General features: G+C 42.3%; 59 protein-coding genes and 1 pseudogene (2 of these 60 only partly in view). 12 read left to right on the forward strand and 48 right to left on the reverse strand.

Annotation, left to right across the window (positions count from 1 at the left end; genetic code table 11):
* The 10 genes from rfbA to cls form a co-directional block, all read right to left on the reverse strand.
* A protein-coding gene (gene rfbA, locus ODU46_RS02690) for a glucose-1-phosphate thymidylyltransferase RfbA (protein ID WP_015646663.1) crosses the window boundary here: on the reverse strand, positions 1 to 585 show its 5' portion. It extends 285 nt beyond the left edge of the window; the window shows 585 of its 870 coding nt (coding positions 1–585); it begins with the start codon at positions 583 to 585; the stop codon falls past the left edge of the window.
* Positions 586 to 682: 97 nt separating this feature from the next.
* A complete protein-coding gene (locus ODU46_RS02695; RefSeq protein ID WP_024410284.1) occupies positions 683 to 1,507 on the reverse strand; it encodes a ZIP family metal transporter in 825 nt (274 codons plus the stop codon).
* 175 nt (positions 1,508 to 1,682) lie between these two features.
* A complete protein-coding gene (locus tag ODU46_RS02700; protein ID WP_105147985.1) occupies positions 1,683 to 2,477 on the reverse strand; it encodes a Nif3-like dinuclear metal center hexameric protein in 795 nt (264 codons plus the stop codon).
* Positions 2,467 to 3,150, reverse strand: coding sequence for a tRNA (adenine(22)-N(1))-methyltransferase TrmK (locus ODU46_RS02705; RefSeq protein WP_024411835.1), 684 nt, complete (start codon positions 3,148 to 3,150; stop codon positions 2,467 to 2,469). Before ODU46_RS02705 ends, ODU46_RS02700 begins: the two co-directional genes overlap by 11 nt.
* 1 nt (position 3,151) lies before the next feature.
* Positions 3,152 to 3,826, reverse strand: coding sequence for a DnaD domain-containing protein (locus ODU46_RS02710; protein ID WP_105153767.1), 675 nt, complete (start codon positions 3,824 to 3,826; stop codon positions 3,152 to 3,154).
* A gap of 9 nt (positions 3,827 to 3,835) precedes the next feature.
* Positions 3,836 to 4,777, reverse strand: a complete 942-nt coding sequence (metA, locus tag ODU46_RS02715; RefSeq protein ID WP_014637718.1) for a homoserine O-succinyltransferase — start codon at positions 4,775 to 4,777, stop codon at positions 3,836 to 3,838.
* Positions 4,778 to 4,880: 103 nt separating this feature from the next.
* On the reverse strand, positions 4,881 to 5,393 hold the full coding sequence (locus ODU46_RS02720; protein ID WP_002937136.1) for an adenine phosphoribosyltransferase: 513 nt from the start codon (positions 5,391 to 5,393) through the stop codon (positions 4,881 to 4,883).
* 14 nt (positions 5,394 to 5,407) lie between these two features.
* The gene (locus ODU46_RS02725; RefSeq protein ID WP_398579190.1) at positions 5,408 to 6,577 is read right to left on the reverse strand and encodes a DUF3114 domain-containing protein; all 1,170 of its coding nucleotides are present in this window, start codon (positions 6,575 to 6,577) and stop codon (positions 5,408 to 5,410) included.
* Complete coding sequence (gene recJ / locus ODU46_RS02730; protein ID WP_398579191.1) at positions 6,556 to 8,769, reverse strand: single-stranded-DNA-specific exonuclease RecJ; 2,214 nt, start codon at positions 8,767 to 8,769, stop codon at positions 6,556 to 6,558. Before recJ ends, ODU46_RS02725 begins: the two co-directional genes overlap by 22 nt.
* 156 nt (positions 8,770 to 8,925) lie before the next feature.
* Complete coding sequence (gene cls / locus ODU46_RS02735) at positions 8,926 to 10,473, reverse strand: cardiolipin synthase (RefSeq protein ID WP_248017595.1); 1,548 nt, start codon at positions 10,471 to 10,473, stop codon at positions 8,926 to 8,928.
* A 215-nt stretch (positions 10,474 to 10,688) separates the two neighbouring features.
* Here cls and ODU46_RS02740 point away from each other — a divergent pair, with 215 nt between their 5' ends.
* A complete protein-coding gene (locus ODU46_RS02740) occupies positions 10,689 to 13,874 on the forward strand; it encodes a M14 family zinc carboxypeptidase (protein ID WP_398579192.1) in 3,186 nt (1,061 codons plus the stop codon).
* Between the two features lie 43 nt (positions 13,875 to 13,917).
* Here ODU46_RS02740 and ODU46_RS02745 read toward each other — a convergent pair whose 3' ends face one another.
* From ODU46_RS02745 to miaA, 5 genes are read right to left on the reverse strand one after another with little or no spacing between them, the layout of a single operon-like run.
* Entirely contained in the window at positions 13,918 to 14,673 is a 756-nt protein-coding gene (locus ODU46_RS02745; protein WP_105208423.1) for an SDR family oxidoreductase, read from the reverse strand.
* Positions 14,670 to 15,599, reverse strand: a complete 930-nt coding sequence (rnz, locus tag ODU46_RS02750; protein WP_398579193.1) for a ribonuclease Z — start codon at positions 15,597 to 15,599, stop codon at positions 14,670 to 14,672. The genes ODU46_RS02745 and rnz overlap by 4 nt, the downstream gene beginning before the upstream one ends.
* 10 nt (positions 15,600 to 15,609) lie before the next feature.
* Positions 15,610 to 16,239: a cystathionine beta-lyase gene (locus ODU46_RS02755; protein WP_398579194.1), complete on the reverse strand. Its 630-nt coding sequence runs from the start codon at positions 16,237 to 16,239 to the stop codon at positions 15,610 to 15,612.
* The gene (hflX, locus tag ODU46_RS02760; RefSeq protein ID WP_398579195.1) at positions 16,223 to 17,473 is read right to left on the reverse strand and encodes a GTPase HflX; all 1,251 of its coding nucleotides are present in this window, start codon (positions 17,471 to 17,473) and stop codon (positions 16,223 to 16,225) included. Before hflX ends, ODU46_RS02755 begins: the two co-directional genes overlap by 17 nt.
* On the reverse strand, positions 17,466 to 18,350 hold the full coding sequence (gene miaA / locus ODU46_RS02765; RefSeq protein WP_395326390.1) for a tRNA (adenosine(37)-N6)-dimethylallyltransferase MiaA: 885 nt from the start codon (positions 18,348 to 18,350) through the stop codon (positions 17,466 to 17,468). The genes hflX and miaA overlap by 8 nt, the downstream gene beginning before the upstream one ends.
* A gap of 68 nt (positions 18,351 to 18,418) precedes the next feature.
* Between miaA and ODU46_RS02770 the strand changes: the two genes are divergently transcribed.
* The gene (locus ODU46_RS02770) at positions 18,419 to 18,589 is read left to right on the forward strand and encodes a DUF3042 family protein (protein WP_012775205.1); all 171 of its coding nucleotides are present in this window, start codon (positions 18,419 to 18,421) and stop codon (positions 18,587 to 18,589) included.
* 98 nt (positions 18,590 to 18,687) lie between these two features.
* On the opposite strand, the gene ODU46_RS02775 is transcribed toward ODU46_RS02770, so the two are convergent.
* Complete coding sequence (locus ODU46_RS02775; protein WP_398579196.1) at positions 18,688 to 19,854, reverse strand: MFS transporter; 1,167 nt, start codon at positions 19,852 to 19,854, stop codon at positions 18,688 to 18,690.
* 197 nt (positions 19,855 to 20,051) lie between these two features.
* Between ODU46_RS02775 and ODU46_RS02780 the strand changes: the two genes are divergently transcribed.
* The gene (locus ODU46_RS02780; protein WP_044763959.1) at positions 20,052 to 21,200 is read left to right on the forward strand and encodes a cobalamin-independent methionine synthase II family protein; all 1,149 of its coding nucleotides are present in this window, start codon (positions 20,052 to 20,054) and stop codon (positions 21,198 to 21,200) included.
* Between the two features lie 70 nt (positions 21,201 to 21,270).
* Here the strand turns inward: ODU46_RS02780 and ODU46_RS02785 are convergent, their stop codons facing one another.
* Genes ODU46_RS02785 through folE form a run of 5 tightly spaced genes read right to left on the reverse strand, consistent with a single transcriptional unit; the run spans position 21,271 to position 24,856 of the window.
* Positions 21,271 to 22,581 (reverse strand): GntP family permease, encoded by a 1,311-nt coding sequence (locus tag ODU46_RS02785; RefSeq protein ID WP_398579197.1) that lies wholly within the window; start codon positions 22,579 to 22,581, stop codon positions 21,271 to 21,273.
* A gap of 50 nt (positions 22,582 to 22,631) precedes the next feature.
* Entirely contained in the window at positions 22,632 to 23,120 is a 489-nt protein-coding gene (gene folK, locus ODU46_RS02790) for a 2-amino-4-hydroxy-6-hydroxymethyldihydropteridine diphosphokinase (RefSeq protein WP_024400722.1), read from the reverse strand.
* Positions 23,117 to 23,479, reverse strand: a complete 363-nt coding sequence (gene folB / locus ODU46_RS02795) for a dihydroneopterin aldolase (protein WP_012027113.1) — start codon at positions 23,477 to 23,479, stop codon at positions 23,117 to 23,119. The genes folK and folB overlap by 4 nt, the downstream gene beginning before the upstream one ends.
* On the reverse strand, positions 23,472 to 24,284 hold the full coding sequence (gene folP / locus ODU46_RS02800) for a dihydropteroate synthase (RefSeq protein ID WP_172035637.1): 813 nt from the start codon (positions 24,282 to 24,284) through the stop codon (positions 23,472 to 23,474). The genes folB and folP overlap by 8 nt, the downstream gene beginning before the upstream one ends.
* 8 nt (positions 24,285 to 24,292) lie before the next feature.
* On the reverse strand, positions 24,293 to 24,856 hold the full coding sequence (folE, locus tag ODU46_RS02805) for a GTP cyclohydrolase I FolE (protein WP_002938082.1): 564 nt from the start codon (positions 24,854 to 24,856) through the stop codon (positions 24,293 to 24,295).
* Between the two features lie 166 nt (positions 24,857 to 25,022).
* On the opposite strand from folE, the gene ODU46_RS02810 reads away from it, so the two are divergent.
* Positions 25,023 to 25,505 carry an 8-oxo-dGTP diphosphatase gene (locus tag ODU46_RS02810; RefSeq protein ID WP_105133822.1) on the forward strand — a complete coding sequence of 161 codons (483 nt, stop codon included), beginning with the start codon at positions 25,023 to 25,025 and terminating at the stop codon, positions 25,503 to 25,505.
* 42 nt (positions 25,506 to 25,547) lie between these two features.
* Here the strand turns inward: ODU46_RS02810 and ODU46_RS02815 are convergent, their stop codons facing one another.
* Both ODU46_RS02815 and ODU46_RS02820 read right to left on the reverse strand, forming a co-directional pair.
* Complete coding sequence (locus ODU46_RS02815) at positions 25,548 to 26,225, reverse strand: DUF4956 domain-containing protein (protein WP_024407416.1); 678 nt, start codon at positions 26,223 to 26,225, stop codon at positions 25,548 to 25,550.
* Positions 26,212 to 26,955, reverse strand: coding sequence for a polyphosphate polymerase domain-containing protein (locus ODU46_RS02820; RefSeq protein ID WP_105120982.1), 744 nt, complete (start codon positions 26,953 to 26,955; stop codon positions 26,212 to 26,214). The genes ODU46_RS02815 and ODU46_RS02820 overlap by 14 nt, the downstream gene beginning before the upstream one ends.
* Before the next feature lie 192 nt (positions 26,956 to 27,147).
* Here ODU46_RS02820 and ODU46_RS02825 point away from each other — a divergent pair, with 192 nt between their 5' ends.
* Entirely contained in the window at positions 27,148 to 27,450 is a 303-nt protein-coding gene (locus ODU46_RS02825) for a hypothetical protein (protein WP_105136012.1), read from the forward strand.
* Between the two features lie 175 nt (positions 27,451 to 27,625).
* Here the strand turns inward: ODU46_RS02825 and ODU46_RS02830 are convergent.
* From ODU46_RS02830 to ligA, 18 genes and pseudogenes are all read right to left on the reverse strand, one after another.
* A pseudogene (locus ODU46_RS02830) lies at positions 27,626 to 27,799 on the reverse strand (DUF2087 domain-containing protein); the annotation flags it as partial.
* Positions 27,800 to 27,998: 199 nt separating this feature from the next.
* Entirely contained in the window at positions 27,999 to 30,398 is a 2,400-nt protein-coding gene (gene pheT / locus ODU46_RS02835) for a phenylalanine--tRNA ligase subunit beta (protein ID WP_398579198.1), read from the reverse strand.
* Position 30,399: 1 nt separating this feature from the next.
* The gene (locus ODU46_RS02840) at positions 30,400 to 30,921 is read right to left on the reverse strand and encodes a GNAT family N-acetyltransferase (protein ID WP_044673810.1); all 522 of its coding nucleotides are present in this window, start codon (positions 30,919 to 30,921) and stop codon (positions 30,400 to 30,402) included.
* 644 nt (positions 30,922 to 31,565) lie between these two features.
* A complete protein-coding gene (gene pheS, locus ODU46_RS02845) occupies positions 31,566 to 32,609 on the reverse strand; it encodes a phenylalanine--tRNA ligase subunit alpha (RefSeq protein WP_002939760.1) in 1,044 nt (347 codons plus the stop codon).
* 299 nt (positions 32,610 to 32,908) lie between these two features.
* On the reverse strand, positions 32,909 to 33,748 hold the full coding sequence (locus ODU46_RS02850; protein ID WP_105136008.1) for a DNA/RNA non-specific endonuclease: 840 nt from the start codon (positions 33,746 to 33,748) through the stop codon (positions 32,909 to 32,911).
* A gap of 29 nt (positions 33,749 to 33,777) precedes the next feature.
* Entirely contained in the window at positions 33,778 to 33,969 is a 192-nt protein-coding gene (locus tag ODU46_RS02855) for a DNA-directed RNA polymerase subunit beta (protein ID WP_105208019.1), read from the reverse strand.
* Complete coding sequence (murA, locus tag ODU46_RS02860; RefSeq protein WP_136628365.1) at positions 33,962 to 35,245, reverse strand: UDP-N-acetylglucosamine 1-carboxyvinyltransferase; 1,284 nt, start codon at positions 35,243 to 35,245, stop codon at positions 33,962 to 33,964. Before murA ends, ODU46_RS02855 begins: the two co-directional genes overlap by 8 nt.
* A 23-nt stretch (positions 35,246 to 35,268) precedes the next feature.
* Positions 35,269 to 35,493, reverse strand: a complete 225-nt coding sequence (locus tag ODU46_RS02865; protein WP_012775178.1) for a DUF1146 family protein — start codon at positions 35,491 to 35,493, stop codon at positions 35,269 to 35,271.
* 59 nt (positions 35,494 to 35,552) lie between these two features.
* Positions 35,553 to 35,969, reverse strand: a complete 417-nt coding sequence (locus ODU46_RS02870) for a F0F1 ATP synthase subunit epsilon (RefSeq protein ID WP_002936007.1) — start codon at positions 35,967 to 35,969, stop codon at positions 35,553 to 35,555.
* A 9-nt stretch (positions 35,970 to 35,978) separates the two neighbouring features.
* Positions 35,979 to 37,385, reverse strand: a complete 1,407-nt coding sequence (gene atpD, locus ODU46_RS02875) for a F0F1 ATP synthase subunit beta (protein WP_024384813.1) — start codon at positions 37,383 to 37,385, stop codon at positions 35,979 to 35,981.
* A 19-nt stretch (positions 37,386 to 37,404) separates the two neighbouring features.
* Positions 37,405 to 38,283 carry a F0F1 ATP synthase subunit gamma gene (locus ODU46_RS02880; protein ID WP_002936012.1) on the reverse strand — a complete coding sequence of 293 codons (879 nt, stop codon included), beginning with the start codon at positions 38,281 to 38,283 and terminating at the stop codon, positions 37,405 to 37,407.
* An 11-nt stretch (positions 38,284 to 38,294) separates the two neighbouring features.
* On the reverse strand, positions 38,295 to 39,815 hold the full coding sequence (atpA, locus tag ODU46_RS02885) for a F0F1 ATP synthase subunit alpha (RefSeq protein ID WP_044761584.1): 1,521 nt from the start codon (positions 39,813 to 39,815) through the stop codon (positions 38,295 to 38,297).
* A 3-nt stretch (positions 39,816 to 39,818) separates the two neighbouring features.
* The gene (locus ODU46_RS02890) at positions 39,819 to 40,352 is read right to left on the reverse strand and encodes a F0F1 ATP synthase subunit delta (RefSeq protein WP_105134224.1); all 534 of its coding nucleotides are present in this window, start codon (positions 40,350 to 40,352) and stop codon (positions 39,819 to 39,821) included.
* Entirely contained in the window at positions 40,353 to 40,859 is a 507-nt protein-coding gene (gene atpF / locus ODU46_RS02895; protein WP_024407434.1) for a F0F1 ATP synthase subunit B, read from the reverse strand.
* Positions 40,860 to 40,876: 17 nt separating this feature from the next.
* Positions 40,877 to 41,593, reverse strand: a complete 717-nt coding sequence (atpB, locus tag ODU46_RS02900) for a F0F1 ATP synthase subunit A (RefSeq protein WP_024407435.1) — start codon at positions 41,591 to 41,593, stop codon at positions 40,877 to 40,879.
* Positions 41,594 to 41,629: 36 nt separating this feature from the next.
* Complete coding sequence (locus tag ODU46_RS02905) at positions 41,630 to 41,830, reverse strand: F0F1 ATP synthase subunit C (RefSeq protein WP_002936021.1); 201 nt, start codon at positions 41,828 to 41,830, stop codon at positions 41,630 to 41,632.
* A gap of 136 nt (positions 41,831 to 41,966) precedes the next feature.
* The gene (locus tag ODU46_RS02910; RefSeq protein WP_398579199.1) at positions 41,967 to 43,010 is read right to left on the reverse strand and encodes a diacylglycerol kinase family lipid kinase; all 1,044 of its coding nucleotides are present in this window, start codon (positions 43,008 to 43,010) and stop codon (positions 41,967 to 41,969) included.
* A gap of 10 nt (positions 43,011 to 43,020) precedes the next feature.
* Positions 43,021 to 44,979 (reverse strand): NAD-dependent DNA ligase LigA, encoded by a 1,959-nt coding sequence (ligA, locus tag ODU46_RS02915; RefSeq protein WP_398579200.1) that lies wholly within the window; start codon positions 44,977 to 44,979, stop codon positions 43,021 to 43,023.
* Positions 44,980 to 45,101: 122 nt separating this feature from the next.
* Between ligA and ODU46_RS02920 the strand changes: the two genes are divergently transcribed.
* The 6 genes from ODU46_RS02920 (at position 45,102) to ODU46_RS02945 (ending at position 49,810) form a co-directional block, all read left to right on the forward strand.
* Positions 45,102 to 45,248: an SPJ_0845 family protein gene (locus ODU46_RS02920; protein WP_169050536.1), complete on the forward strand. Its 147-nt coding sequence runs from the start codon at positions 45,102 to 45,104 to the stop codon at positions 45,246 to 45,248.
* A gap of 1 nt (position 45,249) precedes the next feature.
* Positions 45,250 to 46,155 carry a permease gene (locus tag ODU46_RS02925; RefSeq protein ID WP_105150726.1) on the forward strand — a complete coding sequence of 302 codons (906 nt, stop codon included), beginning with the start codon at positions 45,250 to 45,252 and terminating at the stop codon, positions 46,153 to 46,155.
* Positions 46,152 to 46,967 (forward strand): TIGR03943 family putative permease subunit, encoded by an 816-nt coding sequence (locus ODU46_RS02930; protein WP_398579201.1) that lies wholly within the window; start codon positions 46,152 to 46,154, stop codon positions 46,965 to 46,967. The genes ODU46_RS02925 and ODU46_RS02930 overlap by 4 nt, the downstream gene beginning before the upstream one ends.
* Before the next feature lie 78 nt (positions 46,968 to 47,045).
* A complete protein-coding gene (gene zwf / locus ODU46_RS02935) occupies positions 47,046 to 48,533 on the forward strand; it encodes a glucose-6-phosphate dehydrogenase (protein ID WP_172065058.1) in 1,488 nt (495 codons plus the stop codon).
* 43 nt (positions 48,534 to 48,576) lie between these two features.
* On the forward strand, positions 48,577 to 49,251 hold the full coding sequence (locus ODU46_RS02940) for a DNA alkylation repair protein (protein WP_398579202.1): 675 nt from the start codon (positions 48,577 to 48,579) through the stop codon (positions 49,249 to 49,251).
* 1 nt (position 49,252) lies between these two features.
* Positions 49,253 to 49,810 (forward strand): GNAT family N-acetyltransferase, encoded by a 558-nt coding sequence (locus tag ODU46_RS02945; protein WP_398579203.1) that lies wholly within the window; start codon positions 49,253 to 49,255, stop codon positions 49,808 to 49,810.
* Between the two features lie 55 nt (positions 49,811 to 49,865).
* On the opposite strand, the gene ODU46_RS02950 is transcribed toward ODU46_RS02945, so the two are convergent.
* From ODU46_RS02950 to ODU46_RS02960, 3 genes are all read right to left on the reverse strand, one after another.
* The gene (locus tag ODU46_RS02950; protein ID WP_024392339.1) at positions 49,866 to 50,807 is read right to left on the reverse strand and encodes an alpha/beta hydrolase; all 942 of its coding nucleotides are present in this window, start codon (positions 50,805 to 50,807) and stop codon (positions 49,866 to 49,868) included.
* Positions 50,808 to 50,877: 70 nt separating this feature from the next.
* Positions 50,878 to 51,828, reverse strand: coding sequence for an alpha/beta hydrolase (locus tag ODU46_RS02955; protein ID WP_114866640.1), 951 nt, complete (start codon positions 51,826 to 51,828; stop codon positions 50,878 to 50,880).
* Positions 51,825 to 51,953: a hypothetical protein gene (locus ODU46_RS02960; protein WP_260619428.1), complete on the reverse strand. Its 129-nt coding sequence runs from the start codon at positions 51,951 to 51,953 to the stop codon at positions 51,825 to 51,827. The genes ODU46_RS02955 and ODU46_RS02960 overlap by 4 nt, the downstream gene beginning before the upstream one ends.
* Positions 51,954 to 52,068: 115 nt before the next feature.
* On the opposite strand from ODU46_RS02960, the gene ODU46_RS02965 reads away from it, so the two are divergent.
* Positions 52,069 to 52,533, forward strand: coding sequence for a TetR/AcrR family transcriptional regulator (locus tag ODU46_RS02965; protein WP_024392341.1), 465 nt, complete (start codon positions 52,069 to 52,071; stop codon positions 52,531 to 52,533).
* 26 nt (positions 52,534 to 52,559) lie between these two features.
* Here the strand turns inward: ODU46_RS02965 and ftsY are convergent, their stop codons facing one another.
* The 4 genes in view from ftsY to smc are tightly spaced (at most 1 nt apart) and all read right to left on the reverse strand, a layout consistent with a single transcriptional unit that may run on beyond the window.
* Complete coding sequence (gene ftsY / locus ODU46_RS02970; protein ID WP_395326420.1) at positions 52,560 to 53,834, reverse strand: signal recognition particle-docking protein FtsY; 1,275 nt, start codon at positions 53,832 to 53,834, stop codon at positions 52,560 to 52,562.
* A 1-nt stretch (position 53,835) separates the two neighbouring features.
* Positions 53,836 to 54,648, reverse strand: coding sequence for a Cof-type HAD-IIB family hydrolase (locus tag ODU46_RS02975; RefSeq protein WP_014637797.1), 813 nt, complete (start codon positions 54,646 to 54,648; stop codon positions 53,836 to 53,838).
* Positions 54,638 to 55,447, reverse strand: coding sequence for a Cof-type HAD-IIB family hydrolase (locus ODU46_RS02980; RefSeq protein ID WP_105135999.1), 810 nt, complete (start codon positions 55,445 to 55,447; stop codon positions 54,638 to 54,640). Before ODU46_RS02980 ends, ODU46_RS02975 begins: the two co-directional genes overlap by 11 nt.
* Positions 55,444 to 56,977, reverse strand: the final stretch of a protein-coding gene (gene smc, locus ODU46_RS02985) for a chromosome segregation protein SMC (protein WP_398579204.1). 2,000 nt of this gene lie beyond the right edge of the window; 1,534 of the gene's 3,534 nt are visible here — the last part of the coding sequence; its start codon lies beyond the right edge, outside the window — the gene reads right to left on this strand; the stop codon is at positions 55,444 to 55,446. Before smc ends, ODU46_RS02980 begins: the two co-directional genes overlap by 4 nt.

Raw genomic sequence — 56,977 nt, forward strand, 5'->3', positions numbered from 1 at the left:
CAACTCACCACGAGGTGAAGGCTTGATATTTTTGGCAATCTCCACAACATCATTGTCATAGAAATAAAGACCAGTAACAGCAAAATTCGATTTTGGCTCTTCAGGTTTTTCTTCGATAGAGATGGCATTCATATCTGCGTCAAACTCGACAACACCAAAGCGTTCTGGGTCTTTTACTTGGTAACCAAAGACAGTCGCGCCCTTTTCTTTGCTTGCTGCACGTTGCAACATCTTGGTCAATCCATTGCCGTGGTAGATGTTATCACCAAGGATTAAGGCTACATTGTCATCACCGATAAATTCTTCACCGATAATGAAGGCTTGCGCCAAACCATCTGGACTTGGTTGTTCTGCATATGAAAGTGAAATTCCAAGTTCAGAACCATCTCCTAACATATCCTTAAAACGTGGAAGATCTTGCGGAGTTGAAATAATCAAAATATCTTTGATTCCAGCCAACATCAATGTTGACAATGGATAATAGATCATTGGTTTATCGTAAATTGGCATCAACTGTTTTGAAGCTGCGCGCGTTAAAGGATACAAGCGTGTACCTGACCCACCAGCTAGAATAATACCTTTCATATAAGAGTACCTTCCCTAAATTAATATCAGTTCATTATACCATATTTTTAAAGATATTGTCATAAGAAAAAAGCCTGTAACAACAGACTTTAACAAATTATCCTAAGGCAACATCCAAAATCATCATGATGATAAAACCGGCCATTAAGCCCAGAGTTGCAATATCCGTATTGCCATTTGTCTGCGACTCTGGAATGAGCTCTTCTACGACGACAAAAATCATGGCTCCTGCCGCAAAGGAGAGGGCATAAGGTAAAATAGGTGTCATAAAGGTGACCGCAAAAGCCCCTATGACTGCTGCAATCGGCTCGACAATCGCTGACATTGATCCCCAGTAAAAAGCTTTCCACCTAGATGCACCGTCTGTACGAATTGGAATAGCCAAGGCTGCCCCTTCAGGAATATTTTGTATACCGATCCCAATAGCAAGACCGATTGCACCAATAAAAGCTGCTGGACTATAGTTAGAAGCAAGTGCACCAAATGTAACACCGACCGCCAAGCCTTCAGGAATATTGTGAATTGTAATGGCTAAGAAGAGCAGGGCTGTTTTGGATAGATTTTTTCTCTCCTTCTCACCACCGCCTTCTGCCTTATCTTTATCATTTCCCAAATGTAAATGCGGAACCCAGGCATCTACCAAGCGTAAAAAAATACCACCTGCTGCAAAACCTACTGCTGCTGGTATCCAAGCCAAATTGCCGTATGAACTTTCAGCATACTCAATCGATGGAGCTAATAAAGACCAAAAAGAAGCCGCAATCATAACACCAGCTGCAAAGCCTAGCATGGTGTCTAGCAAACGACGGCTAACTGTCTTAAAGAAAAATACAACGGCAGATCCCATAATCGTACAAAACCATGTGAATAAACCACCTAGCAAAGCCTGTAGAACTACAGACTGATTAGTAAACCAAGTCATAACTAACATCCTATCCTGTTTAATTTTGCATATCCTATAAATTAAGATACCCTAATTTATTATAAAATTCAAGCTTTTTCACTTAAATAAATAAGAAAATATCTAAAAAATAAAAGACCTAAAACTACATTAAATGTCGTCTTGGTCTTTCCATAATTAGGTACTGATTAATTTATCACAAATGTCTAAACGGATTGGTTGAAACAGTTGAAGGTAGAATTTCGACATCCCAACCTTCATTTGCCTTCCATGTTTCCAACAATTCAGCAATTTTCTTGATAAACAAGGCTTCGATATGGTGGCCTGGATCAATAGCCAGCAAGCCTTGTGTCAACATATCCTGACCCGTATGGTAGTAAATATCGCCTGTGATGTAAACATCTGCTCCCTTGGCAAGAGCCTCATGGTAGTAAGACCCACCACTGCCTCCACAGATCGCCACACGGCTGATATACTGCTTGGCTTGATGCCCATATGTCACTAGACGGACAGCATCTAGACCAAAGACAGACTTGACTTTCAAAGCCAAATCCTCCAAGGTCTGCTCTGCTATTGTCCCCACACGACCAAGCCCCTGCCCCTCGGCAGTTTCAATCAAGTAGGTAGTATCTTGAATTTCTAATAGTTCACAGAACCAGTCGTTGAGACCACCCTCAACCACATCAATATCTGTATGACTGACATAGACTGCAATATCATGCTTAATCAAATCAAGATACATTTTAGTTTGCGGATTGTCACCCACCAAATCCTTTATAGGACGAAAAATCGGAGCGTGTTTGACGATAATCAAATCCACCTTTTTATCAATCGCCTCTGCCACTGTTGTCTCACGAATATCCAGAGCCACCATGACACGTTGAATCTCTTTATTAAGGGTACCAATTTGCAGCCCTTTGACATCGCCTTCCATAGCTAAAGAAGGGGGACAAAAGGCTTGATAGCGCTCAATAACCTGACTAGCTAACATGGAGTACCTCCTGAATTTGTTGGATTTTTTGGGAAATGGCAAAGCGGTCACCTTGGCGTTCAGATGGAACTTGTTCCAAAGCAAAACTTAATTTTTCAAGTTCTCTTCTCCACTTTTTGACGAAAACTGGTGAAGCCTCCTCTAGTAGATAGGGACCAAAACGATGTTCAACTTCTGATAATCTCATCTGTCCTGATTCTGCAACGAGGATTTCATATAACTTGCCATTTTCTTCCAGAATCTTTTCAGCAACCAATCTAAAACCATTTTTTTCCAACCATCGACGCACATCATCTTCACGATTATTTGGCTGGAGTATCAACCGTTCAATGGTCGCAAGCTTTTCTTTTCCTGCTTCTAAGATTTCTGCAATCAAGCGTCCTCCCATACCTGCTATGGTCACGGCAGTCATCTGGTCAGACGTCTCAAACGCACCTAAGCCATTTGCTAAACGGACTAGAATTTTTTCTGTTTGTCCCGCCTGCTCTACATTCTGGAGCGCTGACTGATAGGGGCCTTGAACGACTTCCCCCGCAATGGCAAAATCAATACGCCCCTGCTCTACCAAAAAAAGAGGGAGATAAGCATGGTCACTCCCTACATCAACTAGACGTGCCCCTTGTGGGACAAAACTTGCGACTGTTTCCAGCCTTTTAGATAATTTTGTTTCCATATCAATCTTTCCAGAGATCCATTGCATCAAGAAAGTCACTTGAAACAGTCACATTCTTAGGAGTCTGAATTTCTCTTTCTGCATTTTTCGCTTCTACTTGCGCAACTGTAGTAATTCCCTCACGGCGCCAGTTTCGTAGAATAGCTTGGATGTATTTCCAATTTGTTTTGTTGTTAAAAACAGCTTCTTTCAAGGCTGCACGAACCAACTCAATCGAAGTTTTGTCATCCTCAATAGTCTTCTGCAAATCTTCGATTTCAAACGGCGATAAAAAGCGGCCCAATTCACGTTCAAAATCACCCACCAAGGTCTTCAAATCATTCTCTGGCTGCACAATCTCAACTGCCTGTTTTGGAGTTAACAGAGCATCCAATTTTTCAAAAGCAGGAAGCGCATCGAATATCATTTCAATTTCACCAGCAATACTGATTGTCTTAAATTCTAAGAGTCCAGCATCTTGGAGATTTTCAATAGCTTGATTGACCTGGGCAACTGTTTTACCAGTAGCTTGAGCAATCTCACTAGGCGCTAATGATTCGATGGCTGAAGAATTTTGATAAAAGAAAAACTGCCAAATCAAAAAATCATCTGCCGACGGAAAAAGCTCTTGATAGTGGAATAATATTGCTGCTGGCAGGACCAAATGTCCCTGACGAAATTGCTGTGAATAGTTCATACTTCCTCTTTAAAGACTAGCTGACTGGGCTGATTGTTCAAAGATATGCCAGTCGTATGGAGTTTCTTGATAGACAGCATAATTCACCCAGTTGGTAAAGAATTGTGCTGCTGGTAAATTCCAAGAGAGAGATGGTTTGCTTGTAGGGTCATCTTCTTTGAAATAATTTTCCGGTAAATGGGGATTTTTTCCAGCTATACAATCACGTTGGTATTCCTTAGCTAGGGTATCCCTATCATACTCTAAATGTCCAAAACTATAAATTTCTCTTAAATCCTTGCTGGCTAAAATGGATAGGCCAACTTCTGGACCTTGTGATAAAATCGTCAACCCACTCAGATGGGCAATATCTGCTTCTCTTACTTCCGTATAACGGGAGTGTGGTGAACGAAATTCATCGTCAAATCCACGCATAAGAGGGCTAGTTGGATTAGTCACTTCTTGACAATATACACCTGATAGTTTTCGAGACATACTGTGTTTGGGTACACCATAGCGTGCATACAAACCAGCCTGTGCTCCCCAACAAATGTGCAATGTTGAATAAACATGTGTTTTTGACCAATCAAAAACTTGAGTAAGTTCTTGCCAGTAATCAACTTCCTCAAAAGGTAAGTTTTCAACTGGTGCTCCTGTCACGATGAGCCCATCAAAATAGCTATCCCTGACCTGCTCAAAAGTCTTATAAAACTGCTTCAAATGGTCCGAGTGTGTATTTTTGGACTCGTGACTAGCCATGTAGAGAAATTCAACCTCTAGCTGTAAAGGAGTGTTAGCCAAAAGACGGAGCAACTGAGTCTCCGTCACGATCTTCTGTGGCATGAGATTGAGAATAAGGATTTTGATAGGACGAATGTCCTGATGACTAGCTCGGTCGCTATCCATCACAAAAATATTCTCTTTTCTCAAAATTTCAACTGCTGGTAATGATTTTTCAATTTTAATTGGCATAAGCAACCTCCCAATTTTCTTATATTTATTATAAGACAGGTTGCTATGCAATTCAATTAGAATAAAAATAGGACCAGTTATAAGTTTTGACTATAACCTTAGATTAATAGTGCATCAAAACCTTGTAGTCGTAATCGCCGATTGCTTCGCGGCCTTTCAAATCATCTAGCTCAATCAAGAAGGCACAGCCAGCAACGATACCGCCAAGCTTTTCAATCATTTCGATCGTTGCTTTTACAGTACCACCAGTTGCCAACAAGTCATCGACAATCAAGACACGTTGTCCTGGTTTGATTGCGTCTGCATGCATCGTCAATGTATCTACACCATATTCTTTTTCATAATCAGCTGAGATAACCTCACGTGGTAACTTACCTGGCTTACGAACTGGTGCAAAACCGATTCCCAATTCAAAGGCAACTGGACATCCAACGATGAAACCACGCGCCTCTGGCCCAACAATCATATCGATTTGCTTATCTGTCGCATACTGAACGATTTCACGTACTGCATAGCTATAAGCATTTCCATCTGCCATCAAAGGGCTAATGTCACGGAATTCGATACCTTCTTTTGGATAGTTAGGAATTGTTGCGATGTAATCTTTTAAGTTCATTTGTCTCTCTCTTTTTAAAAATAATTTTTACTCTTCATTATACCATGAAATTGTTTTTTGGTACATTTCAGACCTATATCTTTAGCAAATCGTCTCCTCACATTCGCCACACAAGCTGCCCTACTATGTCCACCATAGGAAAAGCTCCCTTGCTGATTAAAGTAAGACTGCTCCCAGCCAACCTCATTTCTTCCTTTTTGGTAGCGACGAAAGCGAGTAGGCGATAAATAGACTCCCATCTTTGAGCGTAGCAATTCTTTCCGAAAAACGGGATCCTGCGTACCAACTGGAGCCATATCAAGTTGTCTATGGCGCTTATTATTAGCTCTGGCATAATTGAAGGAAGCCCCGTTTACCACGCCATTGACCTGAGGTCGTTCTTCTAAAATCAAGGCAAATTGTCCATCTTGATTTAGGATAAATTCGCTGTGAAAATGAATCAAAATCTTCATATTGACTGGCAAGGTCTTCTGATTTTTCTTGCCGAACAGTTGTTTATTGTGTAGGCGGGCAGATTCTCGTAAGCGATAAGACCAGCGAGGTAGGCTACGTAAATAGGCTACCAGAGCCTGCCAGTCTGTTTTTCCTCTTCCAAACTGCTGACGTACCCAAAAAGCCTGCTGATAGGAAATAAGGTAGCGCAGTTGATGGACCTGTCTGTTTAACGGCCGTTTGACTTCTAATTCTCGAACTGGAAAAGCCTTATCAACTAGCTTAGCAAAGTACCGCCAAAACGGATGGTGTGGAGGACAATTCACATCCATCTTCTGCAAAAGTTCAGGTAATATCCCGTGACTTAATTCCTCAGGAAAATCTAACATATTCATACTTTGCTCCAATAAAGCCGTCGCTTTCTCTTGGCTTAAAGAGCGACTGTCAACTTTTATCAACTGATAAAAGCTAGTTGAGGCAAAAATAGTAGCTTCTTTTATGAAATTTTGAACAAATGCTGGGATGTCTTCTTGTTTTAGAGGCAACAGTTGTTTCAGGAAAACCTTTTTGATGGCTCTTTCTGACCATCCTACTCGCCGTAATTCAATCAGTGCGTGCTTTATTTCGGTTATCTGTTCAAGATTTTTCAACAGACTTTTTTGCCTGATAAACCTATAAGTGTAGTGAAGCGTTCCAATCACTCCAACAACAACCAGAGCTTCTACTGTCATCAAACGCGACCACAAAGCCATTCATAAATTTCCTGAACGGTGCCAAGCGCCATTAACTCTTGCTGCATTACGGTTTGTTTTAAGTCTTGATAAATCTGACTTTCTGAAATCTCTCGCTTCTGCGCCTCTTTGTTGACCCGCATGACCCCATCCGTAATGGTAACAAATTCTAATTCTTGGAAAATCTGAATCATTTTAACCAATAGACTGTCCTTAATTTTTAAGTAACCAGCCAAATCTTTCAGTTTGTAGCGGACATCAAACTCATCAAATTGGTAAATGGTCTTATACAATTTAGCGAATTGTTCTCGGCTACCATAACCATCTAGATAGTACGGTTTGGCAATTTCATTTTTAAAATAAATGGCTTCAAATTCTCTTTCCTGAAAATAGCTACGCAGACTACTGAGGTCCTCAGGCAAGTTAGCTAAGACAATTGCTTTGTTATCTACTACTGGATTTTCAATGTCCAAAATTGGGACTCCAGCAGGAATAGGATGGTGCTTTCCACGAATATTATAAAGTTGAACACCATTGACCCGAGCATCAACCAACATGAGCTGAAGACTGGTATTGCCATTCCATTGATTGACAGACAAGGTAACAGCTAGTTCTAAGCCCTTGGCCTGTGAAAATTCCAAGGCTAGATTACCCTTACCAAAAGCAACCACATCAAATCCAGCAACCCCTTTTGTAATCCGTATCTTCAGATGAGCATTATTCTGCCCCATGGTTCTTGCTGATTCTACCTGAAAGTCTCTGATGTAGAATACAGGCTTTTTATTATCCATGCCGTAAGGCGCAAGCTTCTCGAAAGATTTTAGAGTATCTAGGGTTAATTCCTCTAAATCCAATTCTTCATCTAAGACCAGCGAAGACTTGCTGGATAAATCCAATTTATTTTCGATAATGTAGTCTGCCAAGGTTAGAGCAAGCTCTTCAAGTTTGTCAACTTCCAAGGTCATACCTGCTGCACCAGCATGACCACCAAAGGCGATAAATAGGTCCTGATGATCTTTAAGGGCCTTGAAAATGTCAACCGCTTCAACAGAACGAGCCGAACCCTTTGCCTTACCATCTTCAATAGACAAGACGATAACAGGCTGGTGCAATTCTTCTAGTAGGCGTCCTGCTACAATCCCTAAAACACCTGGGTTCCAACCTTCTTTAGCCAGAACTTGAACAGGTCTATCATGACGGAGCATGGTTTTTGCTTCATCGTAAATTGCTTGGACGACATCCTTACGCTCGACATTCTTACTGTCAATCATGAGAGCAATCTCATGGGCCTCTTCGTCATCAAAACCAGTCAATAATTCGATGGCTGGATTTGGATCATCGAGTCGACCAAGGGCATTCAACCTCGGAGCAAGTTGGAAGCCAACTGTTTCTTCATCAAGGCTATCCATATCAATGCCAGCTATTTTCATCAATTCTTGGAGGCCTGCACGTTCGGTCTGTTTGAGAAGGGACAGACCATATTTGACCATGACACGATTCTCATCGGTCAAGCTAACCATATCAGCGATGGTGCCAATTGCGACCAAATCCAGCAAGTCTGCATGAACCGTTTCAAGAAGGGCACAGGCCAATTTGAAAGCCACACCGCAACCTGCCAAATGTTTGAAGGGATAATTTCCCTCTGGATGCTCTGGATGTACAATCGCATAGGCATTGGGAAGGGTTTCCTGCATGGAATGGTGGTCTGTCACGACAACATCGACACCCATTTCCTGTGCATAGGCAATCGCTTCATGACCCGCTACGCCATTGTCCACCGTCACAATAAGAGAAATCCCCTGCTGCTCGATAAAATACTTGTAAACTGACTGATTTGGCCCATAGCCATCTGTGAAACGGTTGGGAAGATAAACTTGGACTTCTGCCCCCATTTCCTCCAGAGTTTCTTTCAGAATAGATGCCGAGGTCATGCCATCTGCATCATAATCTCCATAAATCAAAATTTGTTCGTAATCTTCGATTGCTCGGCGAATCCGCTCTACCGCCTTGTCCATATCATGTAGTAAATAGGGATCGTGAAGGTCTTCTAAGCTTGGTTGTAAGAAAGTATGCAATTCTTCCGCCGAATGGATGCCACGTTCATACAGCAACTTAGCCGCTACCGAGTCCACTCCTTCTTTTTTAGCAATTTTGATAAATTGTTCATCAGAAAAACCGGTCAATAATTGCCAGTCATAATTGGGTTTTATCACGTTTTTTTACTCCTTAATACTCAAAATCACAAGTAACCTGTAACTTTTCCGAGTATAAACTATCTTTCTATTATATCATTTTCCAAGAAAAATGGAGCAAGGTAAGACCGAAACAGAATGTCGTTCCCTTGCTCCATGAAGAACTAATAGTGCAATTTATAATAACGGCGAAATAATTCGCAGTAGGGCTCCTCCCAAACGCTTATACCAAGAGTACGTTTTATGGAAGGTTAGAAGGTTAATTTGCTGTGATTTTTTGAAGGAATGAGTAAAGTCATCTTTAATAGCTGCCAAAACTGCCGAGTGATTGTAAATATAGAGACCGCACTCAAAATTAAGATAAAAAGAGCGAAAATCCATATTCACCGTACCAACAGTAGCTTTCTTATCATCGACCAAAACAACTTTGGAATGGACAAACCCAGGCTGGAATTCAAAGATTTCAATTCCTGCTTCCAAGTAAGTCGGAAAATCAGTACGAGCAGCCAAATAAGCCGATTTTTTATCGTAGATATGCGGGAGCAGAATGCGAACCTCGACTCCACGCTTCGCAGCATAAGTCAAATTATCAATCATTTCATCATCCAACACTAAGTAGGGTGTCATGATATAAATATAATCCGTTGCCGACTGAATCATGTCTAGGCAGACTCGTTTGGCTACCTCATCTCCATCAAATGGATTCTCGCCATACGGAAGGAAGAAACCTTCAGCATCAATGGTTTCCGTCTCTAAATCTTTATGCGTTTTGAGGTATTGTAGATCATCTGTCTCTGTCTTTTCATTGTAATTCCACATTTGAAGGAACATCAACGTAAAGTTTGCAACAGCTTCTCCCCTAATCATAATCGCTGCGTCTTTCCAGTAACCAAAACGCACTTTCTTGTTGATGTATTCATCTGCGATATTAATGCCACCAGTAAAGGCAACCTTTCCATCAATAATCGCAATTTTTCTATGGTCACGGTTATTTTGCACCGTAGATAAGGCTGGGATAATTTGAGAAAATACTTTGGCTTTTATCCCATATTTTCTCAAGGTTTTATAGTAATTATAGGGAAGATTGGTCAGTGAATTCATCCCATCATACATAAAACGAACTTCCACCCCTTGCGCTGCCTTTTCCTTCAAAATGTCAAGGATAGAATCCCACATATATCCCATATCGACAATAAAGTACTCCATGAAAATATACTGCTCTGCCTTTTTCAATTCTTCTAGTAGAGCTTCAAATTTTTCCTGACCTGTTGAAAAATAGACGGCATCCGTATTGGTATGAATTGGGTAGCCAACGTACTCACTCATGAAGTGAGCTAATTTCAGTTGCTCCTTATCTTCCTGCTCCAATGCCTTCATGACCTTTTCAGACGTCTTACTATACTCCCGAAGTCTTTGTGCTTGCTTATGAAAATTTTTACGATAACGTTTGGTTTCAATGTTGGACTGCAAAATAAAATAGAATAGAGCACCAAAAATCGGAATACCAATGACAAAAATAATCCAGGTTAACTTAAAACTGGTATTCATCGGTCTATTGATGATTGAAATAGCTACAAAAATCGAAAAAATTTGCAAAACAATCAATAAAGCAGGCATATAGGTAGCTGCCGAACCTACCAACCAAAGAATAAGGAAAATGGTTAGAATAATCAAACTAATGACAATAAATGTCCGGCTATATATAATTTTCCAAAGTTTTTCCATACATCTCTCCCTTATTTCTTTACCATTATAACAGATTTTAGTTCATTATCCTACTCAAAATAAATAGTCTTTATGATCCGATATTTCTGAATATTTTAAATATATAAACATATTTAATTCATATTGTAAAGACATATATTTTTTGATAAGATAGGCATGAAATAACCCGTTTTAATTTACTACCCCGTACACATTATCAAAAGGAGGAAGTTCGTATGAAACTTTCATATAAGAAAAGGCTGTTGAATCAAGTCCTACTTGCCTCAACAGTTCTTTTAGCTGCATCTCTCACTCAGGGAACGGTCTTCGCAAATACAGAGGAGATGCCAACTACTGCTAGTAAAACAGTGACTCCACTGCCTGAAGAGACTCCTATCATGGAAACTAGCACAAGCGAAGCTACAGATATTCTTGTAGAAGGGAAGGAGACAGAAAAACAAACTGAAGAAATAGCAGATACTTCTCCTACACCTGTTTCCACAGAAGAAGATACAACATCTTCCGAGCCCAATGCCGAGGAAACTACGCTCAGATCAGCTAATAATGATAGTCAGGATCCTACAGAAGAAAAATCTGCCGTACCGACTGTTGATACAATTACACTCGAAACAAAAACTGTCTATCTATCGGAAGCAGTCACTATCACAGAATCCGTCACTCTTCCAGATACAACTGAAAAAATAGAATGGACATTGGATGGAAAGCCTATTTCCGAATGGAAAACATGGAATTTGAAAGAGGGAGATTTCACAGGCGATACATTTATCACAGTAGAAGAAAGCAGACAGGATAACCAACTTCATTTGAATATCCAGCTCGCAGCTCTCTTTGGAGAAGATTTGAGCAGACGGACACCGAGTAATATTCGCCGTACCTATCGACATTTTATAAAAGATATGCTGTTGGAAGGTACTAGTGCCGATGGAAACTTGATAATTTCAAAAACTCTTCATTTCCGTCCTTATGAAGCCTACCGTACACATGAGGAAATGTTGACAGAGATTGAGGAAACTAAAGATAATGCTGCGACCGACCGCTTAGTAAGGATTGAGTCAATTGGTCAATCAGCTGAAGGTAGAGATATAAAAATGGCTGTTGTGGCTAAAGATCAAGCAAGTATTGATAAATATCTTACTGAAACAACGCCACTCATGCTGACCCAACCTGACCAGATGCTGAAAGAGTTGCAAGCTGGAACCTTCGACTATAAATTACCTATTCTCATCAACAACACTCACGCTGATGAACAACCCGGCATAGATGTGGTAACTAGCCTATTCAAAGAATTTGCACAAAAAGATACCATTACTTTCCCATCTACAGATGCCGATGGAAATCCTGTTACCCTGCATTTAAAAGTGACAGATTTGTTAGATAAATTTATCTTCTTGTTCAATTTCACAGAAAATCCTGATGGCGATGTTAAAAACTTGCGTTCACTAGTAAATGGTTTGGACCCTAACCGTGATACTGGTTTCCAAGTGAATCCAGAAACACAAGCCATCGTCCGTCAAATCCACAAATGGAATCCAATATCTGTTTTAGATATTCATGGTTTTGTATCTGGATTTCTCATCGAGCCTGCCACTCCGCCACATGACCCAAACTTTGAATATGATTTACTAGCCGATATTATGCTGGAAAAAGCTCATGAAATGGGCCGAGCAGGTATTGCAAATTCTAAATATGAACGCTACACCATCCCTAAAGTCCACTGGGGAAATGGTTGGGACGATTCCTTCTCAGGCTATACAGCGGTGTATGCAATGTACCACGGTATTCTTGGACATACGATTGAAATTCCAGAAGGAAATCAAGAATCATTCAAGGCTGGATTCTTTGCTGTTTTGGGCGGTGTTCACAATATGGCAACCAAGCCAGACAGTCTCATGGAAATGCGTCTCAAATACTATTCTCGCGGCGTCAATAAGATAGAAGATCCAAAAGCAGAGTCTGAATTAGTCGGACCAGACGGAGCTGTTGTCGGACGTGTCAAAAAAGACCAGCCAAAATTCTTCCCAGACTACTATGTGATTCCTATGACGCTCGATAAACACAACGATATGCAAGAAGCCTTTAAGATGATTGAATATTTCAATCGTAATGGGGTTGTTGTCAAGGAATTAACTGAAGATGTTGGAAACTTCCGCAAAGGCGACCTAGTTGTCGATATGGCTCAAGCCAAACGAGGATTCGCTAACCATGTCCTCTACGCTGGTTCTGATGAATCTGCTTGGGGAGCCATGTATGCTGAATTGGTGGTCAACTTCCCTGATATGAAAGGCTTTAGTGCCAAGGCTATATTTGAAGAAAATGCCTTTAGCGGCAAATTAGGTAGCATCACATGGACAAAAGCTCCACGTACTACGGAAATTGATTTCAAAGCGCCTTACTATATCGTTGCAAACACATCTGAAAGCGCAGTTCAGGCCATTAATCAAGCCATCAAATCAGGCGCTAAGGTCTACCTTACAGACGATGGCTACATCATGGAAACTAACCAATTTAGCCACTTGCTGGACACCTATGCTCTATACGGCGAACCTCTCTATAAGAAGCCTCTTGGACAAGAATTGAAAGCAATGAAGGTGTATGCTCCTTCTCACTCTTATAGTTGGGCAGGCGACTTTGCCATTCTTGCAAATGCTGCACTTGCGGTAGAACGAATGGGCTTTGAAATTGTCAATAGCGCAGATGAGGCTGATGCTATCATTCTCGAATCAGATCAATTCGATGCCAGTGTATTTGGTAAGAAACCAATTATCATCGTAGGTGGTGTCGCCATGCAAAAACTGGAGGAATTAGGAATCTTAGCAGGTTTCAATGCGGAACAATTTACAGATGGTGGTGACTATGAAGGTCTCATGCGGGCTATTATTGATGATAAAGATCCATTAACAAGTGGCTACACCATGAATGGACTTTTCTATTCCAACTCCGGTAATTGGATTGAAGGCATTCCTGAAGGATTTAAAACGCTTGTTAAAATTGCTGACAAAGATTATTATATCGCAGGGTGGTGGCCTGGTCATGACAAATTAGCCAATAAAATTGTCGCCATCGCTGGAAATTATCAAGACCAACCTGTCTTTATCTATGCAGGTAATCCAACAAACAAGGTCCACCCTGTTCACTTCTTCCGTTGGGTGTCCAACGCCCTCTTTGGTAGCCAATTAGCAACCTTAGAAGACTTACCAGCTGTAGAAATTCTTGTACCGCAACCTGAAATGCCAAAAAATATTCTGGATGAGGCGCCAAAAACTACTACAATAGTACATACCACCAAGTCTACCGATGCAAAACAACTACCTCAAACAGGTGAAAAAACAAACTATATCGCTATCGCATTAGGTAGCCTACTTCTAGGCAGTATCTCCTTACGTAGAAAAAAGCGTAGCTAGTATACACGAAAACGCCGAGTTTTATTTCGGCGTTTTTCTATGCTTATTTCAAATTAAATACTGTACTGGCCAAGTAGTCTGCTATTCTTGGAAAGAGAGTATAGAGTTTATGAGCAGCTGCTAGTGACCAAGGCAGATTGATGTCTCGTTTCTTCGTCCCCATAGCTGCCACGATTTTCCGAGCCACATAATCTGGTTGCAACAAGAAAGCCTTGACGCTCTCTTGATAGCTTCCATCCGGATCTGCTTGGTCGAAAAAGCTGGTTGCGATTGGACCTGGGTTAACAGTTGTAACCGTCACACCATACTGGGCTAATTCCAAGCGAATGGTATTGGAAAAACCCATAGCTGCAAACTTGGTCGCCGAATAAACGGATGACTTGCTTGAAGCTATTAAACCTGACATGGAAATGATATTGATCATCTGCCCGCTCCGTCTAGCTTTCATTCGCTTGCCTACTAAACGGCACATGGTCATCAGAGCAAAAGTATTGATGTCAAACATAGCCTGCACCTGTTGGCTGGAAAAATTCTCAAAATCATCGTAAATGGCATAGCCAGCGTTATTGACCAAAATATCAATCTGACCAAACTGACTATCCAGTTCATCGAAAAATGCCGTCAGAGCTATTTCATCTCGGATGTCTACATCAAAGACAGCCTTTTTTTCATGGTAAGCATAGAGCTGCTCAATTTTTTCGACATCACGACCTAGTAAAATCAAAAAATCATCCTTCAGCAATGGCACCATTTCCTGTACCAAGCCACCAGAAGCACCTGTGATTAGAATGGTTCTCATAGCTCAATTTCCTCTAAATCCTTGACAATATGAACCTGCTCGAAAATAGTACTTGCATCTTTCCGTAATTGACTAATATCCTTGGATAAAAATCGTGGACTGATATGATTAAGCAAGAGCTGCTTGACACCAGCATCCTTGGCAACCTGAGCAGCTTCCATATTGGTCGAATGCCCATGCTTGCGAGCAATCTTCTCATCGCCTTTTCCGTAAGTCGCCTCATGCACCAGCACATCAGCATTGACAGCCAGACGGACACTAGCATGACACTTGCGCGTATCACCAAGAATGGTCACCACCTTACCAGGCCGAGGAGGAGAAATATAGTCACTGGCAATGATTTCCCTGCCGTCCTCCAAGGTCACGTTTTGACCGTTTTTGATTTTTCCAAAAAGGGGGCCAAATGGTACACCTGCCGCGCGCAGAGCCTCTGCATCCAATGTCCCTTCCAAATCTTTCTGGATGACACGATAGCCGACACAAGGAATGGTATGGTCCAGTTTTTCAGCGAATACTGTGAATTTGTCCGTTTCTAGCACCTGACCTACCGTATCAACATCAAACTCATGAAAATGAATGCGATATGGTAGGCGTGTCCCTGAAACTTTCAAACTTGCCAAGACAAAGGAACGGATGCCAACAGGACCGTAAATATCAATATCAGTCTGCTCCTCACTTGACTGGAAAGAACGGCTAGACAAAAAACCTGGCAGTCCAAAAATATGGTCTCCGTGCAGGTGAGTGATAAAGATTTTTACGACCTTACGTGGACGAATAGTCGTTTCCAAAATTTGATTTTGAGTTCCTTCGCCACAATCAAAAAGCCAAACCTGATTGATTTCATCCAAGAGTTTCAAGGCCAAACTGGATACATTTCGAGCCTTGGAGGGCTGACCAGCCCCCGTACCTAAAAATTGAATTTGCATTGTTTACTTTCTAATGTTTTATATATAAAATTGCAGAGCGGCCCGACCAGACATAGTAATACTGACCAGCATATCCGTCCGCTACTTCCAGCACTTCTTCCTGATTAAAGCCTGAAATCTTGACCAAACCTTCTGTCGTCTCCACTTTGGTCAAAAGGTAGTCTGTTTCAACTTCCTCTAACTCAGCGTCCTCAAAGGGACTGGCTTTCATAAAAATCTTGCCCTCCTCCACAAAGACGACATAGTGGGGAAAGACTTGGGCAATTTCAAAGAGCAAGCTATCCGTCACTTCCTCTACTCCTTCCGAAAAAACCTGAGCCAGACCGTCAACCGACACATAGGCAAATCCGAAAGACTTACCTGATAAGTTGAGACGGACAAAGGGCTTATCTTCTTCAAAGCTGGGCTCTTTTGGAAAAAGGCAGAGCTGCTGAGAAAGTGTCAGATAGTAGTCCGTCGCTTCTTCTGCTCCTTGTTTCTGGTAGATTTTCGCAAAATAAGCGTTGATAACTGAAGGCGGTGGAGTGATAAAATCTAGTTTTTGTTGGTCAGTCAAATCAGCTAATTTCTTCGCCAGATAGACCTTGTCCAGACTGGTAAAGCCACCGTATTTGATTGCCAAATCAAGATAATCCGTCATAAAATTCTTCCAACTTCCATTTATTGCTGGAAGCGATATAGCCTGATACCACTTCCACATCCTCTTCGTAGGTCCGATTTTCTATCAGAGCTAGAGTTGCCAAATCATGCAATTTATAAGATTCAGCAAGTGGTACCCTGACCTCAAACCGTTCAAACATGGTCTTAATCTTGGCCAAGACCATCATCTGTATATGGCCTTTGGCATTTTCATCCTTAGCGGACAGCATGACATGAGGAAACTGACTGGGGGTAAAGCTGTCATCCGTCTTGTCCAACTTGTTGTAAAGGGCCAGACGGGGAATATCCAGCATATCCAGGTCTTTCAAAATGTCCAGGACCACCTGCTCCTGCTCACTGTGATTGGGGTCAGATGCGTCGATGACATGGAGCAAGAGATCCACGTTCATGGACTCCTCCAAGGTGGACTTGAAGGCAGAAATCAACTCTGTCGGCAGGTCCTGAATGAAACCAACCGTATCAGTCAAAGTCACGTTGAACTTGTCGGCCAGGTTAATCTGCTTGGTCGTGGCATCAAGTGTCGCAAAAAGTTCATCTGCCTCGTACTGTCGCTTATCGGTCATGGCATTCATAATGGTGGACTTGCCAGCATTGGTATAGCCAATCAAGCCGATTTTGAACACGCCTGATTGCAGACGGCGTTCACGGACAGTAGCTCGGTTCTTCTCCACCGTTTTGAGTTGGCGTTCGATGTCGTGTATCTGATTGCGAATACTTCGACGGTTGAGCTCCAACTGACTTTCACCTGGTCCACGAGAACCGATACCACCCGCCTGACGGCTAAGCATAATGCCTTGGCCAACCAAGCGTGGCAACATGTACTTGAGCTGGGCCAAGTGGACCTGCAGTTTACCCTCGTAACTCCGTGCTCGCATGGCAAAAATATCCAAAATCAACTGCATACGGTCGATGACCTTAACCCCCAGAATCTCCTCCAAATTGACATTCTGACGGGGTGTCAGTCGATTATTGACAATAACTGTATCAATCTCATCAGCTTCGACCATCTGGGCAATTTCTTCTAGTTTCCCTGAGCCAACAAAGGTTTTGCTGTCGTATTTTTCACGTTTTTGGGTATAAACTCCCTTGACCAGAGCGCCAGCCGTCTTAGCAAGGCTTGCCAACTCTTCCATGGACATGTCAAAGTTGTCTGTCTGCTGTAATTCCACTCCAACCAGGAGGGCACGTTCTTGTTCTTTATGCGTTTCAATCATTTAAAAATTCCTCCGCGGCGGTGAAAATCTGCGACTTGTAATCTGGCTCGCCCACTGAATAAAAGGGAACCTGCATCCGATTTCTAAACCAGGTCAATTGGCGTTTGGCAAAGCGGCGGCTATTTTGCTTGACCTTATCAATTGCTTCTTCTAGGCTGATTTGACCTGCTAAGTATGGGAAAAACTCCTTGTAGCCAATTCCCATAGCAGCTTGGGCTTGGGGATACTTTTTGTATAGCCAGCTAACTTCATCTAGTAAGCCCGCCGCAATCATCTTATCCACTCGCTGATTGATGCGGTCGTAAAGAACCTGTCTGTCATCCGTCAGGCAGATGCAAAGAGGCTCATATTCTGACTCTGTATTTTCCAAATTTTTTCCAAACTTTTTCAACTCTAACCCACGAATGATTCTCCGTCGGCTGTTTCCCTCGACCATCAAACCTGCCTGCTCTGCCATTGTTTCCAAAACCTCGTCAGACAAGCAGTCGAGTTCCGCCCGATAAGCAAGAACTTGCTCTTGGTCAACCTGCCCGCCTAGATGGTAGCCTTCTAGCAGACTTTGGATATAAAGGCCTGTTCCACCCACGATAATAGGCAACTTGCCACGACTGGTAATGTCTGCAATTAAAGCCTTGGCTTCTGCTACAAATTCATAAGCCGAATAGCCCTCGGTCACATCTCGGACATCAATCAAGTGATGAACCGCAGCAGCCTGCTCTTCAGGACTAGCTTTTGCCGTACCAATATCTAGTTTGCAATAGACTTGCTGGCTATCACCGCTGATAATTTCTCCCTTGTAGCGCTGGGCCAATTCAATGCCTAAAGCGGTTTTTCCTACCGCAGTTGGTCCAATGACCACAATAACTTTAGTTTTCATCTTTTTCCTTGAAAATATTTTGTTTTTTCGCTAAAATCTATTATAACACAAGTAAAGGAGAAATAACTATGGCTAAAGGTTTTGGTAAAGGTTTCTTGACAGGTGTTCTTTCTACAGTTGCTCTTGCAGCAGGCGCAGTCTTCACTGTTCACAAAACAATCATTGAACCAGAAGAAAAGAAAGAAGCCTTCATTGAGGAAAATCGTAAAAAAGCTGCTCGTAAACGTGTAGCACATTAAAAAGCTGGCAGGAGTCCAGCTTTTTTGTTTGACAAAAAATCCCTTAGAAGCTCTGCCATTTTCACAGAAAAATGTCAGCCTTCTTAAGGGATTATACTTTATAAGATAGTATCTTCTTTTTCGATCAGAACAATAGTCCACATCATGGCAAGTGTGACGATAGCCAGAGCAAGAATCAATGGCATCCAGTTTCCGAAGATTGGATAGCTATAACCAAGAAGGCCTGGTCCAAATGCTGCAATGAGATAGCCACCTGTCTGCACCATTCCTGATAGCTGAGCAGTAGCCTGGCTGTTGCTTGTTTTCAAAGTAAAGCTCAACATCATATAAGGGAAGAGGGCTGCATTTGAAAAACTTAAAATAATGTGAAGTGCTGACCAAAGAATGAGATTGGTCGGAATCAATGCCATCATAGCCAAGCCAAGCAAGGTAACAGAGGAAATAGCCAGCATGATATTTCGACGCATTTCTTTTGTCTGACGGGAAAGAATAGCTGGGATAATCATTGACATGGGAATAGCTGTCATATTAAAGAAACCAGCCATTAGACCTGCTTCTGCCTTACTAAAGCCAACTGATTGAGAAATGGTTGGCAACCAGGTAATCTCTGTATAGTAGAGGACTGATTGTAGCCCACCAAATATCAAAAAGGCAATCGCTGCTTTATTTTTCCAGATAGATGATTTCTGTTTTCCTTGGTTCTCACTTGAAAATCGATGGTTATTTTTTACATTAGGCAACCAGATTAGGAAAGCCAGAAGCACCAATCCTGTAATTAACAGAATAAAAAATTCCCAAGAACTAGAGGATACAATTGGAACAGCAATCATGGAGGCAACTGTTGCCGCAACCCCCATGAGAGTGATATAAATCGTCGTATACAGACCAATTTTCTTTGGAAAATTAGCCGCAACCAAACTTGGTAGCAAAACATTAATAAACGCTATTGTAGCACCAACAAGCATTGTACCAATGTAAAGGGCTGGTAAGTTGAGAACTCGCATTCCTGAACCAAGCACCATAACCAGTAAGACTAGGGCCATTAGTTTTTCCATGCCAAACTTAGCCGCAAGACGCGGTGCTAAGGATGAACAAAGAGCAAACATAATGAGCGGAATAGAGGTTAAAATTCCTAATGAACTCACTTCTACTCCCAGTCCTGCTGCCACATCTGTCAAAATAGCAGGTAAAGCTGTAAAGGGGGCACGCATCACGACCCCTAGCATGACGATTCCTGCAATTATAAAGGGTGATTGTTTTTTCATTTTTCTCCTAAGTCTCCTAATGTTCGGATTTCAGCACTTTCGATTATACCATAGTTGACAAATGATAGAAAGTTATTTCCGTCTTTTTTTCTAGTTATAGTTTTTAACTATGGATTTGCCATGAAAATAACTATTTTTCAAATGATAGCTTCTGAGTTAGAATAGGTTCATCACTAAAACGAAAGAGAGATACATATATGACAACTTCAAGATTCCAATTAGTCGGTTCACTTCTTCGACCAGCAAACTTAGGAGAATTTAAACGTAAAATTGAGCATCGTGACAATATCCAATACCCATTCTACGACGCCTTTGATGGCTATCAAGAAACTGAAGCTGCAACTATCGAGGCGATTGTAGCTGAACAAAAAGCAAATGGTATTGATATTGTAACAGACGGTGAGTTTTCAAAATCAATGTGGCATCTTGACTTTGTCTGGGGCTTCGATGGTATCGAGCGTTACATTGCTGAGCATGGTTATCCTTTTAAAGACCATGATGGACAAATTTTTGAAACACGTAAGGATATTGGATTACGTATCACAGGTCCTCTTTCAGCAAAAAATCACCATTTCATTGACATTTATAAAAAAGTTAAAGAACTAGCTGGTGAAACTGATACAAAGTTAACTGTATGGGGACCTGCCCATGCCTTTACCGAGCTTGTTCTCTTCAATGGTCAAGTCGGTCCAGACCAAGTTTATAAAACACGTGAGGATTTGAAAGAAGGTTTATTGGCTGCCTATAGAGAATTTTTAGACCAGTACAAGGAAGCTGGTGGACAAATCGTTCAATTCGATGACTGCCTTTGGGAATTATTCGACCCTGCTAACCCTGTACCTTTCTTGCCACAAGACGATTCTGAAGCATTGGCTGCTTTGGCTGACGAGTTTGTTGCTATCAATAATGCTGTTATTGATTACGGACATGAAATTGGCTTGACCGTCTGGACGCACAACTGCCGTGGTAACTATGAAAGCCGCTCAGCAGCTGGCGGAACTTACGAAGCTATTGCTGAAAAATTCCTGCGTGACCAAAAATACGATCGATTCTTCCTTGAGTGGGATGATGAACGTGCAGGTGATTTAAAAGCTTTGGAAAGCTTGCGTGATAAGAATGTCGAAGTCGTTCTTGGTCTACTTTCAAGTAAAACTTCTGATTTGGATGATGAAGAACGTGTTTATAAATTACTCGAGGAAGCAAGCAAGATTATTCCAAAAGAGCGTCTCTACTTGTCACATCAATGTGGATTCGCTTCATGTGATTCAGGTAATGAATTGGCCATCCCGCAACAGTGGGCAAAAATTAAACAAGGTCAAGAAATTGCAGAGAAGTTTTGGTCTTAAGCCACTTCTTGTTATTCGTGCATAAAAGCCCCACCATTTGGCAGGGCTTTTATTTGTTTGTTAATCAATCCTAATATAGCAAAGGTGCCAACAGTAAAATCACAAGTAAGGCTAACAAATGCCCAACTGTCACTAGGATAAACGAATACTTGAGTCCTCGTTTCATACTTAATTTCGAAAGATTGTGGAAGGTAATCATCACACCAGACTGAGGCACAACTGTCAAGATAGCTGATGCAACAACTACTACACGATGCAGCAACTCTGGATTAATCCCCATTTCCAAATAGGCAGGGAGGAAATTACTTGAAGCAATACCTACCGCACCAGAAGATGAACCGATAATACCACTAACCAATGCTGTCGAAACAGATAAACTAATCAGTGGCGATCCCGGTATTTGTTGAATCCATTCTTGAATGACTGCAAAACCTGCTGACAAGGTTAACACCGTCCCAAATGCTACGGTACTAGAAGTTGCAAATGCAGGCACTATAGATGCTGTTGTCGCAGCATTCAAAATTTCTTTTTGATTTGGCAGATATGGATAAAAAATCAAGGCTGATAGAAGGATAGAAACCAACAAGCCAATTGCCAGGACATTCGGAGTTTTACTCATTAGGAAAATCGTCCCAATAAGACTGAATAGAGGCAAGACTGATAAAAATAGATTTGGTGTCTTATCAGCTACCACTACTGCAGCTTCATCCTCTTCTTCCGTATACGTCTCTCCATTTGCTAGACTTTTCTTGAGGCAGTAGACCATGTAGAGCAAGCCAAATATTAATAGCGTCAAGCTGGCTGCCAAACTGATAACGGGTGCCGCGGTCAAGCTAGTTCCCAAAACTTTTGTCGGAATGACATTCTGGATGGAAGGTGCCCCAGGAAGAGTTGTCATCGTATAGGTACCTGCTCCCAAAAAGACAGGAATCGGAAAAAGTGCCCAGTTGATATTCAACTCTTTAAAGAGGGGGCGTGAAAGGGGAAGCAAGGTAAAAATGACTACAAAAATACTCACACCACCATAGGTCAGAATGGAAGCAATCAAAGTGATCGCTAACAAGCCCTTATAGGGACTATCTTTTCCCATTACTTTCAAAATGCTATTGGCAATTGTCTGCGTAGCTCCACTTGCCTCCATATAACGTGCCAAGATAGACCCCAGCATAAAGATGGCAAAATTATTAATCAAAAAACCTGCTAAGCCCGCCATATAAGACTGCTCTTTGCCCAACATAACTTCCAAAACATTCATCTGATTGGTCAGAATGATGATTAAACTAGCTAGTGGTGCCGCAATGATAACATGTAAATTTTTTGATGTCCAATAAATAATGGCTACAATAGCCAATAAAACCCCTAAAGTTGCTAAAATTGTCATAAAACTCCTTTATCTATTCTATCCCCTAATAAACCTAGTATCAGAGGCAACTATTTGAAAATTTTTATATCTTTTTGTTCCCCTAGTTCTGCAAGTAAGTCCGATACCACTTTTTTCAAAATTGGGTGACGGTAATCAGAAGCAATCTCAGCAAGAGGTTTGAGAACAAATGCTCTTTCATGGGCGTAGGGATGGGGAACAATCAGATTCTCTTCTTGAATCTTCTCCTCATCCCAAAAAATAATATCCAAATCAATGGTCCGTTGTCCCCATTTTTCAATCCGTACTCGGTCCAACTCTTGTTCGATGTTCTGGCAAACGCTTAGAAAATCCTGAGCAGACAAATCAGTATACACTTGACAAGCTAGATTGAGGAAATCAGCCTGATCTGTCTTACCCCAAGCTGGAGTTTCATAAATGTTGGAAACTAAGCCAAGCTGGCAACCTGGATGACTGGCTAATTTGTCTAGGGCTGCCTGTAAATAGGCTTGCCGATTGCCCATGTTCCCTCCGATACTGAGATAGGCTAGATGCTTCATGGTCGTTCACGCTCCAATTCAATTCCGACAGAATCATAGTGTCCAGCAATGGGCGGATTTTCCTTGTAAATGGCCAAGCGAATCTTCTCCACCTTTGGAAATTGATCAAAAATCTCCTGACAAATAACACCTGCTACCTTTTCTATAAGGATGTAGGGCTTGCCTTCCACAACTGCTTTAATGGTTTCAAAGACCATACCGTAGTGAACTGTGTCTTCTAAATTGTCAGTTTGTGAAGCTGCTGTCAGGTCAACAAACAAATCACAGTCAACTGTGAAAATTTGACCAAGAACTTGCTCTTCTTTGAAGGCACCATGGTAGCCGTAAAAGCGACATTTATTAAGAGAAATCTTATCCATGTTGACCTCCAGAAGTCAATTGGTCCCAAACTTTAACGATGTCACGGTTGGCAGCAACATTGTGAACACGGACCATTTTACAGCCTTTTTGGACTGCCCAGGCAGACAAGGCTGCCGTTGCTTGATCGCGGTCAGTCGGTAAGCTATTTCCACCAAGCAGATAATCCACCACGCGCTTACGAGATATTCCAAATAGAACGGGATAACCAAGAGCAGTAATCTGTTCCAGACCTTGCAAGAGGTCCAGATTATGTTGGACATTTTTTGAAAAACCAAATCCTGGGTCTAACCAAATCTGGTCTGCGGAAACACCAGCATCAAGTGCTGCTTGGGCACGCTCGGCTAGAAAGTTTTTGACCTCTCCAACAACATCCGCATAGCTTTCTTCTTTCTGGTTGTGCATGAGAATAATTGGTACCTTGTACTCCGCAGCCAGGGCTAACATATCTCCATCATAAAGTCCTGCCCAGACATCATTTAAAATATCTGCGCCTGCTTCCAAGGCTGCACGTGCTGTGCCTGTTTTATAGGTATCGATGCTGACCAAACAATCGTAGTTTTCTTTTATTGCACGAATAATTGGAACCACGCGAGCAATCTCGTCTTCTTCAGACACAAATGTTGCACCTGGACGAGTGGACTCCCCACCAACATCAATGACGGTAGCACCCTCAGCCAACAACTTTTCTACTTGTACCAAGGCAGACTCCACCTCATTATAGTGACCACCATCTGAAAATGAATCTGGCGTCACATTGAGAATCCCCATAATGGTTACTTGATTCGCTAACTGTTCGATTGACATAGAACCTCCTATTTATTGTGAATCATGGACAAGAGTTCACGGCGCAAGATGGCATCTTCCTTGTATTTGCCAAGGGCAACTGTGGTCACTGTCTTACTACCTGGCTTGCGAATACCACGCATACTCATGCACATATGCTCTGCTTCGACCATGACAAAAACACCTTCTGGTTCAAGGGCATCTTGAAGTGCATGAGCCACTTGATGAGTTAAGCGCTCCTGCAATTGAGGACGACGGCTCGCCACCTCCACTGCACGCGCCAATTTACTAAGACCTGTCACACGCCCTTTACTCGGAATATAGGCTACATGTGCAATACCATAAAATGGGACAAGATGGTGTTCACACATAGAATGAAAAGGAATATCCTTTACCAAAACAACCTCTTCATGTCCCTCTGAAAAGACAGCTGTAAATTGGTCTTTGGGATCCTCTTCTAGGCCGTTAAACATTTCTAAATACATCTTAGCGACCCGTTTAGGCGTATCTAATAAACCTTCACGATTCGGGTCCTCACCCAATAATTCCAATAATTGATAAATTGTTTGTTCGATTTGTTCTTGTTTTGACATAGTGCATCCTAAATAGTTTGATGTTCTTATTATACCTCAAAAACTGTTTTCAGAAAAGGGCTTTCAATATTCTAATCCCAAAACTGTCCCCTACCAGAGCACTAAGCAGGTGTCCCTACTACCACCTTTGTGGTATAATAGGATAAATCAACTACAAGGAGCCTTTATGACCAAAAAAACCGTCCAACTTGCTACGATTTGCTACATTGATAATGGTAAGGAATTTCTTCTCCTTCATCGAAACAAGAAAGAAAACGATGTCCATCAAGGAAAATGGATTGGAGTTGGTGGTAAACTAGAACCTGGCGAAACGCCACAGGCTTGTGCCATTCGAGAAGTCTTTGAGGAAACTGGGCTTACTGTAACAAAGCATGCTCTAAAAGGAGTGATAACCTTCCCAGACTTTACTCCAAACACAGACTGGTACACCTATGTCTTTAAGATAACTGGTTTTGAAGGAAGTTTGATCGATTGCAACGAAGGCGATTTAGAATGGGTTCCTTATGACCAAGTGCTCTCCAAACCAACTTGGGAAGGCGATCGCCATTTTCAAGCATGGCTATTAGAGAACAAACCCTTCTTTTCCGCTTGCTTCCGCTATGACGGGGATAGCTTGCTGGATTACAGCGTTGATTTTTATGAGGAGTAATCCTATAAATAGAAAAAGCCTTGGTTTTCAAGGCTTTTTTCGTTATAAGAATTTTTTCTTAGGCATTTGCTTGTTCAATACGACATCCAAGGGACCAGCTGACAATACTGTATCTACCAATCGTTTATCTGTAATTTTTTTATCGAGGAGAACTTGATATTCTAAGATCAGCGCTTCTTTTTTCTTTTTGTATTTGAGTGAAATCAAGTCGGCTTGCTTGCAAGATTTACCAAATTGATTTTCAAAAAATTGATCATAATCAAAATTCATTGGCACTGTCACCAAGAGATGACGCCGATTTTGATTGACTTGAGCAAAGCTGATGTTCTCAAAAATCAAGATACAAGCAGATAGGATGACCGTCATAAAGACAGCCAAACCTAGGAAGCCCATTCCTGTCGCTAGACCGATAGCCATCGCTAAGAGGACTGCAAGCATTTCCTTCGAAGAACCTGCTGCTGAGCGGAATTTAATTAGACTGAAAGTCCCTGCTACCGCAACACCCGCTCCCAAGTTACCATTAACTAATGCAATGATAACAGCAATCAAAGCTGGCATTAAACTTAGTGTGATGACAAATTCCTTTGTATAATTAGATTTATATTTATAAACAGCCGCTAAGAGTACCCCCATGGATAGACTAACTCCAAAAACCATGGACATCTGCGCTAAGGTAATATTGCTATTGGCCGTTGAAAAAATGCTATTAAACAACTGCATGTTGGCTTACTTCCTCTCCAGTGATGTTGTGGGCAAGCTTATAGGCATTGCCATATTTTGAAAATGATTGTTTTTCGATCTGGTATTTTTCAAGCAAGGCTACTAACCATTCTGGTCGCTCTTCTGGAACTTTTACTTCCATGATTACTTTGGTTGGGTCTAATAGGTTCTTACCAAATTTACCTTCCATTGCATCCACATCGTAGTCTCGATACAGTAAGTTCTTATCGATTGTGAGACGAACTTTTTTGTCTTCGATTCCTTTATAGGATACGCGATCGTAGTAGATATACATCTTCGGCTTAATAGTCCCGTAGCGTTCTCTCAACATTTCGAGTTCTGAGGTTACCTTATCATCCTTGATTGTAGAATCAATCACCCCATTTTCGATATAATTTGTTACAGAAACAGGGTTTGAAGTTAAACGGTATTTATAGCCAATTTTATTTTCTTTTTTCTTGATTTCAAGAAAGGCTTGACTCGATTCAGATGGTGTCGCATCATAGACACGCATACGAATTTTCTCACGTCCATTCTTTTTGGCAAGTGAATCTTGAATCATATCAAAATCTTCATTATCAAAGTAGATATTGGTAATCGTTGATGTCGCAAATTCATCTGCCATCATGTACTGACGAAGTTCCTTTTCTAAAAGTTCAAAAGTTTTTTTATCAACGATATATTTAGTCTCTTTACGCTTAAACTGCTTTTGTACGATTCTTGTTTTCATTATTGTGCCTCTTCTATCCTAAATTTTGACAGGTCCCTGTCTTGTTTACAAGATATAGTTTACCGACCAAGCTTTAAATGAAACTGAAAATAAAATTAAACAAAACTTAAACTGCAATAAAGTTGAAATTCTTTTGTCACATTCTAATCTATGCTACAATAGTCCTATCAATAGTAAGGCAAGGAGAAACCCATGTACGAATTTGTCCTAGAATACGGATCTTTCCCCGTAAAACTCATCGACGGTTTTGTCAACAATCGCTCAGAAATTCCTGATTTTCTCAAAGAAGATGAAGAAATGATTGCCCGATTGAATGAGATGAACGAACTCTTCCACCAACTTTTCTTAACCATCGAATGCAAGTTCGACTACATTGGCAAGCAATTCCCTGACAAGATTGAACAACTACGAGAACTCTATCATCCCCTGGCAGACGATTTACTAGCCAAGTATGGCAAACAGATAGAGTTGAAGATTGAACCTTTTATTTTGTAATACTCAATGAAAATCAAAAGTAGCCTAGGAAACGAAGGCGAAGATAGAACTCTGTTACTTTTTTATTGAAAGGTAACAGGCTGAAAACCTCCACTGGAGCTTTTCACTCATCAAGGCTCTTGACAACAGATAATTTTGATTTTCGAAGAGTATAAGACAAAAGAGATGACCGCAATCATCTCTTTTTTTCTATTCTGTATTCCAAACCATACTGATCACGCGATAAGTAACCATAATCCACCAAGTAGCGTCTCAATATAGCATAGTCATCATAAATCTCAGCTAGAAAGGCATTAACCTCTTTTTCGGTGAATGTTGAACCTTTCTTAGCTAATTCTTCTTGTAAATAGATAGCCCCCTCCACTTCTCAAGACTTGTGTCAACATCTCAGCGCAGTGGTTGATTGGCAGTTTTGTTCGTGCTACGCACTCCAAATCTGACCTAATCAACTGTGCGGGGGCGGGACGACGAACTCCCTTACTTCTCTGAGTTCTGTCCCGCTCCCAAAAATCCTAGCCCACAGACTAGGATTTCACAATATCTAAAAATTAACGAATCTCAGCACCAAGTGCTTCGAGCGACTTACTGATTTTCTCCATGTACTTAGCCACTTCCTCATCCGTCAGGCTGTCCGCAGGATTTTGGAAGGTCAGGTTGTAAGCCATAGACTTCTTACCAGCCTCAATATTGCTGCCAGCATAGACGTCAAAGAGGGTCACTTTGGTCAAGCGTTTGACGCCAGCACCGGCAATGGCATCCAGGACATCCTGATGTTTGACATCACTGCTCAAAAGTAGGGCAATATCACGGCTAACCGCTGGGAATTTGGAGATTTCGGTAAATGGCTGAGCAGGCTGGAGAGCTTCTTCAATCGCATCCAGATTGATTTCAGCCACATAGGTTTCAGGAATACCGTAGTCCTTAGCCGTTTGAGGATGTACCTGCCCGACAAAGCCGATTACCGCCCCATTCAAATGGATTTCAGCAGTACGACCTGGGTGCAAGGCAGCAATCTCACTGGTCGCCACAAAGTCAACTGCCAACTTGTAGTGAGCAAAGATAGCTTCCAAGATACCTTTGGCATGGAAGAAATCAACTGGTACAGCAGGTGTCTGGAAGTCTTTCTCAGCTACCAAACCTGTCAAAACAAGGGCAAACTTGTTGATTTCTTGTGGCAGGTCCTCTTTGGGATTACCAGACTGTTCAAAGATTTTACCGATTTCGTAGAGGGCCAAGTTCTTGTTTTTACGAGCCACGTTGTAGGCTACCGTTTCCAGCATACCAGACACCATGTTCTGACGAAGGGCAGAGCGGTCAACAGTCATTGGCCACATGAGTTCGGTGACTGTGGTTGGACGAGCCGCAAACTCCACAGCCTTTTCAGGCGTTGTCAAGGCATAAGAAATGATTTCTGTCAGTCCTGCACCTTCTGCCAGGCTACGTACTTGGCGACGGATGTTCTGGGTCAGGGTCAATTCCCCTGCTGTTCCGTCCTCTTTTGGAAGAGTGGTCGGCAGATTATTATACCCATAAATACGAGCGATTTCCTCTACCAAGTCTGCTGGGATGCGAATGTCCCAACGACGACGCGGTACTGCGACTGTAAACTGACTTGCATCGCCAGTTGTTTCCATACCTAAACGACGGAAAATGTCTGCGATTTGGGCATAGTCCAGATTGGTCCCGAGCGAGCGGTTGACGTAATCAATAGTCGCTGTGACTGGGACATCCGATGTATCCACGCTGCCCGCAGAAACGATGCCAGACAAGACCTGACCGCCAGCCAGTTCCGCAATCATGGCAGCTGCTGTGTCCATAGCCTCCGTCAAGGTCGCCACGTTGATGCCTTTTTCAAAGCGAGAAGAGGACTCTGAGCGAAGGTTGAGACGACCTGAGGTCTTGCGGATAGACTTGCCGTCAAAGAGGGCAGCTTCTAGCACAACCGTCTTAGAGTTGTTGTCAATCTCTGTGTTAGCACCGCCCATGACACCACCGAGGGCAACCGCCTTGTCCGCAACGGAAATGACGATGTCATCAGCAATCAAGTCACGCTCTTCGCCGTCAAGCGTTACCAAATTCTCACCTTCTTTTGCCTGACGAGCCACGATTTTCTTGCCGTCAAACTTGTCAAAGTCAAAGGCGTGCATTGGCTGACCGAAGTAGAGCAAGATGTAGTTAGTGATGTCCACCACGTTGTTGAGCGGGCGAATACCTGCGTTCATGAGCAGGTTTTGCAACCACTGTGGGCTCGGTGCGATAGTCACATTTTCAATGACACGGGCCGTGTAGGCAGCCACCTTGTCTGACTCAATGGCTACTTCAATCACATCGCTGGCCTTCTTGTCGCTTTCCTCCAAGGTCACAGGCTTAAAGTTGACCTTGCTGTCATAGATAGCCGCCACTTCGTGAGCCACACCACGCATGGAGAGGGCGTCGGCACGGTTTGGCGTGATAGACAGCTCGATAATCTCGTCGTCGAGGTCAAGGTATGAAAAGACTGGCTCACCCACGACTGCATTTTCAGGCAGATGGTAAATTCCGTCCGCATAGACTTTTGGCACCACAGAGTCGGACACGCCGATTTCGCTCAATGAGCAGAGCATACCCAAGGACTCAACTCCGCGGATTTTGCCTTTCTTAATCTTGTAGTTTCCAGCAATACGAGCTCCTGGCAGAGCGACGATCACCTTGATGCCAGGTTTGACATTTGGAGCACCGCAAACGATTTGCGTGATTTCCTCACCGACATTGACCTGACAGATGTTGAGGTGGGTATCAGGAATTGGCTCAGCAGACACAACCTGACCAACAACCAACTTAGAAAGACCTGCGCTCTTTTGCTCAACCCCTTCTACCTCAATCCCTGTTGTTGACATTTTTTCAGACAAGTCATGGCTTGTCGCATCAAAGTCAACGAGTTCTTTTAACCATTTGTAACTTACTAACATATTATCCTTTCTGGTGCAAAGGCCGTTTTAGTAGCCAATCCACATCTATCTTATCACCGACCGCAAATTCATGCTGGCCAAATTTTTCAAATCCATATTTAGAATAGAATTTCTGAGCCTTGTAATTATGTTCCCAAACTCCCAGCCAGACCCAATCACAGCTTGACTGCTCTGCTTTTTCCAAAGCAAAATCAAACAAGACCTTCCCAAGACCGTGGCCCTGAAAAGCTTGCAAGAGATAGATACGCTGGATTTCAAAGGCGTTTTCCAGCTCCTGCTCCGTCTGGGCAGGACCCTGGTTGAGCTTGAGATAACCAGCTATCTGATAATCAACTCTTAGAAAATAGTGCTGGCAGTTGGGATCCGATAACTCCCTAGTCAAGACTTCCAGCGAATAAGCTTCCTCGAAGAAGGTTTCTAATTTTTCAGGGTCATTATCGTGAGCAAAGGTTTCTGCAAAAGTCTGTTTAGCCAGCTCCTGCAAAACGGAAACCTCTTCTAAACGTATAGGATCAATCTGCATCTCATTGCCTCTCATTTCTAACTGGGCTAGGAAAGTCGCTTAATACGATTTCCGTCTACTATTCAGTGTTACGACGGTATTTCAAGCAAAACGATATTTTTTGCTTGAAATACTAGTAAGGTAGCTAGGGAAGTCGCAGAATAGCGATTTCCCTTCACTTACTCGTACGGAGTTACGACGCTCTAAGGGTGAAAACGATATTTTTTCAACATTAGAGCTAGTGAGACGATTAGACAGTTCGCCATAGCGACTGTCGTCTCATAAATAGGTGCTTCAGCACCATTTATGAGTATCGGAGTCCGACGGATTTCAAGCAAAACGATATTTTTTGCTTGAAATCCTAGTAAGGTAGCTAGGGAAGTCGCAGAATAGCGATTCCTGTTCACCTACTCCAGCGGAGTTACGACGTTCTAAGGTTGAAAACGATACTTTTCAACCTTAGAACTAGTGAGGGGAGTAGGTAGACCGCTATAGCGGCTACCGTTTCTCTCAAACAACAATTTACTAACTTTATCAGATTACGACGGATTTCAAGCAAAACGATATCTTTTGCTTGAAATCCTAGTAAGGTAGCTAGGGAAGTCGCAGAATAGCGATTCCCGTCTACTTAAGAGCTGACTTTGTCAGCCTTAAGTAGTGCTACGTTAAAACTGCTCCGAGAATCGTACATCGCCTTGATAGAATCCACGAATATCGTTGATACCGTAGCGGAGCATGGCAATGCGTTCCTGACCAAGACCGAAGGCAAAGCCAGAGTACTTGGTTGAGTCAATGCCGCTCATTTCCAATACTTGTGGGTGGACCATGCCGGCACCGAGGATTTCAATCCAGCCTGTTTTCTTACATACGTTACAGCCGTCACCACCGCACTTGAAGCAAGAAACATCCACCTCAACAGATGGCTCAGTGAATGGGAAGTAAGATGGACGGAGACGAATTTGACGCTCTTCACCAAACATTTTCTTGATAATCATTTCAAGCGTACCTTTGAGATCACCCATGGATACATTTTCACCGACAACCAAGCCTTCAATCTGGTGGAACTGGTGGCTGTGGGTCGCATCGTCCGTATCACGACGGAAAACACGGCCTGGCGAAATCATCTTCAAGGCACCTTTTGAGAAATCATGCTGGTCCATGGTCCGTGCCTGAACAGGCGACGTATGGGTCCGCATAAGGATTTCTTCTGTGATGTAGAAGGTATCTTGCATATCACGTGCTGGGTGGTCTTTTGGCAAATTCATGCGCTCAAAGTTGTAGTAATCTTTTTCCACTTCAAATCCGTCAACGATTTGGAAGCCCATGCCCAAGAAAATATCTTCGATTTCTTCAGAAGTTTGAGTCAAGACATGGCGTTTTCCGACCTTAACCTGACGACCTGGCAAGGTCACATCAATAGTTTCTGACGCTAATTGCTGTTGAATTTTTGCGGCTGCAACCTTCTGAGCGGTTTCTTCAAAGGCAGCCGTCAGCACATCACGTACTTCATTGACCTGCTTACCAACGATTGGTTTCATGTCGTTAGATAGGTCTTTCAAGCCTTTCAACAAGTCAGTCAAGGACCCTTTTTTACCCAAAACCGCAACACGCAGGTCTTGTAGTTCTTTTTCTCCTTGGTGCTGGATTTCTTTTAACTTTTCAAGTGTAGTTTGGCTTAATTCAGCCAACTGTTGTTCAATGTTTGACATAATTCCTCCAATAAAAAAACGCATGACACCACTCGTATCGGAGCGTTGTCACGCGGTACCATCCGTTTTCATCTGCTAGGCAGACCTTAGTTCTATGAACCTGTATTCACAAGTGAAGTGTCGCACGGTGAATAAAGGTTCTAAGTCCTTGCGTGAGTGAATTCGACCAACTTTCACTGATTGAGCTTGCAGTCACGGCTCAACTCCCTGGGCAGTTTCCATAGGTGTACTAGTCTCACAGACTTCTATTCAATTAGTTTTAGTTTAACAAAATATAAGCAATTTAGCAACTAATTTCTTTATTCATTCACTGCAATTTCACCACTATGATAATTAATACTCAAGCCACTCTGCACATTTGGAACGAACACATTGAACTCTAGGCTACCATCTGCTGCTTTTGCCTCTAGATGGCTTCCGACAGGAACAAGGTCTTCACTCTCAGCATACACCAAGGTCACACGATAGCGGACACGCTTATTTTTATCCAAGGCCCGCCGAATCTGACTTTCAAAATAATTCTGCCCAGTTGAAGTTTGGTCATTAGCTTGATTGGACCAAGCTGTTTGAACTGCAATATTCTTAGGATTGCTGGTTGAAGCATCAAAGCCAGACAATCCACCAATCAAAGCATAACCTAGGAGGTGACCACGGTCCACTGCATGGTCATATTCTCCAGTTAAATCATGGACCTGGTGCCAACCCGCAGGTGTCCAAGAAGTCCGACCATTTCCTGTTTCTTCACGGTCCTTATACTGACGTGTAGATTTGGCTAAAAGCGCATTGGCTACTGTTGGAACCGTTTCTCCCTGGACTGTTTTTGTCTTATTATCACCATAAGGAACACTGGCAACCGATGCATCTAAATCCGTTTGATTCCCGTTAATAATAAATGCTCCAGCACCATTCCATTCAATCGAATTCCCCAGTTGCTTTTTTACATCTTCTGTCAATACCGAACTAGCCAGTTCCTGACTAGGTGTGCTCTCACTTGCCTTAGACTGATTGACATAATAGGAATAATCAGCAACCTTACTGCTCTTGTTATCACTTAAAAGATAGCCCCCCGCTACTACAACAATCGTAGCCAATAAGCTGAGCAGACTCATTGCTTGTTTTTTTACATTTTTCTTCGCCATTTTCTCTCCATCAAAAAAGCAGGTCCAGCCTACTTTCCTGTAAATTTACCGATTAGTTCTTGCCACTTAGCTGGTGACAACACCGCAAATACATTGTCTCCATCTCCTATGACACCGTAACCAACCATTAATCCTAAAACAAACACCAAAATAGCAAGCAACAAAACAACTGCTACTAAGATTAAATTTTTACCAACATAGCTAAGATTATCCTTATCCATTTTCATCTTCTCCACTCACACGTTCAATCGTTGCACCTAAAGCAGCTAATTTCTCATGAAAACGATAGTAACCTCGATCTAAGTGCGTTAATTTACCTACAATCGTCTCACCTTCAGCAACCAAACCAGCCAGAATCAAAGCGGCACTTGCTCGTAAATCAGTAGACATAACCTGAGCACCTTGCAGAGCTTGTCCTCCCGTGATGATAGCTGTATCTCGTAAAATTTCCGAATGCAAATCCATCCGACGCATTTCTTCCAAATGCTGGAAACGATTCTCAAATACCGTTTCAATCATGGTAGATTCACCCTTTGCAACTGCCATTAGGGCTGTAAATTGAGCCTGCATATCCGTTGGGAAGCCTGGGTGTGGCAAGGTTTTTACTGTTACAGGTTTAAGCTTATCCACTTGCGAACGAACTCGAATCCCTTCAGCTTCTTCCGTCACCTCAACTCCCATTTCCAACATCTTAGAAATGAGTGGACGGTTGTGCTCCCAGACAGCATCCTTCACCAAGACATCGCCACCAGTCATTGCTGCTGCCACCATAAAGGTACCCGCTTCGATACGATCTTGCACCACTTGGTGTTCTGCGCCAGTCAATTCTTCTACACCAGTAACCGTAATTGTCTCTGTGCCTGCCCCCTTAACTTTGGCCCCCATTTTGTTGAGGAAAATAGCCAAGTCAACAATTTCAGGTTCTCGCGCTGCATTTTCCAATACCGTTGTGCCCTGCGCCAGAGTTGCAGCCATCATCAAATTTTGCGTTGCCCCAACACTTGGGAAATCAAGATAGATATGAGCTCCCTGCAAGTTATCTGCACTCGCTTCAATATAACCAGCTCGTTGTTTAATTTTAGCCCCCATAGCTTGCAAACCTTTTAAGTGCAAATCTATTGGACGACTACCAATTGTACAACCTCCTGGCATAGAAACCTTAGCATAACCATTGCGTGCCAAAATCGGACCAAGAATAACAATAGAGGCGCGCATTTGACTCACATACTTATAAGGAGTTTCGCTACCAAGTTTACCTGTTGCGTCAATATCGATAGTCTTTGTTTCCTCGTCAAATTTCACACGAACTCCCAGACCACGTACAACATTATTCATTGTATAGACATCAGACAAAATAGGAACCTGAGTCAATTTAGTTTGCCCTTGACTTGCTAGAACTGTTGCTGCCAATAAAGGCAGAACGGCATTCTTCGCCCCCTCAATCTCAACCTGTCCTTTCAAACCGTTTTTACTACCTGTAACAATAATTGTATCCATTTCTTATCCTTTTCTTACTTAAATCACATATTTGCAAAAGAGCGTCCCATCATCAACAATTCTAAAAAGAAAGTCGAGACCAAGTACCCCAGTGCTATTGCCAGAAAGAGAATCAGCAAATTGATTTTACGCTGATTGTCCCCCGTCACCTTCAACCACCGTGACCAATCAACTGTTGTAACCAAGAGATGATGAGCCAGATAGATAAACAATATATGACTAAAAAACTGTAAAATTGAAATTACCATGTTTCCATTATACCATGAAATTAAAAAATGGAACTGAACCAAGTTCAATCCCATATAGATTAATGTTTTCCAACACGAATACGATTTATCGCACGTTGGAGGGCGACTGTTGCACGCATCTCCATATCAATATTACGAGCAGTCTGTGCTTCTTCCAATTCACGTTCCGCGCGCAATTTGGCACGTTCCGCACGACTAATATCAATATCCCGTTCCCGCTCAGCGGAATCAGAAATGACCGTAATAATATCCTTGTTGACTTCAATGATTCCACCATTGACCGCAATCCAGTCTACATGGTTTTCATCATCAACACGACGTACTTTCATTTCACCGATTTCCAAAACTGCAATCAGTTCTTCATGTCCAGAATAGACACCCATCTCACCATCAACCGTTTTGACCAAAACAAATGCTGCATGATGGTCATATTTGATACCGTCTGGTGTTACGATTTGTACAGTCATTTGTCCCATAAGCCACCTCTAGAATTTCATTTTAGCAGCTTTAGCGACCACATCCTCAATTGAACCAACATTTCGGAAGGCATCTTCTGGTAGATGGTCGTGTTTGCCGTCCAAGATTTCCTTAAAGCCTTTCACTGTTTCAGCTACTGGCACATAAGAACCTGGCATACCTGTAAATTGCTCCGCAACGTTGAAGTTTTGAGAGAGGAAGAATTGGATACGACGAGCGCGACCAACCAAGGTCTTCTCTTCATCTGACAATTCGTCCATACCGAGAATGGCAATAATATCTTGCAATTCTTGGTAACGTTGAAGAACACGTTTTACTTCCATAGCCACTGTATAGTGCTCTTCACCAACAATTTGTGGAGAAAGCGCACGAGATGATGACGCCAACGGATCCACCGCAGGGTAGATACCAAGCTGAGTCAACTTACGTTCCAAGTTGGTAGTCGAGTCCAAGTGAGCGAAAGCTGTCGCTGGAGCTGGGTCTGTATAGTCATCTGCAGGTACGTAAATAGCCTGAATAGATGTAACAGAACCCTTCTTGGTTGAGGTAATACGCTCCTGCAATTGTCCCATCTCAGTTGCAAGTGTTGGCTGATAACCAACGGCTGATGGCATACGGCCCAAGAGGGCAGACACTTCTGAACCAGCCTGAGTGAAACGGAAGATATTGTCGATGAACAGAAGAACATCCTGCCCTTCCACATCACGGAAGTATTCCGCAATGGTCAAACCAGTAAGAGCAACCCGCATACGGGCTCCTGGTGGCTCATTCATCTGACCAAATACCATGGCCGTTTTTTCAATAACACCTGATTCTTTCATTTCCCAGTAAAGATCGTTCCCTTCACGGGTACGCTCGCCAACTCCGGTAAACACAGAGATACCACCGTGTTCTTGGGCAATATTGTGAATCAATTCTTGGATAAGAACGGTTTTACCAACACCGGCACCACCGAAGAGACCAACCTTACCACCTTTTAGATAAGGTGCTAGGAGGTCGATAACCTTAATCCCTGTTTCCAAAATTTCGCTTGAAGTAGATAATTCGTCAAAAGCTGGCGCTTTCTTATGGATAGGCTCACGTTCAAAATCTGCCGGAAAAGACTCTTCAAGGTCAATGGTATCTCCCAACACATTGAAGACACGACCCAGCGTTTCTTTACCGACTGGAACTGAGATAGGACGACCTGTATCGAGAACTTCCATCCCACGTGTCAATCCATCCGTTGATTCCATGGCAATGGTCCGTACAACGCCATCACCAAGTTCCAAAGCCACTTCAAGCACGACTTTTTGTTTGGAATCATCATTTTTATATACAACGAGTGCGTTGTTAATCTCAGGAAGTTTATCTTCTGCTGCAAACGCAACGTCTACAACTGGTCCGACAACCTGAGTAATTTTGCCTGAACTCATTCTATTTCCTCTATTTCTATTACTCAAGGGCTGAGGCACCAGCTACAATCTCAGTAATTTCCTGAGTAATCGCTGCCTGACGAGCCCTATTGTATTGGATTGTCAAATCGTTAATGACATTCTTAGCATTATCCGTTGCTGTCTGCATGGCTGTCATACCTGCTGCATTTTCAGCAGTTTTGGCATCCAAAATCGCTCCATAAATAGTTGATTCTGCATATTGAGTCAAGAGTTGTTCCAAAATAACCTCACGGTTTGGTTCCAACTCAAAGGTAGCTGTATAACCATCTGCTTCATTGTGGTCCAAATCTTCTACAGGAAGCATCTGTTGTACACGCACCTGACTGGTCAAACTATTGACATGGTGGTTATAACAAACATACAACTCATCAAAGAGTTCATTCTTGTACATCTCAACAGACTTAGAAATGATTTTTTGAACCTCTTCAAAACTTGGGTTGTCTGCTAAACCGCGCAATTCAAAGACAGGATTGATACCACGAGCACGGAAAAAATCTGCTCCCATACTACCAATAGCAATAATCTCATACTCATCTTTCGAGTCATGATCCTGTTCAATCATCCCCATCACAGCCTTCAAAATACTGGAATTATAAGAACCTTTTAGTCCACTGTCAGAGGTAATGACAATATAACCCGATTTTTGAACTGGACGGCGAATCAGCATTGGATTGCTTGTATCTGAAGCCATCAATTCTCCGCGCAAGAGATCCGTTGTAATCTGACGAACCTTACTAGCGTAGATCTGAAAGGATTGCGCTAATTGCTCTGATTTGGCTAATTTAGAAGCCGAAACCATCTGCATGGCACCGGTGATTTGACTGGTTTTCTTAGTTGATGCAATTTTTGACTTGATTTCATTGAGAGAACCTGCCATTATTCACTCCTTTACTTAAAGACAGACTGGTCTTTGAAAGCTTGAATTGCAGCGTTCAACTCATCTGTATCAGGTAGATCTTTGGTTGTACGAATGACATCCAAAAGATTATCATAATGCAAATCAAAATAAGCATACAACTCTTCTTCAAATGCCAAGATATCATCAATCGGCACTGAGTCAAGATAGCCATTTGTCAAAGCATACAAAATCAAAACTTGTTTTTCAACTGGAAGTGGCTTATGCAATGGCTGTTTCAAGACTTCCACAGTTCGACGACCGCGGTTGAGTTTTGCCTGAGTTGCCGCATCCAAATCTGAACCGAACTGCGTAAAGGCCTCTAATTCACGATAAGAAGCTAAGTCGATACGAAGGGTACCTGCAACCTTTTTCATGGCCTTAATCTGTGCAGAACCACCTACACGTGATACAGAAGAACCCGCATCAATGGCTGGACGGATACCAGAGTTGAATAAATCGTCCTTCAAGAAGATTTGTCCATCCGTGATTGAAATCACGTTGGTAGCGATGTAAGCTGAAATATCTCCCGCTTGTGTTTCGATAAATGGTAGAGCTGTAATAGAGCCACCGCCCAATTCATCTGAAACCTTGGCTGAACGCTCTAGCAAACGACTGTGCAAGTAGAATACATCCCCTGGATAGGCTTCACGACCCGGAGGACGACGAAGCAAGAGAGATAATTCACGGTAAGCTACCGCTTGTTTTGACAAATCATCGTAAACAATCAAGACGTGTTTGCCTTCGTACATGAACTCTTCTGCCATTGCAACACCAGCATAAGGAGCCAAGAAAAGCAATGGAGACGGTTGTGAAGCAGATGCAGTTACTACGATTGTGTAATCCAAAGCACCATATTGACGAAGCGTTTCAACCTGAGTACGAACAGTTGACTCTTTCTGACCGATAGCCACATAGATACAAATCATGTCTTGGCCTTTTTGGTTGAGAATAGCATCAATAGCTACAGATGTCTTCCCTGTCTGACGGTCACCGATAATCAATTCACGCTGACCACGACCAATCGGAACCAAAGCGTCAATCGCCTTAAGACCAGTTTGAAGCGGTTCATTAACCGACTTACGTTGCATAACACCTGGTGCTGGATATTCAATCGGACGAGTCTTACTAGTACGAATTTCACCAAGACCATCCACAGGTTGACCAAGTGGGTTGATGACACGACCAATCAAAGCCGAACCAACTGGTACTTCCATAATTTTACCAGTACGACGAACAACTGACCCTTCACGAATATCGGTAAATTGTCCGAGAATGATGATACCAACATCGTTGGTTTCTAAGTTTTGTGCCATACCAATGGTGCCATTTTCAAATACCAAAAGCTCTCCACTCATGGCATTGTCAAGACCTTGCGCACGGGCGATACCGTCACCGATATAGGTTACGACACCAGTCTCTGTGTAGTCAAAGTCAGGCTGAAAGCCTTCAATTTGTTGTTTTAGTAAAGCGCTAATTTCTTGTGCATTAATCAAAAGAACACCACTTTCTATTTCTTAAAGTTTTTTTCTAACGTCCTTCAACTGAGTTCGAACGCTTGCATCGATTACCTTGTGGTTGACAGTAACGATAAATCCGCCAAGTAAACTTGGGTCCAATTCTTCAGAGATGTTATGAACACGTAGGGCAAATCGTTCTTCAACCACTTGACGAAGACGCTCTTTTTGTCCTTCAGTCAAAGGGTAAACAGAAACCACATGGGCTTCAAATTCATTTTTAAATTTACTGATTTGTAATTGGACACGCTCAAGGGTTTCAAGAAGCAAGTCTGCATGACCATCACGAATAACATCTTCAATCAAGTCATTGATTTGCCAGAAACTAGATTGACGTACCGTCCTTACAAAGTCAGCCTTTTCTTCTCTCGATACTGTCGCTGACAGCAAGATTCGATTCAGCTTACTATCATGAATGATGGAAATCAAGTCAGAAATCTGGTCATACATATCCCAAATATCTGCATGATCACTGACTTTTTCAACAAATGATAGAGCATATTTTTGCACGATGGCATTTTCTCTAGCGTTCATCTACTTGTCTCCTAGTTTGTCCAAATAACGGTCAATCAAGTTACTATGAGCTTGTTGGTCCAAATCTTCCAAAATAATTTTGCTTGCAAGATCAACTGCCAATTCAGCAACTTGAACACGCAAGTTTTCTTGTGCTTCACGTTTTTCAGCTTCAATTTCCAATTGAGCTTTTTGCTTCAATCCTTGAATTTCAACATCTGCTTGCTCAAGAATACGTTTTTTCTCTAGTTTTGCACGTTCAACCGCGTCTTGAATAATCTTTTGACTTTCAATACGTCCCTGTACCAACTCATCTTCACGTTGTTGAACAAGGTTCGCTGCTGCTGTTAGTTTTTCTTCTGCAGCATCAATATCGTTCGCAATCTTATTGGCACGTTCTTCAAAAATACCTGTAATTTTATCCCATGCAAAAACACGAATAAGAATAATAAGTATTGCAAATGAGGCTGTTACCAAGATAAAGTTTCCAAGAATGGTACTAGATTGCATTGTAATAGTTGTTGCCATAGTTGTCATTCCCTTTCCTATTCACTCTCACCACTAATTTTTTTATTTAAGTACATAGATACCAACATGATAAATACATATCCCTGCAAGCATGAAATGAATACAGAAAATGCTGTCCAAACAACGTTTAGAGCAAAGGCAATTGGATATGCAAGTGCACTTTGTTGAGATAATTGTAGAAGAAGAGAGACAAGCACTTCACCAGCATAAATGTTACCGTACAGACGAAGAGCAAGCGACACAAGGTTGGTCACTTCTTCCAAAATGTTCATTGGAGCCATAGCCCAGGGTGTCACAAAAGATTTGAGGTACGCCTTGAAACCACGACGACGAATACCTTCAACATGACAAAATACTGTTGCAATTGTTGCCAAACCGAAATCGTAAGCCATATTGGCCGTTGGAGAAGTCCACAAATTATGTCCTTCTGCTGTTTCCAATTTGGTCATCAAACCTAGATTATTGGCAACCAAAAGAAAAGTAAAGACTGTAAAGAAGAACAAGGAATACCGCTTTGCTTCCGCATCGCCAAGATTCCCTTTTGTAAAATTGATGGTCAATTCGTAAACGTACTCCAAAACATTCTGTTTTCCTTTTGGCTTGAGCTCCATCCGACGACTAGCCCAAAAAACAAGTAAGAAAATAATGGAAATGGTAATGACAGAAACCAATACCATGGTCAGGTCAAAGGTTACGGGACCAAGGGTAAGGGTTGGACTTAAATGTTCTTCCAATGGAGGTTCCCCCCTTTTCTATTTCTCTATTTTCTACTATTTCAAGACAAATGTCATAGCCAAAGTTACGAAGAAAGTTCCCTCGATAAAGGCAACACCCAAAAATACACCAGCCATCAATTTACTTTGCATTTCTGGTTGACGTGCAGTCGAACTAAGGTATGAAGCCACCAACAGTCCCTCACCGATACTTACACCAAGACAGGCCAATCCAAGGGCCAATGCGCCTAAACTCATAACGAATTCTCCTTTTAAAATTTAATACCATGTAAGGATACTCCTAAAACATCTGTTTGTCAAGAAAATACCGCCATTGTAAGCGTTTAATTCGTTTTTACAAAATAAAAAGAAAAGACGGTTTCATCTTTTCTTCCTATTTAATAGCTTCATCAATATGGTCTGTTTCTTCAATGAATCGTTTGGCCATATCTTCTCGATTCATCTGATCAGTATCAAGAGTGATTGCATGGTCAGAAACCAGATCTGTATCTGCGAAAAACTCTATATGGTTTGATAGGTTGTACAGACGTACAGGGGCTTCCCCACCAAACTCTCCATCTAGATTGAGCAGTAGACGGTTATCTGGGTTCAGATTTTCGATGGATAGGCTCTTGGTTTTTATGTATTCAACTAGATCACTATCAATGTGTTTGCCACCGTCTAAGACTTGACGAATCAGATGCAGAATTTCAAATAAATTCCCTGTTTTAACCATCAATAAGGTAAAATTACCATCATCTAACTTAGCATCTGGAACAATCTGTTCAAAACCTCCAATTGAATTGGTTAAGGCAACAAAAATCATTGAAACCGAGCCTTCGAATACTCCCTCATCATGCTCTACACGAACAGGTGTAAATTGTACTTGTGGCAGGAGTTCCGCTCCTTTTACCACATAGGCCAAATAGCCAAACATGGTCTTAAGTTGACTTGGAACACTGTAGGTCAATTCCGTAAGTGTACCTGCCGCAGCAATGTTGATAAAATAATGTTCTTGAGAAAAACCATTTTTTTGATTTTTGGCTAAACCAATATCCATTAAAATGGTCTGCTGCTTACCAATAACCTTAGCTGCTTCTACAGGATTTCCCCTGGGCACTTTTAATGCACGCGCATAGTCATTGGTGGTGCCAGTCGGTATGATGGCCATCTGCGGACGTTTTTCAAGCGGAGCAATTCCATTGACGACTTCATTAATCGTTCCATCTCCACCAGCCGCAATAATCAAGTCAAAGCCCGCAAGTGCCGCACGTGTAGCCTCATTTTTTGCAGAGTCTTTCTCAGCAGTTGTTTGGAAAGCTGAAGTTTCATAACCGTAACCTTCCAAAATGTCCAATACTTCGGCCACATTTTTCTTCATGATTTCTTGACCTGAGGTCGGATTATATATTAGTCTAGCACGTTTTCTTTCTTCCATCGTTTTACCTTTACAAGCTCTCCAACCAAGCCTCATCTTTTATTTCGATACCTAGTTCCTGTGCTTTGGTCAATTTACTACCTGCATCTGTTCCAGCAACCACAAGATTAGTTTTTTTAGAAACTGATCCTGCTACATTTGCCCCTAAAGCTTCTAATTTGGCCTTGGCTTCGTTTCGTTTCATTCGCTCCAATTTACCAGTCAGTACAACTGTCATACCCGATAGCGCAGCATTTTCATCTACTACTTGTCCGAGATAGGTCAAGTTTACCTTAGCTTCCTTAAGTTCAGCTAAAAGTTGCTGCGCACCCTCACTAGCAAAAAAAGTTGTCAAGGACTTAGCAATAACCTGACCAAGACCTTCTAGCGAAGCAATTGCTTCTTGTTCAGCAAATGCTAAGGTTTCTAAATCGCCAAATTTTTCTACTAAAATCTTACTTGCCTTACTGCCGACATGGCGAATACCTAGACCAAACAGGAGGCGTTCTGCTGAGTTGCTCTTAGAAGTTTGAATGGCTTGATAGAGCTTGTCAGCTGATTTTTCTTTGAAACCTTCCAAAGTCAATAGGTCATCAACAGTTAATTTATAAATATCAGCAACATCGTGTACCAAGCCTGCTCCAAAGAGTTTTTCAACGATTGAACTACCCAGTCCCGCAATGTTCATGGCGTCTCGACTTGCAAAATGTTCCAACTTACTCATCAGCTGGCTAGGACAAATAGGGTTGATACAGCGGAGGGCAACTTCATCCTCATAGTGTTGTAGGTCGCTCTGACAAGACGGACAATGACTAGGAATGGGCATGATTTCTTGCTCTTTTCGATATTTATCCACCACTTTCAGAACTGCTGGAATAATATCTCCCGCCTTATAAACAATGACCGTATCGCCAATACGAATATCTTTTTCGGCGATATAGTCTACGTTGTGCAAAGTCGCTCGACTGACAGTCGTTCCTGCCAGTTGAACAGGACTAAGGTTGGCAGTTGGTGTCACAACACCTGTCCGGCCAACAGTCCAATCAACCGACAAGATTTCTGCTTCTTTTTCCTCAGCTGGAAACTTGTAAGCTACTGCCCATCGTGGCGCTTTTACTGTAAATCCTAGTTCTTCTTGTATAGCTAAATCATTTACCTTGATGACAACACCATCTATCTCATAGGGGAGATTATCTCTACGCTCTGCTATTTTTTCAATAAAATCCCACGTGTCATCAATCGACTCCGCCAAGCAATATTCGTGGTTGGTCACAAATCCCAGAGCATCTAACTTGCGAAGCACATCGGACTGACTAGTCGCTTCAGATGGACTAGCCTCTTGGTAAAGGAAGGTTGCAAGTCCACGCTGGGCCACGACACCTGTGTCTAATTGGCGAAGAGTTCCTGCCGCTGCGTTACGCGGATTAGCAAATTCAGCTTCACCAGCTTCCTGACGCTGTTTGTTAACACGGTCAAAGGAAGCCTTTGGCATATAACACTCACCTCGGACAGTGATGTCCACAGCTTCGGGTAGGGTCAAAGGAATATCAGCCACTCGTTTGAGATTTTCTGTGATATTTTCACCGACACTACCGTCACCACGTGTAGCACCCACGACTAAATTACCCGCTTCATAGGTCAGGGAAATAGATAGACCATCAATCTTCAATTCACAGATATAAGTTGCTTGAGGAAATTCCTTGCGAACTCGCTGGTCAAAAGCTTCTAATTCTTCACGAGAAAAGGCATCCTGCAAACTAAAAAGAGGATAAATATGACTATATTTTTCAAATCCATCTAGCACCTTTCCCCCAACCCGATGGGTAGGACTATCTGGTAAAATCAGTTCTGGATGAGCTGTTTCCAGTTCTACTAATTCACGATAAAGCGTATCATATTCTGCATCTGACACGCTAGGTTTGTCCAATTGATAATACTCTTTAGCGTATTGATTGAGCACGCTAACTAATTCTGATATTCTTGTTTTCATAAGAATATTATATCATGATTTGAGGGTGCGAACTATATTTGCGCTTCAATAAAAACAGATTCCTTTAGATAATTTTTAGTAAAAAATGTATAATGTGTATATAAAATTTTTGGAGGTGCCTTATGGCTGTAACCTATAAACGACAAGATGATTTAGAAAAGATGCTGGAAGAATTTGCTTCATTTGAAAAACTGGAAGAAATTGAGTATCCTGACCCAAAATCAAAAGAAAATTCCGAGAAAAACAACTTGAATCAGGATAGAAAATAATATGTTCGGTCTTGATCAATTACCTACCTCCGTCCTACAGGCGGGGGCTATTTTCCTGTCTATCATGATTGAAGCCTTGCCCTTTGTGTTGATTGGAGCATTGATTTCTGGCTTTATTGATGTGTTTATCACCCCTGAAAAAGTCCATAAACTCCTTCCCAAGAACAAGTTTCTTGCCATTCTATTTGGAACCTTTATCGGCTTCATTTTTCCGTCTTGCGAATGTGGTATTGTCCCTATTGTCAATCGGCTATTAGAGAAAAAAGTACCTAGTTATACTGCTGTCCCCTTTTTAGTAACGGCTCCTGTGATTAATCCCATCGTCCTTTTTGCAACCTTTACTGCTTTTGGCAATTCCCTACTTTTCGCCTTCTATAGAGCCCTAGGAGCTATCATTGTATCCCTAGTATTGGGAATCATTCTTGGTTTTTTCGTAAAAGGACCTATTCTTAAAGGAAGCAAGTTTGACCAGCACCAGCATGATTATTCAGATAAAACCAGCTGGCAAAAAGTTGGCTTCGCACTTATTCATGCCATCGATGAATTTTTTGATACGGGACGTTACCTAGTCTTTGGTTGTCTCTTTGCCAGTCTCGTACAAGTCTATATTCCAACTGCTGTCCTGACTACCATCGGTCACAGTCCATTAACAGCTATTTTACTGATGATGTTGCTGGCCTTTCTTCTTTCCCTATGTTCTGAAGCCGATGCCTTTATTGGTGCATCACTACTATCCAGCTTCGGATTCGCCCCAGTAATGGCTTTCTTAGTTATCGGACCCATGGTGGATGTTAAAAACTTGCTCATGATGAAACATTATTTCAAGGGGAAATTTATAGTCGGTTTTATCATTACTATCACTCTCGTTATTTTGGGATATAGTCTGATACTTGGAGGTGTAGTATGATTCGTTTTTTAATTCTTGCAGGCTATTTTGAGATGACCATGTATCTTTATGTCTCTGGAAAATTAGACCAATACATCAATCTGCACTATAGCTATCTAGCCTATCTATCCATGATTTTATCTTTCATACTTGCCATCGTACAATTGTATGTCTGGGTAAAAGAAATTCGAGTACATAGCCATTTAAAAAGCAAAATTGCCAAACTATCAAGCATTGGACTATTGCTCATTCCTCTTGCTATAGCCTGGCTCTTTCCTACGGTAAGCCTGGATTCAACAACTGTTGCTGCCAAGGGCTATCATTTCCCACTAGCAGCAGAAAACGATGCTGATACACAAAACCAAGAAGGGACGACTGTTCAGTATCTCAAGCCTGATACTTCTATTTATTTTACGAAATCTGCCTATCAAAACCAGATGCGTGAAATTGCTGATAGATACTTGGCTGAAGAAACCATTGTCGTTACTAATGAAAACTATATGGAAGTGATGGAAGCAATCTACGACTATCCTACGGAATTTTCAGGAAAAATGATTGAAATGATTGGATTTGTCTACAATGACCCTGACAATAGCCAGCAATTTTTCCTTTTCCGCTTTGGTATTATTCACTGCATCGCTGATTCTGGGGTATATGGCTTACTCTCTACGGGTGCTACCACAGAATTTCCTAACAATACTTGGGTAAAAGCCAAAGGAACAATCAAGGTTTCCTACCACACATCGTTGAAACAAAATCTACCAACACTTGAATTACAATCGATGGTTCAGATTGAACAGCCAGATTCCCCGTACGTTTACCGTGTTTTCTAATAATTCCAATTCAAAAAGTGAATTTTCTGACAATTTATGCTATAATAGTGTCTATACTCAACAGATAGGAATGAAATTATGTCATCACATGTATTGTTTACAATTTTTGGTGCTAGTGGCGACCTTGCCAAACGCAAACTTTACCCATCTTTATTCCGCCTCTATAAGGCTGGACACATCAAAGAAAACTTTGCAGTCATTGGTACAGCTCGCAGACCCTGGACCAAGGAATTTTTTGAGCAAACCGTCATTGAATCACTAGGTGATCTGCCTGACACACCACGTCAAGCTCATGAATTTGCTAGTCATTTCTACTACCAAAGCCACGATGTCAATGACACGGAACATTATGTAGCTCTTCGTAAATTGCAGGACGACTTGTGTGAAAAATACGATACCCAGCACAACAAGGTCTTCTTCCTCTCTATGGCACCTGAATTTTTCGGAACCATTGCCAAACATCTCAAATCTGAACAAATCGTTGATGGACAAGGTTTTGAACGCTTGATTATTGAAAAACCTTTCGGAACTAGCCTTGCAACTGCAAGCAAACTCAATGATGAATTGGCAGCAGCCTTCAATGAAGACCAAATCTACCGTATCGACCATTACCTAGGCAAGGAAATGGTGCAAAATATCTTTGCGGTTCGCTTTGCCAATATCATTTTTGAACATATTTGGAACCGCGATTACATTGATAACGTCCAAATTACATTTGCTGAAGCGATTGGTGTTGAGGATCGTGGGGGCTACTACGATCATTCTGGCGCCTTAAAAGACATGGTGCAAAACCATGCCCTTCAAGTTCTTTCACTTCTAGCAATGGATAAGCCAGCCAGCTTCAAGGAGGAAGATGTCCGCGCCGAAAAGATCAAGGTCTTCCAACACCTTCGTCAACCTTCTGATGAGGACCTCAAACGCAACTTCATCCGTGGTCAATATGTAGCAGGTTCCATCGACGGAAAAGACTACATTAGCTACTTGGATGAACCAAATATTGCCGAAGGTTCTCAGACAGAAACCTTTGCAGGAGGTGTCTTCTTCGTTGATACTGACCGTTTCCGTGATGTCCCTTTCTTCTTCCGTACAGGTAAACGCCTGACAGAAAAGGGCACACGCGTGACCATCACCTTCAAGCATGCGGAAGATATTTTTGGTCAACCTTCTGAGGCCAATGTCTTGACCATCTTCATCCAACCAACTGAAGGCTTCATGCTCTCTATCAACGGTAAGGAAGTTGGTTCTCACTTTGCACTTACTCCTGCCAAACTCAACTTCCGTCACAATGCAACTGCTCTTGGAAATTCACCTGAAGCCTACGAAAAACTATTTTACGATGTCCTAAATGGTGATTCTACTAACTTTAGCCATTGGGAAGAAGTGAAAGCAAGCTGGAGCTTGATTGACCGCATTGTTGATTTGTGGGCAAGCAACCAAGTCCCACTCCACACCTATCCAGCTGGAACTATGGGACCTGAGGCTGCCTTTGATTTGCTAGAAAGCTACGGTTGCAAGTGGGTCTGGACACCGGATGTGTGGTATCGTGAACGTGGTTTGTTGAAATAAAAATATGAAAACTGGAGCAATCCAGTTTTTTTCGGAGATAGTTATGACTGAAATAAACACCATTCTCACCCAACTTGAAGCAGCCAGCCATGCTGGCACCCTCAAGCGTTATGAAAAAATTGGCGAAACTAAGCCCTACTACGGCGTTCCGAGGGGAGCTATTTCTGGTATCGCCAAGGCCTATAAAAATCGACTGGACTTGTTTGCTCCACTTTGGCAAACAGGTATCCTTGAAGCACAATATTTAGCTATTCAAATTGCCAAAACAAAACCTGACCAGCTGACTTCTACTGCTTTAGAAACTTGCCTCAATGAACAAGTTTCGGTCAACGTCCTAGATAAGCTGGCTTCCATTATTCTTAGCAAACGTAAGGATAGCAAAGACTGGGAGGAATACTTACTCATCCAAGACCAAGCTATTTTTCAGCGACTTGGTTGGTTCCTTCGTGCCAAATACTTTGCTGGAAAAACAGCAACAAATCAAGAAATTGAAGAAACTCTAGACCATATTCGTCAGCATTTACAAACCGCAGACCCACTTGTCCAATGGACCATGAACCAATGCTTGGTGGAGATTGCCGTTGCTTACCCCGACTATCTAAAACAAGGCCTTGCAATCGGTCAGGAATTGGCAGTCTATGCGGACATGAAAGTACCAAAAGGCTGTACTTCTGCTTATGCACCAGACTGGATTGAGGCATTGTTGAAGAGGAAATGAGATGCAACATAAAGGAACTCAGGTATTAGAAACAGATCGTCTAGTTTTACGCCCCTTTCAAGCAGCAGATGTTGAGTCAGTTTTCCAAAACTGGACTTCAGATGAAAAGGTCACCATTTATCTGACCTGGCCAACTCATCAAAGGCTGCAAGATACAGAAGACTATATCCAGTTCTGTATCCAGTCTTATTCACAGGAAAAAACGTACAGGTGGGCTATTGAACTCAAAGAAAGTCAGCAAGCAATTGGCGATATTTCCGTGGTCAGCCTAGACGAACGAGTACAGGCTGCTGAATTGGGCTGGGTGTTGGGCAGCCAGTGGTGGGGCTACAGTTATATGCCCGAAGCCCTTGAAGCAGTCATTCACTTTCTGCTGGAAGAAGTTGGTTGTTTACGGATTACGGCTGTCCACGATAGTGAAAATCGCCCTTCTGGTCGTGTCATGGAGAAAGTTGGCATGACCTATGAAGGTACCCTTCGACAAGCTGCTCGAAATAATCGTGGTATTGTGGATATTGCCATTTACTCACTGCTACATACAGATAGAAAAAGTCGCTAGTTCTTGTTGAACTAACGACTTTTTTTCTAACAACTTTCTTATAGGATACTCCGCATTACTCTTTTCTATCTATTTCCAACTCAATCAGTTGGTCAGTATAATACGGATTGGTTAAGATTTCAGGTTTATCACCTATAAATGCTTGGGCGGCTTCTGTATCACCTTGCAATTGCCACATAAACCATGCCATTGTATAGCCATCTGGTTTGTACAACACTTCACCATGTGGCGTATTTTTACGCCTCATAGCAAGTTTATTGCTTGGGATATCATTGGCGATGTCAACCAATTGGTCTCCTGTAACAACCCAATCATCTCCTCCACCCTGACCAGATATGAGCATTATCGGAATAGTAATCTTTGTCGCATCGTAATCCCAAAATAGATTATGAGCTAACTCTTTATTGGTAGGAGAAAGTGCCACCGCAGTCTTGTAAATATCTTTATGCTGTGTGTCGGTGATAGCATTGATAACCCCAACACCACCTTGCGAATGCCCTACGATGCCGACATTTTCAAAATCAACTTTTTGATAAAATAGACTTTCCTTATCAGCAACTTCTTGATTGGCATTCATTCTCTCTAAATAACGAATACTCATTTCAGCTCCAAAGGCATTCCAGGAGTGAGGCTCTTCCGTTCCGATGACAATAAATCCCCAGGAAGCATAATGTTCAGCAATAGCTGGAAATTTAGAAAGTGGAACACCAGTTCCATTGGCAATCACAATAACAGGGTATTGCTTGTCACTTGTCTCCAATTCTTTTGGATAGAAAATCAGGAATTTTCCAAAATTTAAGAGCGTTCCTTCTTCTTTTTTGGCAACTTCATAGCTTCCATTTGCCATATACTTCTGTTCAATCTCTCCACCCATTTCCGTTTTTTCTTGGAAATTTCTTGGATTTACTGATTGGTGCGAAAGAAAATTAAGGGTAATAATCATTAACGAAATGATACAAAAAATGATGATACCTAAAATTGTGAATACTTTCTTCATTATTTCTCCTTAAATCCAACCTAACTGTTGAATGATGAATGCCAATCAATTCAACACTCACTACTAAAACTTAATCCACCGGCAGATACTTGGCCAAATAGTCTTCCACTAAGGTCATATAGGCTTGGTTTGCAGCATCGTCATTTTGCAGACCATGTCCAGAATGTTCAGCAGTAAGGAACTGGTAGTCAACACCTTTTTCTTTCAAGGCTTTTTCTAGTCGAAGGGCTGCGGCGTAAGGCTGCACCTTATCATGTTTTCCGTAGATGACCACACTTGGCACAGATTCTTCCGTCACCCAGTGGACTGCTGAAATTTCATTGACAATAGCCTTGTAACTCCCGTCAACAATCATTTCTTTGGTCACCTCCTGTCCTGACATAGCACTGACAAGACCTGCGGCAACTTCATGATTGGTATCCGCCCCATAAATGCCCCAATCTTCCATGTAAAAGCTAGAAGGGCCAACGCCACCGAAGGTCAAAACCACAGGAACAGGAGCTTCTTTGGCATCTCGATAAGCGTAAATCATAGCTAGAGCATGACCCGCTGATCCACCTGAAATAGCCATTTTGTCAATTGTATAGCCTTCATTTTTAGCCGCCTCAATCACATGAGGAATGCTGTCTTTGATTTCCTGAGCTTGAGAAGTAACACTTGCTCCATTCTCATCTGTCCACAAGGTATAGTTGATACCAGCTGCTACATAGCCCTTAGAAGCCAGCCATTGCAACATCTGCTGGTCATCCTTTTTATCACCGCTTGTAAACCCACCCGCATGCAGATAGACAACAAGTCCGTAGGTCTGTTTACTAGTGTTCGCAGGCAGATAGAGGTCAAACTTTTGGGCATCTTCCTCTCCATAGGACAGATCCGTCACCGTTCTTCCTACCTGCTCCGACCATTCAACAGTGTACTTCTTGGCCCAAGCTGGCTTAATCAACCCTTTAGAAGCTACACCAGCAAGGACAGCCAAGAAAAATACTAAAATTCCTAAGCCCACAAATCTTCTCCTTCTCATAGAAAATTACCTCCCCAGATTGTTCCACCCAATAGCAGATTGAGGAAAATCCGTACCAACAGGCGACCAACTAACAGTCCAACAATCGCTATAATCCCTAACACCAACCAACGTTTTAAAGTCATGATTACTCCTTGACATTTCCTTCATTTTCAATTAAGATGTAACAAGTGTAACATTTGTTAATTCCCATGTCAATGTCAAAGGCAAACCATGTAACAAAAGGAGGAAGTTTGTAACATGACTGCACAAGATTATATCCAAGAAGCCCTTTTGCAACTTATTCAGCAAAAGGCTTATGATAAGATTACCATTACCGATATTGCCAATCGAGCAGGAGTGACCCGCATCAGCTTTTATCGGAATTTTGATAGTAAGGACGCTATTTTAAAACAGGCCTTGGAAAGAGCTTATTCTGCCTACAAAAAAGAATATGGTAACGACCTGTCCTTCCCTTCACTCTTTTCCTTTTTCCAGCAGAACAAGACCTTGATTGACTGCCTCTACAAGAGTGAAAAGGAAATCTTCATCGCCCAACTCCTAACAGACAGGCAAAGTCTGGCCCAATTACCTACGGAACTAGCCTATTCCTACGCCTTTGTGGGCTATTCAATCCTGGGTGCCTGCACCGCTTGGTACCAGCGTGGCATGGTGGACACCGCAGAAGAAATTACAAGAATTATGAATCAGCAAAAAAGTAGCTAACTTCGCAGTTGGCTACTTTTTCTATTCTATATCAATCCTTCCAAGAGCCCACGCATGAACTCTTCGGATTTGAATTCTCCGATGTCATCAATTTTCTCACCGAAACCAATCAGTTTCACAGGAATATCCAGTTCCTGACGGATAGCAAGGACAACACCACCTTTTGCAGTACCATCTAGCTTGGTCAAGACCAGGCCTGTCAAGGGGGTAATTTTTGCAAATTCCTTGGCTTGACTAAGGGCATTTTGACCTGTGGAGGCATCCAGTGCTAAGAGGGTTTCATGCGGTGCATCAGGTAGAGTCCGTTTGATAATGCGACCAATTTTTTCCAGCTCTGCCATGAGGTTTTCTTTATTTTGCAAGCGACCTGCTGTGTCAATCATGAGAATATCCACACCTTCTGCCACGGCACGTTTTACCCCATCAAAGACCACACTAGCTGGGTCTGACTTTTCTGGACCTGTGACCACTGGCACATCGACACGGCGACCCCACTCGACCAGCTGGGCTACCGCACCCGCACGGAAGGTGTCCGCTGCGACCAACATGACCTTCTTGCCAGCCTGCTTGTACTTGTAGGCCAACTTTCCGATTGATGTCGTCTTCCCAACGCCGTTGACACCGACAAAGAGCATGACCGTCAAATCATCTTGGAAATTGAGCTGCTCGCTGAACTGGCCGTCTTTTTCGTAAATATCCACCAATTTTTCGATGATAACCCGACGGAGTTCATCTGTCTTCTTAGCTTTCTGTAGCTTGGCTTCATAGCGGAGCTCCTCTGTCAGAGTAGAAGCAACTTGCACACCTACGTCTGACAAAATCAGCATTTCTTCCAACTCTTCGAAAAATTCTTCATCAACCGAACGGAAATTGGCAAAGAATTCATTGAGCCTTGCCCCAAATCCTGTACGAGTTTTTTTCAAGGTTCGCTGGTACTTGTCCTGCTCACTTTCTTGCTCTACTGGAGCAACTTCCTCAACAGGCTCTTCCTTGACCTTGGTTTGAATAGCAGGGTCAAAGCCTTGTTCCTGCGCTTCCTTCACTCGAGCCGCAGCAGCTTCTTTGGCTGCATAATACTGGGCCATCATGTCTAAGGTCCGTTGCTTCTGTGCTTCCTGCTCGGCAGTCAATTCAGACTCTACTACTTCAGACTGGATCTCTTCCATTTCTTGACTAGCTGACTCAACTTCAGTAGTTACAGTATCTTCGCTAGAAGCCGACTGCTCCCTTTCCACTTCTTCAACAAGAGCGACTTGCTCCTCTTGTTTTTCTTGTCCAAATAATCGATCAAATAATCCCATACTAGTCCTCATTCAATACATAGTGCTCGATGGCCCAAGCAATGCCATCTTCATCATTGGTTTTTGGCAGGACAAGGTTGGCTGCAGACTTGATTTCATCAGTCGCATTAGCCATGGCAACACCCAGACCAGCCCATTCAATCATGGAAAGGTCATTTCCTTCATCGCCACAGGCCATAACTTCTGACTGGTCAATTCCCAGATGACCAATCAACTTGGCCAAACCATTTGCCTTGTGGACACCTTTTGGACTCCATTCGAGCAGAATATCACGCGATTTGAAAATCTCGAAGCGCTCGTGAAGTTCTGCAGGAATTTTTGGAATTTGTCCATCCAAAAAGTCTGCTGCCACAGCTGAGACTGCCTTATTGTAGACAAAATCTTCTGGCATTTCCTCATCACTTGCCACAATTTTATTAAGCAATGGATTACAAGTTAGATAAAGTGATTCATGGGCTGATGGTAGAGAATAGACATCGCCACCATAAAGAACATCCAGAGGCAGGTCCAAATCATTTGTCACACGACGGATGGTGCGCACATCTTCAATAGTGAAGCCAACCTTATCCAAAACCCGACCTGTATTTTCCTGGACTAGACCACCGTTAAATGTAATCGAATATTGATTCTCCCCTAGCAGATCTAGTTCTTCTAGAAAAGTACCGATAGCTTGTAAAGGACGCCCTGTTGTCAGAACTACATAAACTCCACGCTCACGCGCTGCCTGCAAGGCCTTTTTATTAGCTTCTGAAATCCGTTTGTCCGATGTCAGAAGTGTTCCATCTAAATCCAACGCAATCAACTTAATTGCCATTTACTTCCTCCTCTAAATAGGCTAATACTGCTCCATCATTGCAATGACCAATCATCAAATCTGCCCGAGCTTTCACTTCCTCTCTTGCATTTTCTGTCGCAAGAGCCAGACCTGCAAAGTCAAACATATCTAAATCATTTTGATTATCACCAAATGCCACTACATCCTGACGGGCAATTCCAAAATGAGCACAGAGATGGCTCAATCCAACTGATTTATTTGAACCATTTGGAATTATATCAATATTGTCAAAACCAGTTGTCATGGCCGTTACACCTTCAAATGTATCATTTAACCATCGTCTGGCATCGTCCATTTCCTCAGGAGAAAATTTGGCATTGATTTTTATAATCTCTTCTCCAACTTCTTCAAATGTGTCTACCAATCGAAAATGTGCGTAATAATTCGTCATCGCTTCTAAAAACTGAGGCTCAGCATTTTTTAATAAATAAAAGTTTTCGAGGCCAGACAGCACCATGGACCGACTGCTACCAAAGGGACCTGCATCAATACCCGCGATAATCGGCAGATAGATTTCAGGACTAATTGGATCATCCATAAAGATAGTCTGCCCCTGATATTCAACGATTGAACCATTTTCTGCTACAAAACCGATTTCATCTACAAAATCTTCAAAAACAAGTTTCAGGCTTTGCATAGATCGCCCACTTGCTGCCACAAATAAATAACCTTTTTCTTTAAACTGATTCAGTATACGACGAAACCGGTCCTTATCAAAACTATGGTCTTCTCGTAAAAAAGTACCATCCATATCACTGGCGTAAATTTTGTTAATCATAATTTCTCCACATCTTTCAGCTTAACGGAAACAATCTTGGACACGCCAGATTCCTGCATGGTCACCCCATACATGGCATCCGCTGCCGCCATGGTCCCTTTACGGTGGGTCACGACGATAAACTGACTCTCCTTATCAAAACGGTTGAGGTAGTCACCAAAACGTTTGACATTTGCCTCATCCAAGGCTGCCTCCACCTCATCGAGAATTACAAAAGGAATGGTCTTAACACGGATAATGGAAAATAGCAGAGCGAGGGCCGAAAGGGCTTTTTCGCCACCTGACATAAGATTGAGAGATTGAATTTTCTTACCCGGAGGTTGAACTGAAATCTCCACACCCGCAGTCAATAGGTCACCTTCTGTCAAAATCAAATCCGCTGAACCACCGCCAAACATTTGTTTGAATGTCTGCTTAAAGCTTTCGCGAATAGCTTCAAAAGTAACCTTGAAGCGCTCTTTGACTTCATCATCCATCTCGTGGATAGTATCTAGTAGTAAATCACGCGCCGACAAAATATCTGTCCGTTGCTCATTGAGGAAGGTAAGGCGATTATTGACCTCGTCATACTGCTCAATAGCATCCAAATTGACTGGACCCAAAGCACGAATAGCTCTTTCTAGGTCTTTGAGGCTTTGTTCAGCAACTGCAAGATTCTCAACTTCCTTGGCCTGAGACTGGGCAGCTTCAAAACTCAATTTAAAATGCTCGGTCAAATTACCAAGTAAAGTCCGTAATTTATCGCCCGCTTGCTCACAATCCGCCTCTAACTTAGCCTGCTTACGAATCAAGTCATCATTCTTAGTCCGAGCTTGTTGCAATCTTTCTTCCAAGTCTTCAAACTGCCCATCAATATCTTCCAATTCAAACTTTAAGCGAATTAAAATCTGATTGGTCTGGTTTTGCTTATCAGATGCCGCCTGCAATTGTTCTTCAAGAATCTCAATACTAGTATCTTCAAGAGCTTCTAGCTTCTGGTCAATCATATCCTCTAAAAGAGAAATTTCCTTATCTGCAACCACTTTTTCTTCTTGCAAGCGTCTCAGATCTGTCTGTTCAAAACGAAGTTGGCTAGTTAGTTCAGCCTGTTCCAAAGTTAGTTGACCCTTCTGAGTCTGTAGTTTCTGCAAGCTTTCTTGAATACTATCGCGATTATCACGGACTTGATTGATTTGTTGATCCAAGGCTAGTTTTTTCTCATTCAAGGCTTGGACATTTACTTCTTCCTTAGCAGCAGCCTCTTCTAGCTCAGTCAAAATGGTCGGACTAACCTGACTCATTTGCAGGTCATACTGGGCTGATAGCTGAGCCAGTCTATTTTCTGCCTGTTCCTGATGAATCCTTGCGCTCTGCTGGTTCAATCTAGCTTCTTCCCCCTCCGCCTTAATCGTTTCCAAGGCTTCTCTGGTCTGGTCTAAGCTAGTTTTCTTAGCTGCAACCAAGCTTTCTTGCTCCTGCAACTGGTTAGACAGCTCTGCTATTTCTCCTAAAAGAGCATCGAGTTCTGGTTTGATAAAGGTCGTGCTGTTA

Source organism: Streptococcus sp. 2020WUSS089 (genome assembly GCF_044427405.1).
Classification (GTDB): domain Bacteria; phylum Bacillota; class Bacilli; order Lactobacillales; family Streptococcaceae; genus Streptococcus; species Streptococcus hashimotonensis.

What these genes read in the sequence shown, in the direction of transcription:
- ODU46_RS02695 (WP_024410284.1), bottom strand. Translation starts at nt 1,507, where the DNA reads ATGACTTGGTTTACTAATCAGTCTGTAGTTCTACAGGCTTTGCTAGGT.
- ODU46_RS02700 (WP_105147985.1), bottom strand. Translation starts at nt 2,477, where the DNA reads ATGTTAGCTAGTCAGGTTATTGAGCGCTATCAAGCCTTTTGTCCCCCT.
- ODU46_RS02705 (WP_024411835.1), bottom strand. Translation starts at nt 3,150, where the DNA reads ATGGAAACAAAATTATCTAAAAGGCTGGAAACAGTCGCAAGTTTTGTC.
- ODU46_RS02710 (WP_105153767.1), bottom strand. Translation starts at nt 3,826, where the DNA reads ATGAACTATTCACAGCAATTTCGTCAGGGACATTTGGTCCTGCCAGCA.
- metA (WP_014637718.1), bottom strand. Translation starts at nt 4,777, where the DNA reads ATGCCAATTAAAATTGAAAAATCATTACCAGCAGTTGAAATTTTGAGA.
- ODU46_RS02720 (WP_002937136.1), bottom strand. Translation starts at nt 5,393, where the DNA reads ATGAACTTAAAAGATTACATCGCAACAATTCCTAACTATCCAAAAGAA.
- ODU46_RS02725 (WP_398579190.1), bottom strand. Translation starts at nt 6,577, where the DNA reads ATGGCTTTGTGGTCGCGTTTGATGACAGTAGAAGCTCTGGTTGTTGTT.
- cls (WP_248017595.1), bottom strand. Translation starts at nt 10,473, where the DNA reads ATGGAAAAACTTTGGAAAATTATATATAGCCGGACATTTATTGTCATT.
- ODU46_RS02740 (WP_398579192.1), top strand. Translation starts at nt 10,689, where the DNA reads ATGAAACTTTCATATAAGAAAAGGCTGTTGAATCAAGTCCTACTTGCC.
- ODU46_RS02745 (WP_105208423.1), bottom strand. Translation starts at nt 14,673, where the DNA reads ATGAGAACCATTCTAATCACAGGTGCTTCTGGTGGCTTGGTACAGGAA.
- rnz (WP_398579193.1), bottom strand. Translation starts at nt 15,599, where the DNA reads ATGCAAATTCAATTTTTAGGTACGGGGGCTGGTCAGCCCTCCAAGGCT.
- ODU46_RS02755 (WP_398579194.1), bottom strand. Translation starts at nt 16,239, where the DNA reads ATGACGGATTATCTTGATTTGGCAATCAAATACGGTGGCTTTACCAGT.
- hflX (WP_398579195.1), bottom strand. Translation starts at nt 17,473, where the DNA reads ATGATTGAAACGCATAAAGAACAAGAACGTGCCCTCCTGGTTGGAGTG.
- miaA (WP_395326390.1), bottom strand. Translation starts at nt 18,350, where the DNA reads ATGAAAACTAAAGTTATTGTGGTCATTGGACCAACTGCGGTAGGAAAA.
- ODU46_RS02770 (WP_012775205.1), top strand. Translation starts at nt 18,419, where the DNA reads ATGGCTAAAGGTTTTGGTAAAGGTTTCTTGACAGGTGTTCTTTCTACA.
- ODU46_RS02775 (WP_398579196.1), bottom strand. Translation starts at nt 19,854, where the DNA reads ATGAAAAAACAATCACCCTTTATAATTGCAGGAATCGTCATGCTAGGG.
- ODU46_RS02780 (WP_044763959.1), top strand. Translation starts at nt 20,052, where the DNA reads ATGACAACTTCAAGATTCCAATTAGTCGGTTCACTTCTTCGACCAGCA.
- ODU46_RS02785 (WP_398579197.1), bottom strand. Translation starts at nt 22,581, where the DNA reads ATGACAATTTTAGCAACTTTAGGGGTTTTATTGGCTATTGTAGCCATT.
- folK (WP_024400722.1), bottom strand. Translation starts at nt 23,120, where the DNA reads ATGAAGCATCTAGCCTATCTCAGTATCGGAGGGAACATGGGCAATCGG.
- folB (WP_012027113.1), bottom strand. Translation starts at nt 23,479, where the DNA reads ATGGATAAGATTTCTCTTAATAAATGTCGCTTTTACGGCTACCATGGT.
- folP (WP_172035637.1), bottom strand. Translation starts at nt 24,284, where the DNA reads ATGTCAATCGAACAGTTAGCGAATCAAGTAACCATTATGGGGATTCTC.
- folE (WP_002938082.1), bottom strand. Translation starts at nt 24,856, where the DNA reads ATGTCAAAACAAGAACAAATCGAACAAACAATTTATCAATTATTGGAA.
- ODU46_RS02810 (WP_105133822.1), top strand. Translation starts at nt 25,023, where the DNA reads ATGACCAAAAAAACCGTCCAACTTGCTACGATTTGCTACATTGATAAT.
- ODU46_RS02815 (WP_024407416.1), bottom strand. Translation starts at nt 26,225, where the DNA reads ATGCAGTTGTTTAATAGCATTTTTTCAACGGCCAATAGCAATATTACC.
- ODU46_RS02820 (WP_105120982.1), bottom strand. Translation starts at nt 26,955, where the DNA reads ATGAAAACAAGAATCGTACAAAAGCAGTTTAAGCGTAAAGAGACTAAA.
- ODU46_RS02825 (WP_105136012.1), top strand. Translation starts at nt 27,148, where the DNA reads ATGTACGAATTTGTCCTAGAATACGGATCTTTCCCCGTAAAACTCATC.
- pheT (WP_398579198.1), bottom strand. Translation starts at nt 30,398, where the DNA reads ATGTTAGTAAGTTACAAATGGTTAAAAGAACTCGTTGACTTTGATGCG.
- ODU46_RS02840 (WP_044673810.1), bottom strand. Translation starts at nt 30,921, where the DNA reads ATGCAGATTGATCCTATACGTTTAGAAGAGGTTTCCGTTTTGCAGGAG.
- pheS (WP_002939760.1), bottom strand. Translation starts at nt 32,609, where the DNA reads ATGTCAAACATTGAACAACAGTTGGCTGAATTAAGCCAAACTACACTT.
- ODU46_RS02850 (WP_105136008.1), bottom strand. Translation starts at nt 33,748, where the DNA reads ATGGCGAAGAAAAATGTAAAAAAACAAGCAATGAGTCTGCTCAGCTTA.
- ODU46_RS02855 (WP_105208019.1), bottom strand. Translation starts at nt 33,969, where the DNA reads ATGGATAAGGATAATCTTAGCTATGTTGGTAAAAATTTAATCTTAGTA.
- murA (WP_136628365.1), bottom strand. Translation starts at nt 35,245, where the DNA reads ATGGATACAATTATTGTTACAGGTAGTAAAAACGGTTTGAAAGGACAG.
- ODU46_RS02865 (WP_012775178.1), bottom strand. Translation starts at nt 35,493, where the DNA reads ATGGTAATTTCAATTTTACAGTTTTTTAGTCATATATTGTTTATCTAT.
- ODU46_RS02870 (WP_002936007.1), bottom strand. Translation starts at nt 35,969, where the DNA reads ATGGGACAAATGACTGTACAAATCGTAACACCAGACGGTATCAAATAT.
- atpD (WP_024384813.1), bottom strand. Translation starts at nt 37,385, where the DNA reads ATGAGTTCAGGCAAAATTACTCAGGTTGTCGGACCAGTTGTAGACGTT.
- ODU46_RS02880 (WP_002936012.1), bottom strand. Translation starts at nt 38,283, where the DNA reads ATGGCAGGTTCTCTCAATGAAATCAAGTCAAAAATTGCATCAACTAAG.
- ODU46_RS02890 (WP_105134224.1), bottom strand. Translation starts at nt 40,352, where the DNA reads ATGAACGCTAGAGAAAATGCCATCGTGCAAAAATATGCTCTATCATTT.
- atpF (WP_024407434.1), bottom strand. Translation starts at nt 40,859, where the DNA reads ATGGCAACAACTATTACAATGCAATCTAGTACCATTCTTGGAAACTTT.
- ODU46_RS02905 (WP_002936021.1), bottom strand. Translation starts at nt 41,830, where the DNA reads ATGAGTTTAGGCGCATTGGCCCTTGGATTGGCCTGTCTTGGTGTAAGT.
- ODU46_RS02910 (WP_398579199.1), bottom strand. Translation starts at nt 43,010, where the DNA reads ATGGAAGAAAGAAAACGTGCTAGACTAATATATAATCCGACCTCAGGT.
- ligA (WP_398579200.1), bottom strand. Translation starts at nt 44,979, where the DNA reads ATGAAAACAAGAATATCAGAATTAGTTAGCGTGCTCAATCAATACGCT.
- ODU46_RS02920 (WP_169050536.1), top strand. Translation starts at nt 45,102, where the DNA reads ATGGCTGTAACCTATAAACGACAAGATGATTTAGAAAAGATGCTGGAA.
- ODU46_RS02925 (WP_105150726.1), top strand. Translation starts at nt 45,250, where the DNA reads ATGTTCGGTCTTGATCAATTACCTACCTCCGTCCTACAGGCGGGGGCT.
- ODU46_RS02930 (WP_398579201.1), top strand. Translation starts at nt 46,152, where the DNA reads ATGATTCGTTTTTTAATTCTTGCAGGCTATTTTGAGATGACCATGTAT.
- zwf (WP_172065058.1), top strand. Translation starts at nt 47,046, where the DNA reads ATGTCATCACATGTATTGTTTACAATTTTTGGTGCTAGTGGCGACCTT.
- ODU46_RS02940 (WP_398579202.1), top strand. Translation starts at nt 48,577, where the DNA reads ATGACTGAAATAAACACCATTCTCACCCAACTTGAAGCAGCCAGCCAT.
- ODU46_RS02945 (WP_398579203.1), top strand. Translation starts at nt 49,253, where the DNA reads ATGCAACATAAAGGAACTCAGGTATTAGAAACAGATCGTCTAGTTTTA.
- ODU46_RS02950 (WP_024392339.1), bottom strand. Translation starts at nt 50,807, where the DNA reads ATGAAGAAAGTATTCACAATTTTAGGTATCATCATTTTTTGTATCATT.
- ODU46_RS02955 (WP_114866640.1), bottom strand. Translation starts at nt 51,828, where the DNA reads ATGAGAAGGAGAAGATTTGTGGGCTTAGGAATTTTAGTATTTTTCTTG.
- ODU46_RS02960 (WP_260619428.1), bottom strand. Translation starts at nt 51,953, where the DNA reads ATGACTTTAAAACGTTGGTTGGTGTTAGGGATTATAGCGATTGTTGGA.
- ODU46_RS02965 (WP_024392341.1), top strand. Translation starts at nt 52,069, where the DNA reads ATGACTGCACAAGATTATATCCAAGAAGCCCTTTTGCAACTTATTCAG.
- ftsY (WP_395326420.1), bottom strand. Translation starts at nt 53,834, where the DNA reads ATGGGATTATTTGATCGATTATTTGGACAAGAAAAACAAGAGGAGCAA.
- ODU46_RS02975 (WP_014637797.1), bottom strand. Translation starts at nt 54,648, where the DNA reads ATGGCAATTAAGTTGATTGCGTTGGATTTAGATGGAACACTTCTGACA.
- ODU46_RS02980 (WP_105135999.1), bottom strand. Translation starts at nt 55,447, where the DNA reads ATGATTAACAAAATTTACGCCAGTGATATGGATGGTACTTTTTTACGA.